The sequence below is a fragment of the bacterium genome (assembly GCA_029210965.1).
In the GTDB taxonomy this organism is placed as follows: domain Bacteria; phylum BMS3Abin14; class BMS3Abin14; order BMS3Abin14; family BMS3Abin14; genus JALHUC01.
Genome location: JARGFZ010000024.1, coordinates 1 through 41956, shown reverse-complemented (window position 1 = coordinate 41956; position 41956 = coordinate 1). Strand labels below are relative to the sequence as shown.

Below are 41956 nucleotides of genomic sequence, written 5' to 3'. Positions count from 1 at the left end.
CATATATGCCAAGCATAACCCACGTCGCAAGGTAGGCAGATCCTTATTGACAACTGACAGACATCATTATGTCTCGGTTACCGCGAAAGAGCGGCAAGAGCTTGTTTAACAGGGATGAAGGGGATGGTGGGGATGGGAAACCCGTATCGGGGTAACGGAGTGTCGGTGTGTCGGGGAAAAGACAGACAATTAACTGATACAGGCACCACTCCTTTATTAGCGATAAAGGCAGTTTCTCGCAGGGACGCAGAGTTCGCAGAGGAAAAGCATATTAAACTATTTAGATTTTTCCTGTGTCCCCTGCCTGTCCTGAGCAAGTGAAACGCGTCGATGGGCACATCTAGTGACCGACCTGTCACGACGAGACTCCAGCGAAGACCGAAGGGAACGGGCGAGAGAAAGACAATGTGAATTGCGGATTACTGATTACCGGTATAGATTTTCCATCCTAGATGCGCAATCCTTCATTCAATATCGACATTCTCCGCGACCCACTGCGTTAATGCTTTTGACTTCTAAAATAAGAGGAACGAAAAATTAAGCTTCTAACAAATTTACGCGGCGTGCAAAAGTTAACTGACACGCTGCTTGATAACCTTGAAAAAATGGGGACCGCGGCGGTATCCGGGGTCACAGCGGCGGCGGCAGCCTTTCTCGCTTCCAGGCTCCGTGGCTCTGAAAACCTGGTGGTGATCACCCCCGACGAAGATTCAGCCAGGGACTTTTCACGGGACCTGTCCCTTTTCCTTGGTGCAGGGGAAGCCCTGTATTTCCCGCCCTTTGAATCTCTGCCCTACGACAACCTTACACCTGATATCGATACCACAGCTTTTCGTATTTCAGCCCTTGCGGCGGCAAAACGAGGGGTCGGACCGGTAGTTTTGCCAGCGAAAGCCCTTCTCCAGCCAACCCCTCCGCCTGCAGTCCTCTCTCAATGGGAACTTACCGTCAGGAAGGGTCAGGATCTTTACCGTGATGACCTTATGGGCAAGCTGTCTGTCATGGGCTACCAACGGGAACCTGTCGTCTCCCAGGTGGGAGATATCGCGGTAAGGGGTGGGATCCTGGACCTCTTCTCTCCCCTGTCAGATAAACCGGTGAGGATCGAACTGTGGGGGGATGAGGTGAGCACCCTGCGCCATTTCGACCCCCAGACCCAGAGATCCGGGGCCGACATTGAGGAGTTTGTGATCCTCCCTGTCACTGAACTTCTTCTCGACCCCGGGGAGAGAAAAAACGCAGAAATACGGTTAGGGGATTCCCTGGCAAACGCGGGTGTGGCGGCAAGGGAAAGAGACAGGGTCCTTTCCCTGTTCAGGGATGGCCTGGAGCTGCCTGGTACGGGTCTGCTTCTGCCCCTTCTGTACTCGGAAAGTTCCTACCCCCTTGATCACATTTCCGAAAACTCCCTTCTACTGCTACATGAGCCGGAGGAGATCCGGGCCAACCTCCAGGATTATTACGATAAAACATCCGAACGAAAAGTTGGCGCACCTCTGGCACCGGGAAGGGTCTACCTTGATCCTGCAACGATGCTTGAAGGAATCCATGAGCACCGGACGCTTTTAACAGGATTATTTCACCGACCCGGCGCCAGCCTGGTGGAGTGCCGGCCCCCTCTGCCGTCCACCCTGCCCTCCTCCAGGCCGGACCGCATCGTAGAGTTCACCCGCCTCCTTCAAGAACGCCGGAAACAGCCTGTTATCCTCTGTGTCCGGACATCTGCCGCCGCCGACCGCCTCCAATCGATCATTTCGGAGTCCGGGCTTGGAGTAAGGCGGGTTGAAACCTTTCCTGAGGCGCTAAAGTCAAAAGATCTCACCATGCTCACAAGGAGTCTGTCCGGCGGCTTCAGCCTTCCCGATGAGAACCTGACCGTCATAAGCGACGCAGATCTTTTCGGCCCCCCCTCCGAGCGCAAAGCATCCCCAGCAGTATTCCCGGAATGGGACCTGCCCATAGGTTCCCTCATGCGGGGAGACATCGCTGTACATATAGACCACGGAATAGGCCGCTATGAGGGTCTCCGGCAGCTTGATGTGGCTGGCTCCACAGATGACTTCCTGCATCTTACTTTTGCGGACGGGGACTCCCTGTATGTCCCTGTGTGGCAGATGAACAGGATCCAGCGCTACAGGAGCGGGTCCGAGACAACTCCAACCCTCAGCAAACTGGGCTCTGCCGCCTGGAACAGGTCCAAGACCAGGATCCGGAAATCCCTCAAACTCATGGCCGATGAACTGCTCAAGCTGTCAGCTGCGAGACAGGGCCAGGCCGGACATACCTTCGCAGAACCCGACTCTCTTTTTCGGGAGTTCGAGGTTTCCTTTCCCTGGACCGAAACCCCTGACCAGGAGCGCACTATCAGCGAAGTGATCGGGGACATGACCTCATCCACACCCATGGACAGGCTTGTGTGCGGCGATGTGGGGTTCGGCAAAACAGAGGTGGCCATGAGGGCAGCCTTCCTGGCAGCAGTGGAGGGCCGACAAACGGCCATTCTGGTCCCTACCACCGTCCTGGCCCAGCAGCACTACCAGAACTTCACCCAGAGGCTCAAGGATTTTCCAGTGACTGTGGGGCTGATGAGCCGGTTCGTAACGCCTCAAAAACAGAAGGCCACCCTTAACCTGCTGGCTAACGGAAACCTGGACATTGTCATCGGAACCCACCGCATACTCTCATCGGACGTGGTGTTTCACGACCTGGGTCTTGTGGTCATTGATGAGGAACACAGGTTCGGAGTACGTCACAAGGAACGCCTGAAAAAGCTCAGAGAGACGATCGATGTCCTGACCTTATCTGCCACACCCATACCCAGAACCCTCTTCCAGGCTTTTTCCGGCCTTCGAAGCCTTTCCCTGATCCACACACCTCCACCCGACCGGAAATCAGTGCATACCGAGGTGCGTTATTTTGAAGAGGACATCATCCGGGACGCTATCAACCGGGAAATGGAGAGGGGCGGCCAGGTCTACCTGGTTCACAACCGGGTCCAGACCATCGATGCGGTCCGCCAGATGGTGGAGAAGCTGGTGCCCCACGCAAAGGTCGGTATGGCCCATGGTCAGATGGGGGAAGGAGCGCTTGAAGAGGTCATGATCCGCTTCCTTCAGCATGATTATGACGTCCTGGTGACGACGGCCATCATTGAGTCCGGACTGGACATTGCCAATGCCAACACCTTGATCGTCAACCGTGCCGACCGTTTCGGTCTGGCCCAACTCTATCAACTCAGGGGCAGGGTGGGCAGATCTTCCAGGCTGGCCTATGCCTACCTCCTCATCCCACCGGAAGGTTCCATAAGCGATAAGGCCCGCAAACGGCTGAGAAGCCTGAGGGAACTGAGCGAACTGGGCTCCGGCTTCAAACTGGCCTCCTACGATCTGGAGATGAGGGGTGCCGGGAACCTGTTGGGCGAAGAACAGTCCGGCCGGATCGACGCTGTTGGGCTGGAGTTATACTCCCAATTGCTGGAACAGGCTGTGAGGGAGGCCAGCGATCATGTCACCCAGGCCCAGATCCAGCCAAGCGTCACCCTCCCCTTGCCGGCCTATCTTCCGGAGGAATATCTGCCCGAAGTGGGAGAGCGGCTTACACTTTACAAACGTCTTGCCAGCGCACCCGATCAGGACAGCCTTGACGCTCTAAGGGAAGAGACCAGGGACCGGTTCGGCAGGTTCCCGGTGGAAGTCACCGGACTTTTTACCCGTATGGAGGTGGAGATTGCCGCCCGGGACATGAGCATCGAGCGCATTGACACTGCCGGGCCCTACCTGCTGGCGGCATTTCACCCCGGGGCCAAGGTCTCACCGGACGCACTCGTCCGCATGCTGACATCGGATAAGCGCCTCGCGTTTCTTCCACCTTCGACTCTGCGAATGGATGTTTCAGGGTTTTCCGGCGTTGATGACAGGATCTCCTATATGATGGATGTCTTGCGGTCATTGTAACTCTCTGCTAATAAAACATTTCGCACACAGATTCGAAATGTTTTATGTAATAAAAATCCATGTATGGTGCATACGGCTAATGCTTACCCGGATTAAACAGCGGTTATTATTGAATCGCCTTTTTTCACCACAGAGCCACACTCTTGTAGTGAGTGACGAACGGGCGATGAAAAGAGTTGGACCTGGAACTTGAAACGTGGAACCTGAACGAAGTGAGCGATCGGTTGTGAGAAATCAAAGTTCATTTGCAGGTACTCATTTCACTGATGAGCCATATTTATTAAGCCGGACAGGATAAAATCAATGAAAAAGACAATTCTTGTTACTATTATCGCGGCTGTGGCGGCGGCATGCATTGGCGCTGCCTATTTCATTTTCAAAGCTGAAACTCCTCTGCCTCCCAAGCCAGGCGTGAAGATCGTTGCCGAAGTCAATGGAAAGCCCATTACAGCTGCGTTCTTTAACGAGAGATACAGCCGTTTCACCTTGCGCTTCCACGTCCCTTCAGCCAAAGCACCTAATTCCGCAAACGAACTGAAACTGGGATTCCTCAATAAGCTCATCGAGACAGAGATCCTGCTGCAGGAAGCCGATCTGCGCGGCCTGTTCGTTTCCGATGAGGAACTGAACCTGGAGATAACCCATCTCAAGGAGGATTATCCCAAGGACACCCTGGACGAGGCTCTGGAGAGGATCGGGCTCAAACTGGAGGAGTGGAAGGAGGATCGGAAGGAAAAGCTGCTCATCGACAAGCTCATCAAAAAGGAGATCGACAGTGTCATCCACGTAAGTGATGATGAGATACAAAAGTTCTACGACGCCAACAAGGATCAGTTCCAACTGCCTCTGATGGTCAAGGCCAGGCAGATCGTTGTAGCCACGGAGGAAGAGGCAAACGCTCTGAGGACACGGCTCGTGCGGGGGGAAAAGTTTGAGGAAATAGCCCGCTTGCATTCCCTGAGCCCCGACGCTCAGGATGGCGGGGATCTGGGAGTTTTTGCCAAAGGCCAGATGCCCGAGGAGTTCGACGAGATCGTTTTCCGATACAGAGTCGGTTCCATCAGCAAGGTCGTCAAATCAGCATATGGCTATCATATCTTCATGGTCGAGGACCGCATGAGGCCCAGGCTTCAGAAGTTAGAGGAGGTGCGGGACCAGATCGCGGAGGGGATCTTTCAGGGCCGCCAGGAATCTTTTTTCAAGGAGTGGCTCGAATCCCTGAAGAAGCAGGCCAGGATCATCATATACCCGGAGAATCTGGAGGATATTTCTTAAATGAGGACCGTTCTCACCATCTTTCTCCTGTCTATGAACTTCATGGCATCGGCAGCTTTTGCCGGTGACAGGGTGGTGGCCCGTGTAGGTAATGAGGCCATAACTCATCGTGAACTTACAGCCGCCATCGAACAGAATCCCAATCTCCCCAGGGAAAAGATCCTGGATCTTCTTATAGAGCGACAACTTGTTCTTATATGGGCAGCCGGAAAAAACATCTCCGTTTCAACGGAAGAGTTGGATCAAACGGAAACTTCCATCCGTGAGAAAAACAAAATAGCTCCAGATCAGTTTGAAAAAGCCCTTGCCTCCACAGGGGACACTCTTGAGTCGTTCAGGGAGAACCTCCGGGTCCAGATCACCATCAACAAAGCAATGGGCCTTGCCCTGTCCAGCCAAATTCAGGCCTCGGACAGTGAACTGCAGGAGCTCTATCTCAAGACCTATCCCAGGAAAACCACTTCCACTGTAAGTCATATCCTGCTGGCTGTTGATGAGGGGGCTCCAGTGGAAAAGGACGAAGCTGTAGAGAGATCCGCTGAGCAGATCCTTGCCCGGATCGCAAACGGCGCATCCTTTAACAGCATGGTTTCCGAATACAGCCAGGACAGTTCATCGGCCGACAAGGGTGGACGACTTGGAACTTTCAATGAGGGAGAACTCCTTCCTGAATTGGAAAATCTCGCCGCGACCCTTGAACCTGGCGAGGTGGGAGGCCCGGTGAGAACCTCGGCCGGCTACCATATTCTGCGGCTGGAGTCCCGTGGAACCGTCGAGCCACCACCTTTTACGGAGGTGAGAAATACACTGGAAAGAAGCCTCATGGCGGACAGGGAAGAATCTGTCCGCACCCGATGGCTGAATGAACTCAAGAAGACCACCTACATCGAGGTCTTCCCTGATGACGGATAAAGAACAAGGTCGTCTGAGACTCGATCTGTACCTGAAACGCTCCGGCCTGGTCAAACGCCGCCCTCTGGCCGCCACCCTCTGCGACAACGGATATGTCACAATCAACGGCAGGCCCGCCGCACCGGGCAAGTCGGTCAAGGTTGGGGACCGTCTGCAGATCCGGTACGCGAGGAAGATGGTGCTGGTGGAGGTGATGGAAATACCGGGCAAGCAGGTGAAAAAGGGAGAGGGTTATAAGGTTCTGAACGAGGAGATTATTGAGGAAGAATTGTTTTAAAGTCAGAATGTAGAATGTGGAATGTAGAACGTTGAAGGGGAAAACACGTTTCCAGTAAAAACGATAACGGCTGCCTCTCGCAGGGACGCAGGGAACGCAGAGGAAGCTTAATCCTGGTTAAATTCCGGTTGCTATAACGGCGATGTTTTTCACCACTGAGCTCACAGAGAACACTGAGAAAGGCAAATCCAAACAGGAAGAAAAAGAGCCTGTCATTGCGAGGCTAAAGATGGGGCCGAAGCAATCCCGCTCTTTATAAAAAGTGACTAAAGCTTTAACGCAGAGTTTCGCAGAGCGACCAATCATGTTCGCACCGCAGAGGGCCGCAGAGGAAAACCTGAAATCAGTGGGGAAGACACGAAATTCAGTGCACAAGTGCACCCGCACCTATGGCGGGGCTTTTGTGCATGAGTATTCTGCACTACTGCACTTGCCGTTCTACCACCTTCCCTATTCCACATTCTTTATTCCGATTTTAAGGATAAAGTGGATGGAGGGGATGGGAAACCCGTATCGGGGTAACGGAGTGTCGGTGTGTCGGGGAAAAGGCAAACCGTCATTCCGGAAGTTCTGCCAATGGCATGACTATTCAGATTTTTTAAAATTTCTGAAAAGCGTTAAAGGCTGCCTTTCGCCCTTCGATCCCGCCAACGGCGGGACTCAGGACAGGCAGGGAACGCAGAGAAATTCCTTGGATCTTGGTTATTGGATCAAACCCCTCCTCACTTTAATTCGATGCTTACCTGCCACCCCTGGAACAAGGATGCCGGTCTGTTCTATTTCAATGCGAGACTTGTCACGCCGTAGCTGGTCGACAGGCGTTAGCGAAGGCGGATGGTATGATGCGGAGGTGGGACGGTTTATTTCCGAAGATCCGTTATGGGGGAATATCCTGGACCCGCAGAGCCTCAACAGGTTCGCCTACGGGAGGAATAATCCGTTCAGGTATACGGATACGACGGGGATGGAGATCGAAGGCGAGTATGAGGATGAATTAGGCAATTCGGACCATGATGATGACCCATCAGATCCAAGTACATATGATAGATCGGGTGATGGGGGGGATGGGGATGGTTATGATGATTTTTCGAATCATATGGTGGATGCGTTGCCTGAAGAATTAATTGAGGCTTGGGAACATTCTAAGGATCGTAATAATTATTCATACAGTTCTTGGTGTTTCATGTTCCATTTTGGTTTTGTTGTTAATTTACACATAAGGGGAAACCGTGGGGTCGCACCTTCCGTCTTCGCCAACGCCCCTCGATCGGCTACGACGTGACAGGCACATTCTTCCGCCGTCGCTAACGACTGCCGTCCAGCTATGGCGGACAAGCAGGTTTTGGTTAATCCAATTTTCATGAATTTCTCTGCGTTCCCTGCGAACTCTGCGCCTGGCCTGCCTGCCCCGAGCCTGTCGAGGGGAGCTTGTCGAAGGGCGAGAGGCCGCTCTTGCCGCTTCAGCAATTTGAAATAGATTCCGGATAGTCATGCCTTTGGCAGAACTTCCGGAATGACAGGCCTGGTTTTCCCCGTTGGACCTTGGACATTGGACCTTGGACTGCCTTTCCCCATCCCCTTCATCCCTGTTAAAAAAGAGTATCTCAGATCTCAAATCTCAAATCTCAAAACCCTAGATTGCCACGGCCCTGCGGGCCTCGCAATGACACCATGGAGGGCCGAGGGTCGTATCTCAAGGCATAAGATTCTCCTGAAAAGCTGCAAACTCAAAGAGTGAGATGCGGATGACTGGTCTTACGATTCGGTGTTTCTATTCCTTTCTCCTGGTCCATTTGCGGAAAAATTCAGTCACCTCATCCTTGCCTGATTGCCCCGATGCCACTGCCATGACAGCATCTGTGAGTTCATCCTCGGGGGCATTAAATTCGTATCCGTTCAGATCCAGGAACACCAGGGCGGCCACGGTCCCTGTCCGTTTATTGCCGTCCACCAAAGGATGGTTCCCGGTGATGTGGAAAAGGTAGGCCGCCGCCATGGTGCAAATATCGGGATGGAGAAACTCGCCGCCGAAAGTGGCAGCGGGGGTGCCGAGGGCCGATTTCAAACCGTTTAAGTCCCTTATGCCCGGATCACCGCCGTAACGGGCCAACTGGTCCTGGTGGATCTCGATGACCTCAGCAAAACTCAGGAATTTCGGGGCCACCGGATTATTCCGCCAGTTTCTTCAGAGTCCTGGCGTACCTGGTGTTAGTCCCTTCAAGGGCGGATCGGAAAGCTTCCTGGCGGGAAGGGTCTGTAACGGGTGTGAGAATCAGAGCCTGCCCATCGGTGGTGATGTCGAAAGGAGTGTCGGCGTCGGCCCCCAGCAGATCCAGGATCGGTTTTTCTATCACCAGGGCCATACTGTTTCCATGCTTTTTCAGGTTTTTGATCATAAAGGAGGCCTCCTGGCGTAACAACATTGTTGTTACTAAGCATATACAGACTTGTGGCCCTGTCAAGTGCATTTAGAATCAGTGGAATTCTGGGGGTCAGTCGGATGACGAGCCTTGAGATGGGCAACCTTGAGGTCCCAATTTAAACAACCAGATATTTCAGACTAATTAGAGATGCGTCTACGTAACACCCTCCCGGAATCGAAAACAACAACATCAGGTACAAATTCAAATTTAAAGTCCCCTTTATCCAGGTCGAATCCATTTGTTTTTTCATAATTTTCCAAATTATCCGAGCCATTTACAACAAAAACAAAACCCAGAATCGGGGGGTCAGGCCGGGAATCTGCCTCGAGGAAAACAACCTGAGGCGCTTCATCGATAGCGCCCAAGTTCTGGACCTGGCTCCCAGGGCGCCGGTGGAACTGGAACTGATCCTCGATCCTGCTGTCAGGCGCAACTGGATCGAGGAAAAGGGGATGCTGGCTTTTTCCCTTTACGACAGGGCGAATTCCTGGTTTCAGGTGGATATTCTCATTAATGAGCCGGTCAGTTTCAGCGCCAACTATGATAACAGGGAAAAGATGGACATCGAGGGAAGTGTGGTTCCCCTTGCCCCCATCGAGGCTCTCATCGCCATGAAGGAAGGCACAGGCTGGCCCCAGGATGAAGCGGATACAGTTCACCTGAGAAGGATCCTTGCGGGGTGGGACGATGAGTAATAAGGCCCCCTGGATGCTGCTCTATTATCGTTCCAGGGAACAGATCCAGGCATGGCAGAGCGTTTTCGTCCGCGACAAGCTTGCCAGGCTGCAGGCGCAGGCGGAATTTTTCCACAAGGCCATGCCCGAACGGTCCAAGGGTATCAGGGAAAAGCTGAAAAGCTAATCCCGGAACTTAATTCCCAATCCGTAAATAATCTTTCCCTCTGCGTACCCTGCCGCCTGAGTCACGCCAATGGCATGATCGAAGGGCTCCCCTGCGAGAGACAGCTTTAGCCGCCATCAAAGGAAGCACGCTTTCCTTTTGGCTCCTGGCTCCTGGCTCCTGGAAGACCCTAGGGTCGTATCTTGCCTTTTAACCACGCCTGCTTGTCACGTCGGAGTCGCAATCATGGTGCAACGAAGACGGATGGCGTGACTTCGCATCGGCGATCCCTTGGCTCAGCCTTTTCCAGTCCTTGAAGATCTCTGGGAGGAAAGTAATGAGGAAACAGGTTCAAGGTAAAAGGGACAGGTATTTGCGGGTACCTGTCCCAAGTATCTTGTATCTACTTTTTAACTTTCTACATGTTACTTTCTATTTTCTGCCCTGTACAATCCTGAGGCCTTTTTCCCCTATTCCGGGTGTGCTCCAGAGCCCTGCAGGGCCGCGATCCTCTCCTCGAGGGGAGGATGGGTCATAAAGAGCCGGCTCAGGCCGGTCCCTTTTTTACCAGATATCCCGAAGGCCGCCATGGAGCCCGGCAGTGGCTGCGACACCCCCCGCTGGAGGGCCTGCAGTGCGGAGACCATCTTCTCCGCGCCGGACAGCCGGGCGGCGCCTTGGTCTGCCCTGAATTCCCGTTTCCGGCTGAACCAGAAAACAACGATTGAGGCGAGGATACTGAACAGGATCTGAGCAACGATGGTTCCCAGATAATAACCGATTCCTGGGCCTCTGCTCTGTTTGCCCTTGGAAAGGGCCGCGTCGATAGCGTACCCCACGACCCTGGCGAAGAAAAATACGAAGGTGTTGACAACTCCCTGGATAAGAGCCAGCGACACCATGTCCCCGTTCCTGATATGGCTGACTTCATGGGCCAAAACGGCCTCGACCTCATCCTGTTTCATGTTGTCCATGAGACCGGTGCTGACGGCCACGAGGGACCGGCGCTTGCTTGGTCCCGTAGCGAATGCGTTGGGGCTGCTGCTGGAGTAGATAGCGACCTCGGGCATGGGGAGGTCAGCCTGGCGGGTAAGCCTTTCCACCGTGGAATAGAGCCATGTTTCGGTTTCGCTGCCACTGCGGCCAGTGATGACCTTGCAGCGAGTGAGGCGCTTGGCTGACCATCGGGAGATCTGAAGGGATATCAATGAGCCGCCCATTCCGAAGATAAAGGAGAAGATCAGGAGTGCTTTGAGATCGAGGCCTGATGGTGTTAAAAACCGATTAACACCCAATAGGGACGCGACAATTCCAAGGACGAGGATGACAGCAAAGTTTGTTACCAGAAACAGAAGAATACGACGCATGACACACTTCTCTTGGATACGGATAGAAAGCAAAAAGTATGAAGGTAAAAGTATAACTCTTTTCCTCGCCACTTGCTGTTTGTTGTTGAGGAACCAAAGGGTTCAGGCCGTGAATTGGGACTGAAGAGCAGTACCTGGTATTTGGTACCTTGTTCCCAGGCACCAGACGCCAGGCACTGAGTTTCTTACTTTCTACCTTCTACTCGCCCGGAATTATGAAACAAGGGTTTCGAGTTTAGCCAGAAACGGAGTTTAGGTTGAAACCTTAATTGCATTGCTCATTGTAAAGGTTCCTCAACAAACAAAGCCTCCCGTACCGGGAGGCTTTGTTTGTCCAGACCTAGATTCTCGCCGGCTTACAGAGATTGGCTTCGTTATGAGCGGCCCGGCCGCAGAGCTTACAGTAATATTCGCTGTCCCTGACGATCTCACGCACCCTGTCAAACTCCTGCCGGATCACGATCTTGCACATGTGGTTCTCCTCATGACAGCTGTCGCTGCCTTTGCATTTATGGACATCCTTGCTCATGTTTTTCCTCCTGGAAAGTTGATGACTTCGCAAAAAGTCATCAATGCGCCCCGCGCGGGGCGCCCAAATCAATGACTCACTCCGTAAGTCATTGATTTGTAAGGAACGGGACTTCAATGATGTCGGAATGACGATCTTTTAACCTTGTTCTTGACCTTCTTCTGCGTTCTGTCCTTTAATGCTTCGGAAGAATTTCCTCACTTTACTTTCCCTCATCAGCGGCCAGTCGCAGCGCATGCACCGGTCGGCCTCTTGCCTCGCCACTGTCTCGGCGAACCCGCCATAGACCTCTTTGAAGGAGCACACTCTTTCATCCTTCGCGATGGTCAACTCCCGGCGGCGGTTCCTGAAGTCCAGGCTGTCGGCGTAGTTGGCCCACGGCTCCATCAGTTTGCGTGTCCTGTAGCGGATAGTGACTGCAGGGCTTCCCACAAGGGACCTGTAAAAATGAAGGGCGGCCTCCTTGCCGGCAGCGATGGCCTCGATCACCGATGCCGGCCCCACAGCCAGATCGCCTCCGGCCACGACCGGGATAGATACCCCTGTGCCCTCTTCCAGTTGAACCAGGGGCGTTCCTTCCATAAGTGGGGTTGTCCTGGGAACTCCGCCCAGGGAGCTGAAATCCGGAGCCGATCCCACGGCGGTGATGACCCAGTCGGCCTTAACAGAGAATTCGGAACCGTCAGTGAGCACAGGGATCAGCCTGCCCTGCGGATCACGGTCGATCCTCTCGACCTTCAGGCAGTGAGCTCTCACGACCTTCCCACCCTCCCTGTCAAAGGATAGGGTCGCCCCGCCATCCAGGACCTGGACACCTTCGGCCAGAGCCTCCTCGATCTCCCAGGGGTGGGCAGGCATGAACTGGTTTGTATCCTCGGTTTTGACACGGCGCCACTCGTTTTTCTCGTAGGTGAACTTCTTTTCTTCCGGATCGGGCAGTTTCTCCAGACAGATGATCCTCACCTTGTCCGCACCGCAGCGCACCGCGGAACGGGCCACATCCATGGCCACATTGCCACCGCCTATGATCAGGACCTCGCCTGGAAGCTCCATCCCGCCGCCAATGACCACCGTTTCCAGGAAATCCCGACCGTCCAGGAACCCTTCTTTTTCATCACCGGTGTGGGGCAGAACAATGGACCGCATGGCGCCAAGGGCGAGGTAGATGCCATTGAATCCCTGTTTCTCCAGATCCTGGAGAGTAAAATCCTCCCCAAGCCTCATTCCGAACTTCAGGTCCAGGTCCAGTTCGAGGATCCTGTCCACTTCACGCTTATATATGCTGTGTGGCAACCTGTACTCCGGAGCGTAAATAGCGGGAGTGCCTCCCCCGAACTCACGGCCTTCGAAGACCGTGACGTCAAACCCGAAGAGTTTCAGGTAAAGAGCCGCGCTCAGACCCGAAGGCCCAGCCCCGATCACAGCAACCTTCTTGCCCACAGGTTCGACTCCCTTGTCCAGTTCCCTGCGGTAGAAGTTATAGGATCTGTCCGTATTGTCGTCCACGAACCGCTTCAGAGCGCAGATGGCCACCGACTCACCGTCCTTGCCGCGGTTGCATTCCTGTTCGCAGGGGTGATGACAGATCCTTCCTATGGTCCCTGGAAAGGGGCATACCGACTCAACCAGTTCCAGGGATTCAAGGTCTTTCCCTGCCGCGGCAAGGTGAACATAGTGGGAGCATGGCACGCTGCCCGGACAGGCCTCCTGGCAGGGGGGATTGAAGTAGAAGGGGCCTTTTCTGGAATCGATGATGGCAAGGAACCAGACAAGAATAAAGGACAAGGTAAGGATCGACAACCCCCAGCTCCACTTCTGGTAGGTTGCAAGGATAAGGCCGATGCTCAGAGGAGCCATGGCAAAGAAGTAGGTACCGATATACCTGCGGCCCGAGTACCAGTGGCCCAATCCCGGAAATATGGCAGACAGGATGGGTGCTCGCTGACGACGCCAGCGCTTTTCTCCCTCGAGAAGCAGCAGGTCCTTAAGATCCAGGCGCCCGATACACTGGAAACATTGCCTGGCTTTCATCTTGTTGGTGACGGAGCAAACGTGACACTCCCTATACCCTTCCAGGCTGAGCTGGCTGCTCATCTGGTCTCTTCCCTGCCTTGAAGCTTCACAAAAAATACCCTTTTTCGAGGACCATCGAACTCGCAGAAAAAGATCCGCTGCCATGTGCCCAGAACAAGCTTGCCGCCATCAATAATCACCGTTTCCGAGGGCCCGATGAGGCTGGCCTTTATGTGAGCGTCCGAGTTGCCTTCCATGTGGGAGAAGTTCCAATCCCCGGGTATCAACCGCTGGAGACCCATCACCATGTCTTCTGCAACCGAAGGGTCAGCGCCTTCGTTGACAGTGATCGCCGCGGTTGTATGGGGACAGTACAAAACACAAAGGCCGAAAGGAATGCCGGCCTTCCCGACAGCATCCTCGATAGATGATGTGACATCCACCAGCTCTTCCCTCCGTCTGGTGGACACAGAAATCCTGTGCATACCCCTCCTTTTTTAAACCCGTTGACTATAGCCAATCGACCTTTCAAAGTCAAAAGGAATCGGCCAAACTAATTGCAATAGAAGGGAAAACATGATATCCATCGCCCTATATCAAACTTCTTGGTAGAGGTTAATTTCCCGCTAAAAAGTCTACCGCCGAGCAGCCTCAAGGATGGTCATCAAGGAGGATCACGTTGAGCAAAAAGCCACCGAGACCACGCCACAAACGCCTTGAGACTCTTAACCTCGTTTCCTTGAGCCACAAGGATCCCGATGGCCGTGTTGATTTGGAGATCGTGGGGCGAACCCTGGATCTTTCCGAAGGAGGCATCCTCCTTGAGTGTTCCCAACCCGTCCCGTCAGAGAACAAAGAGGTGGAGGTCATCCTCGGCATCAGGGATCACGTCATCCAGATAACCGGTGAGATCGTCCATATGCGGGAGCTCGATGATGGGATGGTGGGGCTGGGCATAGCCTTCAGGGATGTTTCTGCCGAAGACGCCCGCATTATTACCGAATTCATGGACGAGGACGAGTAGCCCCTTGGCCGACCTGACCCACCTGGACGAAAAGGGTCGCGCCAGGATGGTGGATGTGGGCGCGAAAGATGCTACACATCGAACCGCCACCGCAAGAGCTGAAGTGCTGGTCTCACCCGAAACTCTGGGTGTTGTCCTGGATGGCGGCGTACCCAAGGGTGACGTATTTGCCGTGGCCCGCATCGCCGGGATCACCGGCGGCAAAAAAACCTCCGAACTCATTCCACTCACCCACCCCATCGGGCTCGACTCCCTGAAGGTCGATGTCGTTCCTGACAAGGATCTCCCCGGCATCCGCATCGAAGGCACCGCCACGACCACCGGAAAGACGGGGGTGGAGATGGAGGCCATGACGGCGGTGTCTATCGCCGCCCTCACCGTCTACGACATGCTCAAAAGCCTGGAGAAGGGGATCAGGGTCACGGATATCAGGCTTGTGCACAAGGCGGGGGGGAAGAGCGGGGAATGGCGAATTGAGGAGCCAGGAGCCAGGAGCCAGGAGTCAGGAGAAGATCTTTAAGCAAAGATCTTAAATCAAAGGATCACATAAAAATGGCCTCCCATTGGGAGGCCATTTTACTACTGGCTCCTGGGTACTGGCTCCTGACTCCTAGTCCCTCGGCACCGCCAGCATCCGGTCCAGCGCCCCTTTTGCCTTGACCCTGATATCTTCCGGCACTGTCACCACCGGCTCCATGTTGACCAGGGCATCCCGGATGTCGGCAAGCTTTGTCAGCTTCATGTTGGGGCAGATCATGTTCCCGGACAAGGGAATGAAGGTTTTTTCCGGACTTTCCAGCCTCATTTTGTAGAGGACCCCCATCTCCGTACCTATAATGATCTGCTGTGCCTTGGACTCCCGGGCGAAGGTGTACATGCCAGAGGTGCTGGTGATATGGTCGGCCAGCGCCAGGACCTCCGGCCGACACTCCGGGTGGGCCGCGAAGACTGCGTCAGGATGCCGGGCCTTGACTTTCAGGACATCCTCAGCGGTGTACTGATGGTGGATAGGGCAGTACCCTTCGTGCCAGACGATCTTCCTGTCAACCTGGGTGGCGATGTACTGCGCCAGGTTCATATCGGGGACCATGATGAGGGGATCGGCCTCGGGCGGCAATGACTTTGCCACATTAACGGCGTTCCCGGAGGTACAGCAGATGTCGCTTACTGCCTTGACCGCGGCCGATGTATTGACGTAGGCCACCACGGTACCACCGGGATATTTTTCCCTGAGATCGGCCACTCCCTCCGGAGTGATCATGTCGGCCATGGGGCACCCGGCGTCGGCCCGGGGAAGAAGAACCGTCCTGTCCGGAGCGAGGATGGCGGCGGATTCGGCCATAAAGTGGACCCCGGCGAAAACGATGACCTGGGCATCTGATTCGGCCGCGATCTGTGACAGGCCCAGGGAGTCACCAGTATGGTCGGCGATCTCCTGTATCTCGTCCCTTTGATAATTGTGGGCAAGAAGAACAGCTTTCCTCTCTTTGAGAAGGTCCCGGATTTCCTTTTTGACCGCTTCGTCTTTCATATGGATTTTCCCTTTATCATTGGGTGCTTTCGTTGACAGGGTACTGTAAATAACATATAAAATTTAATTCATCAAAGAGCGGCAAGTGGCTTTATAATAGTATAACTGTAAAATCGATAAATCTCTTTAACGCAGTACGTTGTCGCGTAGGATGGAACGCGCTTATCGGCTGTCAGGAGTGCTCCAGATACGAGGCTCAAAGAAGAGAACCGCAGTCAGCTGTCAGCTTGTTCAAGACTTTCAAGAAGGGGTTAGATACAAGGCCAGAGTCCTGAGGGAACCGGAGGCGTATATGACGACATACGGCGCGGCTTTCCGAGGGGCGATAACGAAGCAGATGATGTGCTATAGAGGGCCGCCCACACACTTTAGAGGTTCATAGATAATGCTCGGTATTGGAATGCAGGAAATACTGATAATTCTGGTAGTAGCCCTCATCGTCATCGGACCCAAAAGACTGCCTGACCTCGCCCGAACTCTGGGAAAGGGGTTCGCAGAGTTCCGTAAAGCAGCGGATGATCTTCAGGAAACGGTCCGCATGGACCTTCAGAAGGAAAAGCATGAGGTGTTCCGGCAGAGATACCCAGACATGGTCCCTGACGAGGATAAAGAGGAAGAAACCACCCTTCAGCCGGATAGCAATGGGGCTGATGAGGCGGCAACTCCCACCGAAATAGTAAACACCCCCACTGAACCTGAACTCTCCCCTCAACCCCCGCCCGAACCATCCTATGTACTTGAGGAGATCGAGGGTGGGGATGAAACGGAAGACGACACCAAGGATGGCTGACGACAGACTTCCGTTCACTGTTCACCTGGAAGAGTTGCGCAAACGGCTGATGATCTGCTGCGCCGCTGTTGGTGTCGGGTTCCTGGCCTGTTACGCTTTCAAAGACAAAATCTTCGAGTTTATTGCTATCCCCCTTGTCGCCTCCCTTCCGGCGGATAACTCCTGGATGATCTTCACGGGTGTGACGGAGGCCTTCTTCACCTACCTGAAGGTTTCTTTTCTCGCCGGTATTTTTCTATCCCTGCCAGTGCTCTTCTACCAACTCTGGGCTTTCATCTCTCCGGGGCTTTACAGCAAAGAAAGAAGAGTTATTTTCCCCTTTGTGATCTTTTCAACCCTCTTTTTCGTCACAGGGGCAAGCTTTGGCTATTTCGTCGTATTCCCCTTCGGTTTCAAGTTCCTCCTTGGTTTTGCCACCGAGACTATCCGTCCCTTTCCTTCCCTGAAGGAGTATCTTTCCTTCGCCACCAAGCTGCTACTGGCCTTCGGCCTTGTCTTTGAGCTGCCCCTGGTAACCTATTTTCTTGCCAGAACCGGCCTGCTTACTTATCAGACCCTCACGAAGAACCGCCGTTACTTCATCGTGCTCGCCTTTGTCGGATCGGCAATGCTGACGCCTCCCGATATAGTGACACAGCTTCTCATGGCCGGGCCTCTCCTGATCCTCTTCGAGATCAGCGTTGCCGTGGCAAAGGTATTCGGACGAAAACCGCTCACCGACGAATCGGGAGATTTGAAGGATGAAGAAGAACCTCGGCCAACTGCTGATTGAAAAAGGACTCATTGACGAAAAAGCCCTGAGTGAGGCTCTTCAGCGACAGGTCATTTTCGGCGGCAGACTGGGGACCAACCTTCTGGAAATGGGGGCTGTTTCCGAAGATGCGCTGATGAGGCTTCTTGCGCTCCAGTTCAACATTCCTTACGCCGAGCCTGGCCATTTCGAGAAAATCCCAAAAGAAGTTCTCGACTCAGTGCCCAAGGAGCTTATTTCAAAGCACCGCATCATTCCTCTGGTTGTGGATGGACACCGCATCACCGTTGCCATGACAGATCCTCACAAGCTGAACATCATAGACGAGGTGGCCTTCCAGACCAACAGGGTCATCCAGCCGGTTGTGGCCAGCGAAGTGCGCATTGTTGCGGCTTTGGAAAGGTTCTACAACATCAAGCACGAGGCCCGGTATATCGCCGTCAGCGACAACGTCGCGAGCGAACAGCGACGGATCAGCCAACCAGCCAGAGAGAAGGCTCCCTCTCCTGACGAAGACATCGAGATGCTGGAGCTCACAGAGGCGGACATTGAGGTAGCGGACATTGAGGTATACGATCCCTTCGATGTTTCAGAGATCAACGAACCGTTTTTCGGTATTCGAAACCGTGATGAAGTGGCTCACACTGTCATTAAAGCCGGGCTGAGGTTCGTGAACGACGCGTTCATGTTTATCATCAAGGGCGATCAGGCGCTGGGGTGGATGCTGGGAGGATCTGCCAAACCGGTAGTGGAATTTGGAACCCTTTCTGTCCCCGTGGACCCTCAGAACGTTCTGTTCAATATGCGTGAATCCCGCAAGCTCGAGAGGTTCGACGGCGTGGAGATCTTCGAAAGCAACCAGTGGATCAAGGAGCTGAGCCTGAAGGTACCCAAGGAAGTATTGATCTGCCCTCTGGTCCTGAAAAAGCACATGGTCGCTGCCCTCGTGGGTTTTTCCTTCAAGTCCAACATCACAGATGAGGAGGCCGAGTTCCTGGTCCGGGTCATGCAGAAAGCTTCTGTCGCCTTCGAGATCCTGATCATGAAGAGCCGGATTGTAATGCTTTGAAAAGCCAGAAGGAGGAATAGGGAAGGAGGAAGGAAGAAGAAATTAGCAGACAACGACGATCAACGCCGTCTTGAATATCCCAGAATACTGACCGGTTTTATTCCTCCTCCATGCTCCATCCTTCATCCTTCTTTCTTTTTCGTAACTTACCCGCTATAAACGTGTACTACATTTGAAAAACGCTCTCCGAGCCGTCCCGCCTGACGGCGCATGCAAAGCGTACAAGGCGGCCGGCCGATGGGTCTGGTTGGAAACGACCGGGCCTCCCGTATTTGGAAAGGAGAAGCCTGCGAAAAAAACGGGCCCCTTTCTGCGGGTCCTTTTTATTTGAAAACGCAGAGGTCGTCACGCCTCTGGCGTGACAGGCTTCGGACGCAGAGGAAGGCAATATTTCGGGGAAAAAGCAGACTCTCCAAATTCAACATTAATTTGATTTGGATTTTTTCTCCGCAACCCTCCGCCTACTCTGCGTTTAGATAATGGTGTATCTGGGAGATATTATTTCGTGGAGCAGTTGACTGACAGCCAGGGTAGACCCATCAGGTACATGCGTGTCTCCGTCACCGACAGGTGCAATCTGAGATGTCGTTATTGCGCGCCCTCCGACGGGTTCGTTTCCCTGTCCCACGATAAGATCATCTCCTACGAGGAGATCGTCCGGCTCGCGGGTCTCCTCGCCCCCAGAGGCGTTTCCAGTGTACGCATCACCGGTGGAGAACCGTTGGTACGCAAACATCTCGACAGGCTCGTCAGCTCCCTTTCTGATATTCACGGTATCGACGATATAAGCCTGACTACCAACGGGATGCTTCTGAGCGAACTGGCCCATCCCCTGAGTAACGCAGGCCTTACGAGGGTCAACGTCAGCCTCGACACCCTGAACGAAGACCGCTTTCAATGGATCACCTCTCCCAACGGGAACGGCATTGAGAGAGGACCTCATCTTGTCATGGAGGGCCTGATAACGGCCCAAATAGAGGGCCTTTCTCCGGTTAAGATCAACGTGGTCCTTATGAGGGGTTTTAACGATGACGAACTGGAACAGTTCGTTGCCCTGACCAGCGACCGGGAACTGGAAGTCAGGTTCATCGAGTTCATGCCCATGAGCCCCGAGGGGTTCTGGGGACCGGAGAAGGTCGTCACAGCAGCTGAAGCCATCGGACGACTCGAAACGGTGCACGGTCCCCTCGTACCGTTGGGCAGAGGCAAAGGATCCGGACCTGCTGTACGCTATCAGATACCAGGCTTTAAAGGCACGATAGGGTTCATCACACCGGTTTCCCAGCACTTTTGCATCGATTGCAACCGGATCCGGATCACCGCAGACGGTAAGATCCGGACCTGCCTTTTCTCCGATAACGAGACCGACATTCTCGAACCTCTGCGATCAGGGGCCAGCGACGACCAGATCCTGACCGTCATCCAGGATGCTCTGAGCGCCAAGCCTGAAGGACATGGGATGGGGGAGGGGGAAGGGCTGCGGGGATGCACACGCACGATGTCGCACATAGGCGGTTAAACGCCGCTCCCCGGAGGACTCCCTGAAAAGGGGAAGAGGAGAAAAGGAGAGGAGGAGAAACACAGCAGCCACTGGTCGCTTCGGCTTTTAAATCTTGTAGAGCCCCTCCTTCACTAACGAACTTTCGGTATTTTTCCAGGCTTTTGTTGATGCAGGTCCTGGATTCCTCATATCTGCCAAGCTTGGCTAAGGAATGAGCGATACAGTAATTAGGGATCATTGGATCATCGTCAATTTCCAAGGATGCATGATAATACTCCAAGGATTTTTCATAGTTGCCTATCTGCGATTGCCGATCACCCTTCGCCAAATAGCGAGCGGATAGCATGTTTCTGAAAAATTCCTCACTCAATATCCCCTTTTCGCCTCTTCTCCTCTTCCCCTCTTCTTGTGTTCCGGGAAGGTTCAGGCAAAATTAATTCTCTTCAGCACGCGCAGCAACCTTCCCGGAACAATCTCGATGGCCCTCTCCGGACACACCTCCTGACAGCAGAAGCAGCTGATGCACTTGTCCTTGTCCACGAGGCCTCCGGTGCGGGGTTTATTGTTAAGTGTGATGGCGTCTGCGGGACAGATGGCGGCGCATGCGCCGCAGGAGGTGCATAGCTCCGGGTTTAAAAGGGGAAAGGGGTTCAGGGATTTCCGCATGGACCTTTTCATCCAGCCAGGCAGCCGATAATCCACCCTGGAGGCGCTCCTGGGCAGCCTTAACACCCTGCGCACATCCTCAATCGCCTTTCCCAGCACCTGGACCTGATCACTACGGGCTCCCTCGAGACCCCTGGCCCGGGCCTGGTAAAGGACCGGATGTCTTTCAACAGGCAGCCCGGCAACAGACCCCGCAACACAGTCCATGGCCAGGGCCGACGGCGAAGCCATGAGAATCCCCAGAGCCAGAGGATCCCCTGAGCCCGGGCCGTTTCCTTCCATGGCAGTGATGCCGTCCATAACACTCAGCCCGGGCGGCAGAGCGCTCCAGATGTCCAGGAGCATATCCGCGAACCGCACTGTGTCTCCAGCCTGAAGGTGCCATCCTGGTTTGGCGGCCCCCACCACCGTCCCGAACATATTCTTCACTGCCAGGGTCAGGGTCATCATTCCGTGGGTCTTGAACTTGGGCAGATTGAGAATGAGATCATAACCGGTGGCCTCCTCGGCCAGCAGAAAGGACCGTGACACACCTCCTTCAGGCACTGGAACCGGCACCGGGCTTCGAAAAGGGACTATCTCGATTCCCAGTTCCTGAACCACGGGCATGATCCCGGTTCTTTTCAGGACCCCGGAAAGGGACCCCACGCCCGGGCTGTCCCCCAGGAACACCTCGCCACCTGCCTCCATAACCGTAAGTGCCGCGGCCCTCACAACTTCCGGGTGGGTGGTCACCGCTGCCCCGGGAGGCTTTGGAGCGAGAAGGTTGGGCTTGAGCAGCACTCGATCCCCTTTCGTCACAAATGCACGCATTCCTCCAAGGGGATCGAGTACATTGTTGAGAGCATCCCGGACTTCGTCTGGGTCGTAGTTATGGCAGCGTTGGATGGATACCGGGATCTTATTGCTCAAAATATTCCTCTGGTCAGGGGGATGCTCTCAACGAAGAGGTGAAGAGGTGAAGAGGTGACGGGGAGAAGAGGAGACTATGCCGTTTTGCTAACCTGCACTAAGACTCCCTTCCCCTTTTCCCCTCTTCTCCTTTTCTCCTCCTCCTGCGTCCGCAATTTGACCTAAAGAATTTCCAGATCCTTCGGGAAGTTGGTCAAATTGCGGACCGTACCGTCCGGCATACAGGCCACCACATCCTCGATACGCATACCACCGATACGCCGATCATAGAGGCCGGGCTCGATGGTCACAACATCGCCGGGCTGGAAGATCTCCGCTGTAACGGAAACCGAAGGCGACTCATGGATCTCAAGTCCCAGACCATGTCCGGTACCGTGGAGGAAACCGCGCCTGGGGGGCTTACCGTCACCGGGAACCGGATACCCTCTCTTCCGAAAAAGCTCGCAGACAGCCTGATGGACCTCGGAGAGGGGAATCCCCTGTTTTATCCTTTCCAGGGCCACGTCCTGGGCCTCCACCACCGCTGCGTGCATCTCCCTGACGGACCTTGTAGCCCGGCCCACCACGAAAGTTCTGGACATATCCGAGTGATACCGCGACGTTCTTGACCTGGGGAAAACATCCATCACAATGGGAACGCCCGCGTGGATGGGACCAACACCTCGCCAATGGGGGTCAGCCCCGCCCCGTCCCGGTGCAAAGATGGTGTCAGCTGTCTCGAAACCCCTTTCAAGAAAAAACACCTCGATCATGGAGCGGACCTTCTGAGCCGTGAGAGGACGCCCCTCGTGGAAAAGGACATCTCCCTTGACAGGGCACCCGGCCAGGAGGGATCGGACCATGGTAAAAACCCCTTCGCAGCTGCGCTGGGCCTGTTCAATAGCTTTAATCTGCCCGAGAGTCTTGACCCTCCGCCGTTCCCTCAGGGTTCGTCCGTCTATTTCTATGCCGATACCCTCCCCCTTAAGTTCCTGGGCCAGGCCCACGGGGAAAGATGGAAGCACCCGTATCCGTTCGGTGCCGTGATCCCGGATCAGGTCGGCCAGGATCTTATTCAGAGGTTTGCTCTTTTTCCGGTGCAGGGAGACAACCGTTTTTCCTGAAGTTTCCAGCTTCGCCCTTCCCTCCTCCATGGATGAGACGGCCAGGATCACCTTTCGGCTGGTTATCTCCAGAACGGCGAAGGGATCAGGGCACAGGAACCCGGAAAGGTGGTACTGGTCGGCGTCGTTGTAGCTTTCGGCGAAATGGAATAAAGGCGGATGACTCATGGGAACATCATAGTAGAAGTAGAGGGAAAGACAAACATTGTTTAGGGTTAACCCAGACCTGCTTAAGTTTTAACTGCGTTCCCTGCGTCTCTAGTGAGTCACACTTTATTGTGATGAACGAGCGAGAGGCCGCTTTTTTTGAGATTTGAGATCTGAGATTCCCACTTACCCCAGCGCTTCTACATCAAAGGGAACACCTTTTTCCGGGGCAAGCACCATCGTAGCGGCACCGTTGGGGCAAAGGTTTGCGCACACACCGCAGCCGAAGCACTTTTCCGGATCTATGACGACCACACATGTGTCGTCGCTCATGGCCCCGAAGGCGCAGATCTTCTGGCAGCCGCCGCACCCGGCGCAGATCTCCGTATCCATGACCGCAACGTAACCCGATGGCGCCAGGTACTTCGCCTCAAGACCGGTCCTCTTCATGGCCCTGGTGGGGATGCAGCAGCACGAGCAGCAGTTGCAGATAGCGTAGAACCTTCCAGCCATGGCATCCTTGAACCACGCAGTGTGAATCCAGCCGCTGTCCCTGGCCTTTTCCAGGATCTCGATCCCCTCCTCTCGACCGATCTTTCTGGCGCCGTTGGTGCCATGATCAACCACGAAATCCACAAAAGGCTCCCCCACCACCATACAAACCTCAAGGGGTCCGCACGCACTGTCACCCTTGATCTCCCTGCAAGGGCAGCGCATGACCGCCAGGGAGCCCGGGGTGTCGAGGATGATGCGGTTGGCGATGTCGTAGGGGATGACCCTTTCGGGGTTTTCCACACGAAGCGGTTTGTTGAGCTTTACGATCTTCCCGGCATCCTCATGGGTCAGGACCTTGGAATGGTAGCGTTCCTCCATCCATCGGCCAATTCCGGTCTGGGGTTGGGTGGCCCGAGGGCCCGAGGGAGGTGCCCCGACTTTCTTTTTACGGCTTTTGAACGCTTCCCCGGTGATGATACTGAGGTAGGCATTGATCCACTTCCCGTAGATATAGCCGTGGAGAAAGCTGAAAGGATGACGCCAGCCGTGGAGCTTGAAAAAGGCTTTAGTGGAGGGTTTCATGGGGATAAGTTACAGGGAAAAGGGGGAAGAGGGAAGAGCACAGTGCGTAGTGCATGGTACCCGGGAGCCGGGAGCCGGGAGCCGGGAGAAATTACCAGAACGCAGAACACAGGAGAAGATCAAAAACCAACCAGGTATAAGGTAATAATCTTGGATCTTATCATGAGAACAAGAATATGAGGGTTGTTTCTCCTGGCTACTGGATTCCTCTCAACGGCACGGATCAGTATCGATTGGGATCCGCGAAGTAATCCATGGCAAGGCACCCCTTTCGGATCAAACCCGAATGGGGAACTCCCTCTGGAATGGTATAGGAGTCGCCCTTGCGGTAAACCCGCGCCTCTCCCCCGATGGTGAGCTCTATCTCCCCGTCAATGACGTAGCCCCACTGGTAGCAGTGGGAGTGCTCGGGCAGGACCGAGCCCGGAGAGATCTCGAAGAACACCACAAGCCCTTCAGTACCTCCCACCTTCCAGCCGCGGATGCCCTCGATGGGGACATCGATTTCAGGGTTTTTCTTTAGTTCGTCAGGTAAATGCATAATAACTCCAATCGTTAACCCCGGAATTTAGCCTTTCTCCTCGTCCTCCATGCTTCAACATCTCCGTGGTGATAAGCATCGCCGTTATAGCAACCGGTATTTAACCAGGATTAAGCTTCCTCTGCGTTCCTTCCGTCTTCGCTTTCAGCTACGCCGCGACAAGTCGCGTACTCTGCGTTAAAAAAACGTCGCTTTTAATAGTAACCGGGATCGCTTCGCATGGTATCGGCTCGCGATGACCCGTCTTCGTCCTTCGCACTTCGCCGTGGCAGACAAGAGCGACTGGATTCCGGGTCCTCCTTCACTCGGCCCGGAATGACGTTGGTGGAGGTTTTCCAAGATTCAGGTTTTCTCAGTGTCCTCAATAACTGGGGGGAAAATAACCGTCTTTCAGGAGCCGCTTTTCCTCCTGCGTGCTGCGTTCTGCGTGCTGCGTTCTGCGTTCAGCTCTTATACTTATCTCTAAAGGACACCTCTCCCAGATCCTTCTTCTGCAGATCTGGTTTTTCATCTGAATACCCGCAGGCGATCAGGCTGATCAGGGTGTACTCCTTCGGGACATGAAGCAGATCTCCCACCGCCGGCCCGTAGTCTTTCTTGTCGCCAGCCACCCAGCAGGTGGAAAGGCCGTGGGCGGAGGCAGCCAGAATAATGTTCATGGTGGCAGCGCAGCCGTCCTCCAGATAGTATTTCTCATCGGCCAGGGTGAACACCGTGAAACACACCGGGCTTTCCCTGATAAACTTTCCATATTCGGCAAGGTCCGAAATGCGGTGTCTGAGTTCGGGGTCGGTAACGGCTCCCATAAGCCATGGCTGAACGTTCCTGGCTGTGGGCGCAAGCCTCCCGCACTCCAGGATGTCATTTATAACCGACTCCGTCACCGGATCACTGACAAAGCTGCGAACGCTGCGGCGGTGCTTTATGCTCTTCGTGGGCATGTGATGCATGGTTTTTCCTCCGGAAAAGAGTGTGAAGATAAAGTGTAGTGTGTAGTGTAGAAAGAGTGCAAAGTGCAAGGCATAAAGTGCAGAGCACCCTGTTAATAACTAATTCATCCATTATTTAAACAGTAAACAATATATATCGCAAATGATGTTTAAAGGCCTGCCTCTACACCCTGCACTCTACACTTTACACTCGTGCGGAACGCTCATTAGAGCGTTCCGCTCTTGCCACAGATTCCCTTTCATGTCATTTTGTATGGACCCTTTCCCCTCAGGAGGTACCCATTGCCCGAGATCAAACCCTTCCCTGGAGTTCGTTACAACCCGGAAGCCGTAAATGATTTTTCCCTCGTAGTGGCTCCGCCCTACGATGTCATAGACAAGGAGCAGCATGCCCAACTCCTTGCCAGGGACCCGCTCAACGTCGTCCGCCTCATCCTTGGCTCTGACCCTTCCGCCCCTGGCGACTACGATGAAGAGGCGGCCACCATGCGCCGCTGGATCAAAGAGGGAACCCTGATCACCGACCCTGTGCACTGTTATTATCTCATCGAGGATTCTTTCCTTCTTCCGGGAGAGGAGACCCCCTATAAACGCTGGGGGATCATCGGCCGGGTGCGTCTGGAGCCCTTCGAAAGCGGACGCATCTTCCCTCACGAGAGGACCCACCAGGGACCCAAGGAAGACCGGCTCCGGATCATGAAAGCCTTCGGGGGCAACCTGAGCCAGGTATTCACCCTCTTTGATGGAGACGCCTCCTCCGTACGATCTACCCTCGATCCTGTCTTCAATTCCAGCCCTGCCATAGACATCACCGATCAGGACGGGATCGAACGGCGGCTCTGGGTCATTGTGGAACCCGAAATTATCAGCGCCATTTCAGAGCAACTTGAAGACAGGAACCTTTATATCGCTGACGGGCACCACCGCTACGAAACAGCTCTTACCTATGCCGGGGAGATGGCCGTGGCGGACCCGGATCCCGGCCCGGAAAAAGGCTACAACTTCATCATGATGGCCCTGGTTGGAATGGAGGATCCGGGCCTCGCTATTCTTCCTACCCATCGCCACATTCACAGCTTTGACAACTATGACTTCCAGAAGGTTCTGGATTGCCTCTCACCCTCTTTCACCCTCGATGCGCTGGATGGTGATGAAGAAAGAAGCATCCGATCGGGAACTGCGCCGTCTGATCTGGGCGGCCGCGGGTTTATCCTCTACGATCCCGCCACCAACAGTTTCCGCCGGGCTCTGCTTCGGGATGATGTTGATCTGGCAGCCAGGATGCCGGAGATTTCCGCTCCTGTGCGGAGGCTGGAGGTCACACTGGCCGAGCAGTTTCTCATGAAGGAGTGCCTGGGCATGACATCCGAGCAGATCAGCCATCAGGAGCACCTGGAATATTTCAAGGATCTCGAACAGGCGATGGACCGCGCCAGGAGCGGAGGCCAGCTTCTGGTAGTGATGCCGCCAACCGGGATGGATGACCTGGTGGCGGTTACCGGTGAGAAAGAACGCATGCCCCAGAAGTCTACATTTTTCTACCCGAAACTCCTCAGCGGGCTCGTATTCTACGACCATGGCTCAGTGAGGTAATGGAAAAGCTGAACCTTGAAATGAACAACCCCCTACCTCAAATATGGGCAGTAGGAGGTGGCAAGGGCGGCGTAGGGAAGACCGTCATCACTGCCAATACAGCTATTTCCCTGGCCAAACAGGGCAAGCGCTGTGTCGCCATGGACCTGGATCTGGGCGGCGCCAATCTGCACACAATTCTGGGGATCCCCGATCCAGATCGTTCCCTTACGGACTTTCTCAGCCGGAAGGTCGAGACGCTGGCCGAGGCGATGGTTCCAACACCTTACCCGAACCTTCACTTTATAAGCGGGTCCAAAGCTTTACTTGAGATGGCAAATCCCAAATTCAGTCAGAAGGAAAAGCTCATCCGCCACATCACCTCCCTTGATGTAGATTATGTTCTCCTGGACCTTGGCTCCGGATCATCCTTTAACACTTTGGACTTTTTCCTCTCCGCGGACGAGGGGATCCTTGTGGTCCTTCCCGAACCCACCTCGGTGGAAAACGCATACCATTTCATCAAGGCCGCCTTTTACAGAAAGCTCAAAAAAGCCACACGGAGATCCGGGGTGGCGGCGGCCATTGACAAGGCCATGGAAGAGAAAGTGGCACGAGGTATCCAGTCACCCAGGACCCTTATCAACAGCGTGCTCCAGATCAACCCCGAGGCAGGTCACATACTCGAAGAGGAAGCCAGGAGCTTTAAACCCAATATTATCGTCAACCAGGCCAGGAGGCACGACGACCACGAACTGGGGACCGAAATCGTTCAGGCATGCCACGATTATTTCGGCATCAGCATCCGCAGCGTGGGGCACATTGATGCGGACGATTCATTAAGGGAAGCTGTGAGATTCCGGAAGGCGGCTGTTGACTCGTTCCCTTTATCAGCCTTCTCCAGAGCGATCCACTCCATCGTCAAAAACCTCCTCGGGGTCAGGGACGGTTCAGCTTGAGTCAGAATACACTGAGCAAGGACTACTTGCTTCTCGACCTGGATGAGAACCCCACACCCCAGGAGGCACGGCGCGCCTACCACAAAATGAAGGCTCTTTACGCTGAAGGCTCCCTGGCCACGTATAGCCTGATGACAGGCGAGGAAAGGGAGGAGATGCTCGACAAAATCGAACGGGCGTACATGAGGATCTCCAGGGAGATCACTTCCCGATTATCAACCCCTGAAGCTCCCGTCTCCCCGGAAAATGCAGCAGCGCCAGTCCCTCCTGAGCCAGGTGAAAGTATCGGGACCTACCTGAAACGCCGCAGGGAGGATCTTGGCCTCACACTCCGTGATGTGGCCGCCAGGACCCGGATCCGCACAACCTACCTTGAGCACATAGAAAATGAACGGTTGGGAGATCTGCCTGCGCCTGTTTATCTGAGAGGGTTCGTGCTTGAGTTTGCCCGGGTCCTCGGCCTCCCGAGCCCTGAATCCACCGCCGCTGCCTACCTTGAACTGCTTGAGGAGGAGGAAGAGTGATCCTGCGTTCATTGCTCGCATGGACCCTGGGAGCGGCCGCCCTTGCCTACACACCCACTGCTCCCGAGATCCTTATCAAAATGGAGGCGGCACTTCGAAGGGCCGATCCTGTTGAGGCCATGGTTGTGCGAGAGGGGCCGGACGGGGAATTTATAGAGGAGACAACTCTGGCTGTGCCGGCAACACCGGGCAGCACTGAAAGCCTCCAGACTGCCCTGGACCTGCCTTACGCCTTGCTGACCCTTCCCACGGAAGAACTCACCAAGATCCTCTCCACAGTCACGTCCAAAAGCGCATCAGTGACTATGGGACGCCTGGACGGCAAGGTCTGCTTTATCCTGGAGGGTGTGGGTGAACGACTGTGGATCAGCAAGGATGAGCTATTACCCCTGAAGATAGAGATCCTGTCCAAAAAACGACTGGGCACGGCCTACCTGTATCTTGACATGGTTAAACTCTCTGAAAAAACCAAATACCCTTCCAGGACAGAGGTTTGGCGAGACAATGAGCTGATTTTCGTAGAACGGCTGCTGCCCGCAATAGCGTCCAGCGACGGACCATGAGCACCATCTTTGTCCGGGTTGCTCTTCCGCGACCTGTGGAGGACCCGTTTTACTATGAAGTGCCCGCCCACCTTGCGGGCCAAATCACACGAGGCAGCATCGTCCATGTTCCTTTTGGAAAACGGACCATGACGGGCGTTGTCGTCGAGCTTGTCGAATCCTCACCCGTTCCAACGCGAAGTATCGTTGCCCTTTCCGAGGGCCCTTCCCTCTCCCCTGAGCTTGTGGATCTTGCCCAATGGACGGCATCCTATTACCAGAGTCCCGGAGGCCTGCTGCTGAGGCTGGCCCTCCCCCCTTCCGGGGTCTCCGGAAAGGGTCCCAAGTTCGTCCTCACCGAACCTGGCCGTCAGGCCCTTGAGAAGGAAAAATCACCTCACCGGGAAATACTCGAGACTCTCAAAAGAGGACCGCGGACATCGACCATGCTCACAGAGCGCTTCGACTCCATACAGCTGGAGGCAGCAGTTTCGGAAGGTCTTATGGCCCCCGCGTTGTCCCCTGCCCCTACAAACACCATCCCTTCCAACAGCTACAGACGCGAGGAAAACGCCGTTGGGAAACTGACCCTCCCCCAGGAGGAGGCTCTTGGCCGTATCTCGGATGGTGTGAGTGAAGAGCGTTTTGAAGTCATCCTCCTGAAGGGTGTGACCGGGTCCGGCAAAACGGAGGTATATCTCAGGGCCGCACTGCATACTATCGGGTTGGGGAAACGTGTTCTTCTACTTGTGCCTGAGATCTCCCTGACCCCGCTTCTGGTCTCGCGGCTTGAAGGTGTGGCAGCGGGAGAGGTCGCGACCCTTCACAGCGGCATGTCCATCGCTGAAAGAACCAACTCATGGGAGGCAGTCAGGAGAGGTCAGGCCAAGCTGGTGGTGGGAGTCCGCTCGGGAGTGTTCGCTCCCATCCCGGACCTTGGACTTATCATCGTGGATGAAGAACATGATACTTCTTTCCGCCAGGAAGACACCCCAAACTATAACGCCAGGGATGTTGCGGTGAAAAGAGGGCAACTGGAAAAGATTCCGGTGGTCCTGGGTTCAGCCACTCCATCCTTCGAGTCATGGTACAACGCCAGTGAAGGCAAGTACCAACTTGCTCTCCTTCCTTATCGCGTTACCCCGGCCGCAGACCCTGATCTCATCCTGATAGACATGTCCGATCCGGCCCAGACAGACTTTGACCATCCTGCCCTTTCCATGGCCCTGCGGGATGAACTGACCGGGGTTATCGAGAGGGGCGAACAGGCCATGCTGTTTTTAAATCGGCGAGGTCTGGCCCCCTTTCTCCTGTGTCCCGATTGCCGCCACACAGTGCCCTGCCCCAACTGCAGCGTTACCCTCACCTTTCACGCCAACCGTAAAGCTGTCTGCCACTATTGCGGTCACAAACAGGACCCTCCCGACCAATGTCCCGATTGCGGAAGCAGAAAACTGGGACCCGTTGGAACAGGGACCCAGGGAGTGGAGAAGGGATTAAAGGAGCTCTTTCCGGGTGTGGCGGTGGACCGTCTGGACCGGGACGCTCTTGGGAAAAAGGGCGCCCTGGAAGGGATCTACCGCCGGATGGACTCCGGTGAGACCACCATCCTTGTGGGTACCCAGATGCTTGCCAAGGGCCACGATTTTCCCAACGTTACCCTCGCCGGGATCCTCAGCGCGGAGCAGGCCCTCGACCTCCCCGACTTCAGGTCTGGCGAAAGGACTTTTCAGATCATCACCCAGGTTGCCGGACGTGCCGGGAGGGGCGAGCGGCCCGGCAAGGTTGTGATCCAGACCTTTACACCGGACCACTACGCCATCACCACGGCTCTTTCAGGTGACCACGAAGCCTTTTACGGCGCGGAGATCGAAACGCGCAGGATGCTCGGCTATCCACCCTTTGGCCGTATGGGACGGATCATTCTGGACGGCTCCAACGAGGAAAAGGTAACAAGTGCCGCCTTCACTCTCACCGGACAGCTGCCGACGAGTAAAAACAACCGCATTCTCGGCCCCGCTCCCGCACCCCTGGTAAAGATACGCAACCGCTACCGGTGGCACATTCTGGTACTGACCAAAAACCATGGGGAGTTGGTGAAGGTACTGCACGCGGCAAGAAAGGTGGATGTGCCGGGAGTGCGCGTGACGACGAGGGTGGATCCGGTGCAATTGCTTTAAAGGCAGAATGTAGAACGCAGAATGCAGAACGTAGAATAACAGCTTCAAACCCCAAACTTCAAACCTCAAACTCGCCTGGCTGCGTTCCGTAGCCAGGCGTTGACTTGACCCAATCAGGAGTTATGATAAATAAGGAGGGAGACAGAGGTGTGTCTCCCTTTTTGTTAGCTGTTCACCATTCACTGTTCACGGTTCACTGGAGGTTTTATTGCCCCTTTTATCCATAAGAACATATCCAGATCCGGTCCTTCGGAGGGAATGCAAACCTGCCGAGCCGGGAGGCGCTGAACTAAACAAGTTGGCCGAGGACATGCTCGAGACCATGTACGCAGCTCCGGGTGTCGGCCTTGCCGCCCCACAGGTTGGCGTTTCCCTGAAAATGATTGTTGTGGATGTTGGTGTTGCCCTGGGAGAAAAGGATCCAATCGTTTTTCTCAACCCTGAAATCGTGAACTCTTCCGAAGTGATCGCTTTCGAGGAGGGCTGCCTGAGTCTCCCGGAATTCACGGTGGAAGTTGAAAGAGCCCGGGTTCTGGAAGTCAAGTACCAGGACCTGGAAGGCAAAGAAAAGACGCTGACCGCTGAGGACTTTTTATCGGTAGCCATACAACATGAAATGGATCACCTTGAAGGACGCCTGCTCCTTGACCATACTTCAGCCATCCGGCGCCAAATTTACCATCGACAGGCACGAAAAATGAAGGCGCAAATATCCTGATGCGGATCCTTTTTATGGGGAGTCCCCAGCTGGCTATCCCCTCCTTCCACGCTTCAAGAGACATTGGCCAGATCGTCGGGGTCCTCACCCAGCCTCCTAAAGCTTCCGGCCGCGGTCAGAAAATGACTGCTTCCCCCATATCCCGAGAAGTTGGGCAGTGGGGTATCGAGGCCATGACCCCGAACTCTCTCAGGACTCCGGAGATCGAGGAGATCCTGCGCAAACTCAAACCTGACATCGCTGTGGTCGTGGCTTACGGAAAAATACTTCCCCCCAACATCCTCACGGTACCCAAAATGGGGTGTGTCAATATCCACGCCTCCATCCTCCCGGAACTGCGCGGAGCCGGCCCCATCCAATGGGCCATTGCCAGGGGCTTTAAAGAGACGGGGGTGACCTTGATGCAAATGGATGAGGGGATGGACACAGGCCCCATCCTTCTGCAAAAAACCACCGCTATAGGGAGCGAGGAAACTGCGGGAGAGTTGGGAGCTCGTCTCGCACAAATAGGGGCCCAGCTCCTGCGTGAGGGCCTGCTTCGCTTTTACCAGGGAGAGCTTCCTCCCGTCCCGCAGGACAATTCCCAGGCAACGTACGCACCTCTGTTAACCAAGGCAGACGGCCTTATTGACTGGTCTTTCACAGCAGGACAGATCGCCAACAGGATCCGGGGTTTCTCGCCCTGGCCGGGTACATATACCACCAGGGCCGGCAGCAGGCTGCTCATTACCAGAGCACGAGCCCTGGAGGAACTGAACCAGGCAACCTCGGGAACCATCATCGCCACCAGAACCAATGGTATCCAGGTAGCCTGCGGCAGTGGTACATTGGATGTTCTCGCTGTTAAACCGGAAGGGAAAAGGGAAATGTCCATCCCGGAATTTCTCGCCGGATACACAGTCGAGGTCGGGGAAATTCTCGGCACGTGAGTGCGTGGAGCGTGAGTGCGTATGTGCGAAAAGGCAAAGACAAATTCGATAAACCTGGTGCAGGGAGTGCAGAACATCTTGTTTATAAATTATACGTTCTACATTCTGCGTTCTGCGTTCTGACCCTATGAAAATTAAACCCCGTAAAAGACTTTTCATCGGACTCCTGCTGAGCCTGGAAATCGTTTTTGCCCTGGGGCTTTTCATCCTCTGGTACATACCGTCCAGTGGATATGAGAACTTCGGTAAAAGCCTTTCTGTTTTCTGGGGCTGGGCATTCGGCTTCATCATGGTGGTATTCACCCTCGGAATTCTGTTTCTGGTGGCCATTATCCTCAGAGGGCGAGAGGTTTGGGGTGCCAAATGGCTCAGGGGCATACTCGTTCGGTACCTTCTGCCCGTCATCATGAGTGTGGGCAAGCTGCTCGGTATCCCCAAAGACGATATTCGAAGGTCCTTCATTGAGATCAATAACGACCTGGTGAGATCAAGCTCCTTCAAGGCACCACCGAAACGGATCCTTATTCTCCTGCCTCATTGTGTCCAGAGAGACATATGCCCTTACAGGATCACCGTGTCCGTGAACAACTGTCGCCAGTGCGGGAAGTGCGATTTCAACGAACTGACGAAGATGGCGGACCGCCTCGGGATCGAGATGACAGTGGCCACCGGCGGGTCCCTCGCAAGAAGAGTGGTAGTGGAAAAGAACCCGGAACTCATTGTCGGGGTGGCCTGCGAGCGCGATCTTACAAGCGGTATTGTGGACACCTATCCCATCCCGGTAATTGGTGTTCTTATCCGGCGACCCGAGGGGCCGTGCATCAATACTCGCGTTAATGTAGACAAGGTCAACGATGCCCTCGAAACCTTCATGTCGGAGCATTCCTTTGCCAGTGAAAAAGAAACCGGGCAAACCTCAGTCTCCTGAGGGAGCACGAAAGGCAGCCTGGCGGATCCTCCTGGCCTGGGAGGCCGGCAGTGACGCCCTGGAAGCTCTTCGCGACAGTTATTTCCATGGTGCCAGGCTTGACCTCAGGGACAAGGCCCTTGTTACCGAATTGACACAAGGAACTGTCCGTCATCTGCTTTTCCTTGACCATACCATTCAAAGTAAGCTGGACCGTCCTGACCTTGTCCTTCCCGGTCCTGTTCTCATTGCTCTCCGGCTGGGTGCCTATCAGCTTATCCATCTGCACAAGATACCGGCTCATGCAGCTGTCAAAGAAACTGTACAGATCATCAAGGACTCCAGACATCGAAGGTTCTCATCCCTCGTCAACGCGATCCTTCGGAAAATTGCAGACAAGGGATCCTCACCAATACCGACCCTGGATGACGATCCCATAAAACATATCGAACTTGCCACCTCCACACCCCAGTGGCTGGTAGAACGCCTGTTGAGTTTTAAAAGTGTGGAGGAGACCAGACAGATCCTGCAGGCCCTTAACCGGACACCACCTTTAACTCTGCGGGTCAATACCTCCCGGATCAGCAGAGACGAACTGATGAAAGACCTGGAGGATCAGGGGGTAACGGTAAAACCGGGGAAGCTGTCTAAAACGGCCATCGTCCTTGAGGCTCGTACCCCGCCATGGGAGCTCAAACCTTTCAAGGAGGGGCTGTGTACGGTTCAGGATGAGGGCGCCCAGCTCATTGCCGGGCTGCTCGAACCGGCTCGAGGCCAGAAGATCCTGGACGCTTGTGCTGCTCCTGGAGGGAAGACAGGACACCTGGCCCAGCTGACATCAGAACAGGCGTTGATCATCGCCGCGGACAGGAGTTACAAAAGGGTCCATATGATGTCCGACAGCCTCAAAAGGCTGGGTGTCGGCAACGTGAGGTATTTAACTGCCGACCTTGGCACAGCCGCATCTCCACTGGCGGAGAAAACTATTGATCGCATCCTGCTGGACGTACCCTGCAGCGGTACCGGCGTTCTCCGGAGACACCCTGAAGGGAAGTGGAAAAAGGATCCCGAAACTATTTCACAGATAGCAGCGGTCCAGGAGGACCTCCTGGTGTCCATGACTCGCAGCCTCAAAACCGGGGGGCGCCTGCTGTACACCACCTGTTCTCTCCTCGAGGAAGAAAATGAAGAGGTCGTGGACCGCTTTCTGGCCGGATCGGCGGATATGGACCGCCTCGACATGAGAGAGAAATACCCCGACTTGCGGCAGAATGTTTTTTCCGACAGGGGAGAGCTTCGGCTTTGGCCCCACCTGCACGATTGTGACGGATTTTACGCATGCCTGATGGAAAAGAAATAAAGGATTTTAACGCAGAGGCCGTCACGCCTCTGGCGTGACAGGCTTCGGACGCAGCTTGCCACCCATAGCCTTGGCGACGGGTGGAGGAAGGCTTAAGTCCTGGTTAAGGAACGGTTTCTATAAACGCGATGTTTTTCACCACAGAGTCACGGAGGTCACTGAGAAAACCGGTAAGCTGGGTAAAACAGTCCGACAAAGAGAATGAGCGACTGAGCGACCTGGCGAAAAACAGAAGGATACAGGACGAGGGAAGGCGTATTATTCCTCCTTCCTCCTTCCCTGTTCAGCCTCCTGTTTTTTTTGACAACATCCTCCAAAACACCTATGAATCGATTATGAATGGGATTTATTCTGCGTTCTACATTCTGCATTCTGCCTTCTCGAAAGGGATAATCCCCCCATGACCCGTACCGGCCTTGCCATAAGGATACTCCTTCTCGCCGCGGGCATGGTGGTGGTGGCTTTTCTCTCCGCATGGGTGGCCTTCACCTTCCTTACGCAAGGCGGAGAGGTGACTGTTCCCGCTCTTGAGGGAGTGGAACTTCGCGCAGCGCTGGAACTTGCAAGCAGGGATCAGCTGGGCCTGCGGGTAAAGGGAACCGGGTACGACCTCGGCACGCCGCCTGGACACGTCATATCTCAGGATCCCCTGCCCGGCACGAAGATCAAAGCAAACCGTATCGTTTACGTCGTGGTGAGCCAGGGCACACCATCTGTCTTCATCCCGAACCTCACCAACCTCACTCTTCGGAAAGCCGAGCTGCAGCTGGCCCAGGCGGGCCTCACTCTTGGCAAGATCGGACGCACCCATGTTGAAGAGGTCCTCCCCGGTCTGGTTATCACCCAGTCGCCTCCACCAGGTCAATTTGTTCCGCGCAGCGACAGTATCAATCTTCTGCTCAGCGACGGGCCAAGACCTGCCGTCTACCTTCTCCCCGACATGACCGGCTTGCCTATGGAAACTGTCCTTTCCCGGATAAGGGACTGGAACATGCGGTCAGGGCGAATTATGGAAATCGTAGATGAAAAAGTTCCCCCAGGCACAGTTGCAGCCCTGACCCCTCCTCCGGGCAGTGCCGTTGTGGAAGGTCAGAGCATCCACCTGACGGTGACAAAAATGCAGGGACCGGCAGAACCCTCACAAGTGATCCTTTATCATCACACCGTGCCCTTCGGGCTCCTGGACCGAACTCTCACCCTGGTCCTTGAAATCAATGGGAACGAAAGAACTGTCTGGGAAGACACCATCGGGCCGGGAAGTTCAGTATCTATACCTGTGGTCGTCTCATCGCCTGGAGTACTCAAGGTCTATGTGGATGAAGTATTTCTTGAGGAGCGAAAGGTACCGTAACAAAGGGTGGCATTGGCGCCCTTTGTAGTGCTAAGTACTAGGTGCTGAGTGCTCAGGTAAAGTAGGAGTCAGGAGCCGGCATCCGGGAGCCAGGAGAAGATCAAATTAACCAACTATCCATAGTACCGCTGATAATCACTGGCACCTTGTGATTTTACTGTGGAAGGACCAAGAACTAGTGATTGAAAAATAAGTATGTATTACTACTGACTACTGACTCCTGGGTACTGGGTACTGACCCTTTCAATGTGAGGAATATATGATTCTCGACCCGAACAGTATTCAAATAGCCCCTTCCCTTCTTTCCGCTGACTTCAGCCGTCTGTGCGAGGAGATCGCCAGGATTGACAGGGGCGGGGCAGATATTATCCACCTCGACATCATGGATGGCCATTTCGTCCCCAACATCACCTTCGGGCCACCGGTTGTGGCAAAGATCCGCAGCTGCACCGAACTGCCCTTTGACGCTCACCTCATGATCCAGGAACCTGACCGGTTTATCCAGCCGTTTATTGATGCAGGGGTGGATATGATCAGCGTTCACCTGGAATCTCCGGGACACCTTCAAAGGACCCTGGCTCTCATACGGGACAAAGGCGCCAAAGCCGGTGTCGTCCTTAATCCGGCCACTTCCATCGAGGGGCTTCGCTACATCCTTGACGACCTTGACTACATCCTCATTATGAGCGTTAACCCCGGTTTTGGCGGCCAGGCCTTCATCCCGTCCACCATGCAGAAACTCCAGGATCTTTCCAACATGCTTTACGAAGCGGGCAAACCGATACCCATTCAGCTGGACGGCGGGGTTGGCCCGGATAACACCGCAGAGGTAACCAGCGCCGGTGCCCGCATCCTGGTGGCAGGGTCTGCCATCTTCGGGAATCCCCCTTACGAGGATGTCATCAAAAGGATGAAAAAGGCGGCAGTTGTATAGTTAAAGGTAGAATGTGGAAGGTGGAAGGTGGAAGGGGAAAACACGATTGCTATTAATGCGACCTTGTTTTAACGCAGAGGAAACCGGCAGTCTGGGGAAAGGCCCGTGACTAAAGAAAAGGCGATGTTTTTTCACCACGGAGACGTTGAGACAGGGAGGCAGGCGGAGGAAATCTTAGCTTGGGGCAACCTCCACCAACGTCATTCCGGGAATCGCACCTGCGTGCGGTGTGGTTGTCCGAAAGGACGATCCTGGAGGTTTTACCTTCGGCACGTTGGACGCTTTCGCGCGGCAGGTTTAGGGTGTTACTTTGATACCTGGATACGTAGATACATAGATACACGAGCCTTTTCTCCCCCACCCCCACTCTCCCTCTCACGCCCTCCGCGTCTCCGTGTCTCCGTGTCTCCGTGTCTCCGTGTCTGATTAATTTTCCCCTGCTTTCTAAAGGCTTTCGAGTGGCGGTACCGTTCTCCTTCCTGGGGTCGCGTAGCGCACCAGCCACTTGAACATCCGTATCAGTCTGCTGCCCTGCCTTTTCTGATCCAGCCAGTGTCCCGTGAATCCGATCGTTCTTGCCAGAACAAAGAACCCGTTGAGGGCCTCCGGGGGGAAGCCCATATCGGTGAGGACGGCACCCATGGCCCCGTCCACGTTGAGAATAAGGTTCTCTTTTTTCCGTGTAGTCCTTTTTTCTACCGCAAGAGCAAAGTCCAGAACAGGCGTTGGAAAACCCTGCTCCCGGACGCACTCTAAAAGGCTCTGGACCCTTTTGTCGGGGTTGCTCAGACTTTTGACCCTGTGGCCGATACCCGGCACCGGTCCCACATGTTCCTTCATGTGGGCCAGGAACTCTTCAACCTCCATGTTCTCATCGACGCCGTACTTGAAATATTTTGACGCATCGGTAACAGCACCGCCGAAGCGCGGGCCGATCATGAGGAGCCCCGCCGCCACGGACTGGGCCAGGGGGATGCCAGCCGAAGAGGCAATGATCGTGGTCAGAGCTCCGCTGACACAAGGTCCGTGATCCGCGGTGAGTATTAGTATCCTCCTCACCACCGCAGCTTCCTGACTGGTGAGCAGCCGGCCAAGCCAGAGAAGGCCCACCACGTGCTCCATCTGATAACCCTTGGCGGCCAGTTCCGATGCCGGGTAACCGGAGTAAAGGGGCTCCTCGCCCCGTTCATCACAGATGGTAGAGGTGATCATGTGCTCGGCCAGGACATCGCCGTCAGACACCGCTTGCCCAACAGTCTTGGGCAGAGGGCGTACCTTTTCAGCGGACCGCCTCTTCTTTACCTTGACCTTTCCTGAGTTGATCAGGTCTTTATGGATATCGGCGATCATCCGGCCCATTTCGTTGAAGGATTCAGGCACGAGAAAGCCTGCATGCTCAAAGGCCTTCCTCTTATCTTCGGCCGCACCTTCGCCCTTGGGACCCGCCTTGGCACCCGCATGGCCGAATTTCATCCCTTTGGGAAGGACCTCCTGGCAGAACCCGGACACCATCCCGATGATCTTTATACGCCTCGGTTCACTGGCATACCAGCAGGCTGCTTCCTCCTCCAGGGTACCACCTGTTTCCCCAACCATGATGACCGCGTGGGTCCCTTGATCCTTCTCAAACAATTCCAGGCAATCCACAAAGGTCATACCTGGAAAGGAATCGCCCCCCAGGCCCACTGCTGTACTCACACCGTCCCCGTGCATGCTCACAATCCACATGATCTCGTTGAGCATCCCACCGGACTTGGTAACGATACCGAAAGACCCCGACTTGTACAGTTCTCCCAGAACCAGGTTCTCATAGTTCCCGCCTACGACTCCAAGGCGGCTCTCCCCGCCGGAAAGGATCCCGATGGAGGAGGGTCCGTTAAAGATCTTACCCGTATCCCGGGCCTTCTTGAGCAGAAGCCTGGCATCTTTTTCCGGCAGGCTTTCGGTGATCATGCTCACCAGCCTTATGTTGGGCGCATCCAATGCGTCCACCGCCGCATCACCGGCGCGGTCGGCACCTACGTACACCAGGCTGGTGTTGATCTCCGGATGCATTTTAACCGCCTCGGTCACCGTGCCGTATACTGGAGTGGACACATATTGGGTTCCATAGGGTACCTCCACCGTTTTCCCCGCATCGGGGGGATATACGAAAGCAGGTACGTTGACAGGTTCTCCGATGAGATAACGGAACTCGGCCATGCACCGGGCAGCGTTCACCCCGGCAGGGCCACCTTGTATAAGGACCTGATCGTCCTTATGGGTCAAAATGCTCATACCACTTCCTCGGCAAAAGCCATGTCCACGATATCGGTGAGGGCCGTTTTTCGATCGAACACCTGGATCCTGAACCCTTCGTCTTTTATCTTCCCCATTTCCCGGAGCGCTTCAACCTCGTTGGGGCCTCCCCTGCGAACCCAGATGGAAACAGATTCGTTCAGCTGACCACAGCTGCGCACCTTGCGCAGTCCCTGGATTATTCCGGCAAAGGTCTTCTTGACGTCGGTGAAGTTGGCAATGGCTCCGCCGATAATGATCCGCTTGATCCCCTTGATTGCACAGACGCGTTCGGTGAGAGCCGCTACGGCCCAATCGGGGGGGTCTCCTGAATATTCAGCGTAGTTGGCAAGGGTTCCGCCGGCCCGAACGACAGCATCGGCCAGGAACACACTGGCTCCGCCCCCTGCCGGAAGCAGGGCTGTATCACCATCAAGCTCGATGAACTTCACTGAACCTTTTACCTGCTCATCTATCTCCTGGATGCTCCTCTCCGCATGGCTCATGGAGCGGCCGAAGCCGGATGAGAACCCGAATTTCCAATCCGGGTGCCTGAACCTGGCAGACTCATCCAGGTCGAGTACCGCGTCCAGGGCAACGACCTTCTTGCACCCCCGGAGGATTGTAAAAGGGTTGATTTCCAGGTAGGTAGCATCCTCTCCATCAAACATGGTGAGCAGCCGCTGCAGAAACTCCCCGAGAAGGCTGCGGAACCTGTAATCGAACCCCGCCTGGCCTACAAACTCTTCGAGAGCCCTTGTATCAATTGCGGCACCGGTTGAAATTTTCAGGCTACGTACACTATTCCAGTTTTTTTCAACGTTGACGCCGCCCTTGGGACTGAGAAGAAGCTCCACTCCCTCCCTACGGGAAATAACGGAGGCGTAGAACTCTCTTTTCCGGCTGTGTGGGACGTTTTCCTCCACGATCACCTGGTTAATTGTGATCGAGTCCCGGTCGTAGGAAAGGATATCCTCAATGGCATCTCTGGTGGAATTGAGATCGGTGCACATTTTAACAAGGCCCAGGAGGCCGCGGCCACCGATGGTTTCGTGGGCTTTGACCACCAGGCGGGAGTCCTCCAGCCACGGGTGTTTCTCACTCATAGTGTCAAACTCTTCCAGGGAGTTTGACACCACATACCTGGGAGTTGTAATTCCCCACTTGGACATCAGGTTCATGCTGTGCCCTTCTACTACTTTACCCATTACTTGCCTCCGATACCTGTGACTGATTCCCCCATTGTTCGGGATCCCCACGGCCCAGCCTTCCGGAACCGGGGGTTACTGATCGGGCATAACAGGTAGCCAGCAAGCCTTGTGCCATAAATTACACATCCGGCAGGGACAGACCACCCGGGAACTATCCCGACATGGGACGGGAGTCTGTTAATATTCCCTTTTATTTCATATGGTTAGGATGGGAAAGAGGCATGGCGGGGGTGGGCAAGTAAAGTACAGTATACGGTATTTTACATAAAATACATTATATTTGTACACATGGGCCAATGGTGGCACGATTAAAGCGTTTTAATATCAAACACTTACACAGGTAAGGCGGCCTGCTGTGCCGCTGATGGCTCACCCGATCAGCCCTGATCCTCTATATTGGTGGGAAAAATGAGATCGCGGCTATTTTTCTTATTATTTTAGCGACTTTTGGACTTTTCTTCAGAAAAAGATGAGAAAAACCAAAATAAATACGGCAGGAGGATAAAAAAAGGGGTCTGGCGCGGTCCTCCCTGATGCCGGCTTCATCAATCGAACCAGCTTCCGCCCAGCAGGCCTTTTCCTCTTCCGCGGACCTGAAATCCGGAACTTTTTTATTCATGGCTCAATTATAATAGAGTCGCAAAAAGTCCAATCCGGGACTTTTCGCTCCAAGGAAAGGGAAAAGCGTTGATTTCCCTTTCCTTACAAAAAAAAGCAGCGGCGCCAAAAGACGCCGCTGCCGTAAATCCATCTTTAATAATAGGTACTAGCCCGCATTATTCATGATGGTGATGAGATGTGAGCTAACTGTGTGGCAAATATGGATAAATGGGAATGGCAC

Annotated in this window: 39 protein-coding genes and 1 riboswitch; of the genes, 24 read left to right on the top strand and 15 right to left on the bottom strand. The window is 54.5% G+C overall.

Annotated elements, in window-relative coordinates:
• Window positions 1-563 precede the first annotated feature (563 nt).
• From mfd to P1S59_09870, 5 genes are all read left to right on the top strand, one after another.
• Complete coding sequence (gene mfd / locus P1S59_09890) at window positions 564-3953, top strand: transcription-repair coupling factor (GenBank protein MDF1526562.1); 3390 nt, start codon at window positions 564-566, stop codon at window positions 3951-3953.
• 303 nt (window positions 3954-4256) lie between these two features.
• Window positions 4257-5228: a peptidyl-prolyl cis-trans isomerase gene (locus tag P1S59_09885; protein ID MDF1526561.1), complete on the top strand. Its 972-nt coding sequence runs from the start codon at window positions 4257-4259 to the stop codon at window positions 5226-5228.
• Window positions 5229-6140 (top strand): peptidylprolyl isomerase, encoded by a 912-nt coding sequence (locus P1S59_09880; protein ID MDF1526560.1) that lies wholly within the window; start codon window positions 5229-5231, stop codon window positions 6138-6140. It begins immediately after the preceding gene.
• A complete protein-coding gene (locus tag P1S59_09875) occupies window positions 6130-6417 on the top strand; it encodes an RNA-binding S4 domain-containing protein (GenBank protein ID MDF1526559.1) in 288 nt (95 codons plus the stop codon). Before P1S59_09880 ends, P1S59_09875 begins: the two co-directional genes overlap by 11 nt.
• A 304-nt stretch (window positions 6418-6721) precedes the next feature.
• Window positions 6722-7699 (top strand): hypothetical protein, encoded by a 978-nt coding sequence (locus tag P1S59_09870; protein ID MDF1526558.1) that lies wholly within the window; start codon window positions 6722-6724, stop codon window positions 7697-7699.
• 489 nt (window positions 7700-8188) lie between these two features.
• Here the strand turns inward: P1S59_09870 and P1S59_09865 are convergent, their stop codons facing one another.
• The 3 genes from P1S59_09865 to P1S59_09855 all read right to left on the bottom strand — a co-directional run bounded on the left by P1S59_09865 (window position 8189) and on the right by P1S59_09855 (window position 9205).
• The gene (locus tag P1S59_09865) at window positions 8189-8581 is read right to left on the bottom strand and encodes a type II toxin-antitoxin system death-on-curing family toxin (GenBank protein ID MDF1526557.1); all 393 of its coding nucleotides are present in this window, start codon (window positions 8579-8581) and stop codon (window positions 8189-8191) included.
• A gap of 4 nt (window positions 8582-8585) precedes the next feature.
• The gene (locus P1S59_09860) at window positions 8586-8813 is read right to left on the bottom strand and encodes an AbrB/MazE/SpoVT family DNA-binding domain-containing protein (protein MDF1526556.1); all 228 of its coding nucleotides are present in this window, start codon (window positions 8811-8813) and stop codon (window positions 8586-8588) included.
• Window positions 8814-8977: 164 nt separating this feature from the next.
• The gene (locus tag P1S59_09855) at window positions 8978-9205 is read right to left on the bottom strand and encodes a hypothetical protein (protein ID MDF1526555.1); all 228 of its coding nucleotides are present in this window, start codon (window positions 9203-9205) and stop codon (window positions 8978-8980) included.
• 27 nt (window positions 9206-9232) lie between these two features.
• Between P1S59_09855 and P1S59_09850 the strand changes: the two genes are divergently transcribed.
• Complete coding sequence (locus P1S59_09850; GenBank protein ID MDF1526554.1) at window positions 9233-9535, top strand: hypothetical protein; 303 nt, start codon at window positions 9233-9235, stop codon at window positions 9533-9535.
• Window positions 9528-9701, top strand: coding sequence for a hypothetical protein (locus P1S59_09845; protein ID MDF1526553.1), 174 nt, complete (start codon window positions 9528-9530; stop codon window positions 9699-9701). Before P1S59_09850 ends, P1S59_09845 begins: the two co-directional genes overlap by 8 nt.
• A 449-nt stretch (window positions 9702-10150) precedes the next feature.
• Here the strand turns inward: P1S59_09845 and htpX are convergent, their stop codons facing one another.
• The 4 genes from htpX to P1S59_09825 all read right to left on the bottom strand — a co-directional run bounded on the left by htpX (window position 10151) and on the right by P1S59_09825 (window position 14074).
• Window positions 10151-11047, bottom strand: coding sequence for a protease HtpX (htpX, locus tag P1S59_09840; GenBank protein ID MDF1526552.1), 897 nt, complete (start codon window positions 11045-11047; stop codon window positions 10151-10153).
• 340 nt (window positions 11048-11387) lie between these two features.
• Window positions 11388-11576, bottom strand: coding sequence for a hypothetical protein (locus tag P1S59_09835; protein MDF1526551.1), 189 nt, complete (start codon window positions 11574-11576; stop codon window positions 11388-11390).
• A gap of 138 nt (window positions 11577-11714) precedes the next feature.
• Complete coding sequence (locus P1S59_09830; GenBank protein ID MDF1526550.1) at window positions 11715-13670, bottom strand: FAD-dependent oxidoreductase; 1956 nt, start codon at window positions 13668-13670, stop codon at window positions 11715-11717.
• Window positions 13667-14074 (bottom strand): secondary thiamine-phosphate synthase enzyme YjbQ, encoded by a 408-nt coding sequence (locus tag P1S59_09825; GenBank protein ID MDF1526549.1) that lies wholly within the window; start codon window positions 14072-14074, stop codon window positions 13667-13669. The genes P1S59_09830 and P1S59_09825 overlap by 4 nt, the downstream gene beginning before the upstream one ends.
• Before the next feature lie 194 nt (window positions 14075-14268).
• Between P1S59_09825 and P1S59_09820 the strand changes: the two genes are divergently transcribed.
• Both P1S59_09820 and moaC read left to right on the top strand, forming a co-directional pair.
• On the top strand, window positions 14269-14613 hold the full coding sequence (locus P1S59_09820; GenBank protein MDF1526548.1) for a PilZ domain-containing protein: 345 nt from the start codon (window positions 14269-14271) through the stop codon (window positions 14611-14613).
• A 4-nt stretch (window positions 14614-14617) separates the two neighbouring features.
• Window positions 14618-15133: a cyclic pyranopterin monophosphate synthase MoaC gene (gene moaC, locus P1S59_09815; protein ID MDF1526547.1), complete on the top strand. Its 516-nt coding sequence runs from the start codon at window positions 14618-14620 to the stop codon at window positions 15131-15133.
• Window positions 15134-15223: 90 nt separating this feature from the next.
• Here the strand turns inward: moaC and nadA are convergent, their stop codons facing one another.
• Window positions 15224-16144 carry a quinolinate synthase NadA gene (gene nadA, locus P1S59_09810; GenBank protein MDF1526546.1) on the bottom strand — a complete coding sequence of 307 codons (921 nt, stop codon included), beginning with the start codon at window positions 16142-16144 and terminating at the stop codon, window positions 15224-15226.
• Between the two features lie 385 nt (window positions 16145-16529).
• On the opposite strand from nadA, the gene tatB reads away from it, so the two are divergent.
• The 4 genes from tatB (at window position 16530) to moaA (ending at window position 20273) form a co-directional block, all read left to right on the top strand.
• The gene (gene tatB / locus P1S59_09805) at window positions 16530-16934 is read left to right on the top strand and encodes a Sec-independent protein translocase protein TatB (protein ID MDF1526545.1); all 405 of its coding nucleotides are present in this window, start codon (window positions 16530-16532) and stop codon (window positions 16932-16934) included.
• Window positions 16903-17706 carry a twin-arginine translocase subunit TatC gene (gene tatC / locus P1S59_09800; protein MDF1526544.1) on the top strand — a complete coding sequence of 268 codons (804 nt, stop codon included), beginning with the start codon at window positions 16903-16905 and terminating at the stop codon, window positions 17704-17706. The genes tatB and tatC overlap by 32 nt, the downstream gene beginning before the upstream one ends.
• Window positions 17675-18754 carry a hypothetical protein gene (locus tag P1S59_09795; GenBank protein ID MDF1526543.1) on the top strand — a complete coding sequence of 360 codons (1080 nt, stop codon included), beginning with the start codon at window positions 17675-17677 and terminating at the stop codon, window positions 18752-18754. The genes tatC and P1S59_09795 overlap by 32 nt, the downstream gene beginning before the upstream one ends.
• 172 nt (window positions 18755-18926) lie before the next feature.
• Window positions 18927-19053, top strand: a riboswitch (molybdenum cofactor riboswitch).
• 206 nt (window positions 19054-19259) lie between these two features.
• Complete coding sequence (gene moaA, locus P1S59_09790) at window positions 19260-20273, top strand: GTP 3',8-cyclase MoaA (GenBank protein ID MDF1526542.1); 1014 nt, start codon at window positions 19260-19262, stop codon at window positions 20271-20273.
• A gap of 405 nt (window positions 20274-20678) precedes the next feature.
• Here moaA and P1S59_09785 read toward each other — a convergent pair whose 3' ends face one another.
• From P1S59_09785 to P1S59_09765, 5 genes are all read right to left on the bottom strand, one after another.
• Complete coding sequence (locus tag P1S59_09785) at window positions 20679-21833, bottom strand: DUF362 domain-containing protein (GenBank protein ID MDF1526541.1); 1155 nt, start codon at window positions 21831-21833, stop codon at window positions 20679-20681.
• 161 nt (window positions 21834-21994) lie between these two features.
• Entirely contained in the window at window positions 21995-23104 is a 1110-nt protein-coding gene (locus P1S59_09780; protein MDF1526540.1) for a Xaa-Pro peptidase family protein, read from the bottom strand.
• A gap of 165 nt (window positions 23105-23269) precedes the next feature.
• A complete protein-coding gene (locus tag P1S59_09775; protein MDF1526539.1) occupies window positions 23270-24160 on the bottom strand; it encodes a 4Fe-4S binding protein in 891 nt (296 codons plus the stop codon).
• 223 nt (window positions 24161-24383) lie between these two features.
• Entirely contained in the window at window positions 24384-24701 is a 318-nt protein-coding gene (locus P1S59_09770; protein ID MDF1526538.1) for a cupin domain-containing protein, read from the bottom strand.
• Window positions 24702-25144: 443 nt separating this feature from the next.
• Entirely contained in the window at window positions 25145-25651 is a 507-nt protein-coding gene (locus P1S59_09765; protein MDF1526537.1) for a nitroreductase family protein, read from the bottom strand.
• A gap of 282 nt (window positions 25652-25933) precedes the next feature.
• On the opposite strand from P1S59_09765, the gene P1S59_09760 reads away from it, so the two are divergent.
• The 11 genes from P1S59_09760 to rpe all read left to right on the top strand — a co-directional run bounded on the left by P1S59_09760 (window position 25934) and on the right by rpe (window position 37627).
• A complete protein-coding gene (locus P1S59_09760) occupies window positions 25934-27244 on the top strand; it encodes a DUF1015 domain-containing protein (protein MDF1526536.1) in 1311 nt (436 codons plus the stop codon).
• Entirely contained in the window at window positions 27244-28182 is a 939-nt protein-coding gene (locus P1S59_09755; protein ID MDF1526535.1) for a P-loop NTPase, read from the top strand. Before P1S59_09760 ends, P1S59_09755 begins: the two co-directional genes overlap by 1 nt.
• Entirely contained in the window at window positions 28179-28706 is a 528-nt protein-coding gene (locus P1S59_09750; protein MDF1526534.1) for a helix-turn-helix domain-containing protein, read from the top strand. The genes P1S59_09755 and P1S59_09750 overlap by 4 nt, the downstream gene beginning before the upstream one ends.
• The gene (locus P1S59_09745) at window positions 28703-29269 is read left to right on the top strand and encodes a hypothetical protein (protein ID MDF1526533.1); all 567 of its coding nucleotides are present in this window, start codon (window positions 28703-28705) and stop codon (window positions 29267-29269) included. Before P1S59_09750 ends, P1S59_09745 begins: the two co-directional genes overlap by 4 nt.
• Window positions 29266-31428: a primosomal protein N' gene (gene priA, locus P1S59_09740; GenBank protein ID MDF1526532.1), complete on the top strand. Its 2163-nt coding sequence runs from the start codon at window positions 29266-29268 to the stop codon at window positions 31426-31428. The genes P1S59_09745 and priA overlap by 4 nt, the downstream gene beginning before the upstream one ends.
• A 208-nt stretch (window positions 31429-31636) precedes the next feature.
• Window positions 31637-32146, top strand: a complete 510-nt coding sequence (def, locus tag P1S59_09735; GenBank protein MDF1526531.1) for a peptide deformylase — start codon at window positions 31637-31639, stop codon at window positions 32144-32146.
• Window positions 32146-33075, top strand: a complete 930-nt coding sequence (gene fmt, locus P1S59_09730) for a methionyl-tRNA formyltransferase (GenBank protein MDF1526530.1) — start codon at window positions 32146-32148, stop codon at window positions 33073-33075. The genes def and fmt overlap by 1 nt, the downstream gene beginning before the upstream one ends.
• 127 nt (window positions 33076-33202) lie before the next feature.
• On the top strand, window positions 33203-34003 hold the full coding sequence (locus P1S59_09725) for a DUF116 domain-containing protein (protein MDF1526529.1): 801 nt from the start codon (window positions 33203-33205) through the stop codon (window positions 34001-34003).
• On the top strand, window positions 33969-35342 hold the full coding sequence (gene rsmB / locus P1S59_09720; protein MDF1526528.1) for a 16S rRNA (cytosine(967)-C(5))-methyltransferase RsmB: 1374 nt from the start codon (window positions 33969-33971) through the stop codon (window positions 35340-35342). Before P1S59_09725 ends, rsmB begins: the two co-directional genes overlap by 35 nt.
• Window positions 35343-35742: 400 nt before the next feature.
• Entirely contained in the window at window positions 35743-36693 is a 951-nt protein-coding gene (locus P1S59_09715; GenBank protein MDF1526527.1) for a PASTA domain-containing protein, read from the top strand.
• A 259-nt stretch (window positions 36694-36952) separates the two neighbouring features.
• Entirely contained in the window at window positions 36953-37627 is a 675-nt protein-coding gene (rpe, locus tag P1S59_09710) for a ribulose-phosphate 3-epimerase (protein ID MDF1526526.1), read from the top strand.
• Between the two features lie 444 nt (window positions 37628-38071).
• Here rpe and P1S59_09705 read toward each other — a convergent pair whose 3' ends face one another.
• Together P1S59_09705 and P1S59_09700 are read right to left on the bottom strand one after the other, a co-directional pair.
• Complete coding sequence (locus P1S59_09705; protein MDF1526525.1) at window positions 38072-39904, bottom strand: citrate/2-methylcitrate synthase; 1833 nt, start codon at window positions 39902-39904, stop codon at window positions 38072-38074.
• Window positions 39901-41112, bottom strand: a complete 1212-nt coding sequence (locus tag P1S59_09700; GenBank protein MDF1526524.1) for an ATP citrate lyase citrate-binding domain-containing protein — start codon at window positions 41110-41112, stop codon at window positions 39901-39903. The genes P1S59_09705 and P1S59_09700 overlap by 4 nt, the downstream gene beginning before the upstream one ends.
• Between the last annotated feature and the right edge of the window lie 844 nt (window positions 41113-41956).

Coding starts and splice junctions, on each gene's coding strand:
- P1S59_09885 (MDF1526561.1), top strand. CDS start 4,257: ATGAAAAAGACAATTCTTGTTACTATTATCGCGGCTGTGGCGGCGGCA.
- P1S59_09880 (MDF1526560.1), top strand. CDS start 5,229: ATGAGGACCGTTCTCACCATCTTTCTCCTGTCTATGAACTTCATGGCA.
- P1S59_09875 (MDF1526559.1), top strand. CDS start 6,130: ATGACGGATAAAGAACAAGGTCGTCTGAGACTCGATCTGTACCTGAAA.
- P1S59_09870 (MDF1526558.1), top strand. CDS start 6,722: ATGTTCGCACCGCAGAGGGCCGCAGAGGAAAACCTGAAATCAGTGGGG.
- P1S59_09860 (MDF1526556.1), bottom strand. CDS start 8,813: ATGATCAAAAACCTGAAAAAGCATGGAAACAGTATGGCCCTGGTGATA.
- P1S59_09845 (MDF1526553.1), top strand. CDS start 9,528: ATGAGTAATAAGGCCCCCTGGATGCTGCTCTATTATCGTTCCAGGGAA.
- htpX (MDF1526552.1), bottom strand. CDS start 11,047: ATGCGTCGTATTCTTCTGTTTCTGGTAACAAACTTTGCTGTCATCCTC.
- P1S59_09835 (MDF1526551.1), bottom strand. CDS start 11,576: ATGAGCAAGGATGTCCATAAATGCAAAGGCAGCGACAGCTGTCATGAG.
- P1S59_09830 (MDF1526550.1), bottom strand. CDS start 13,670: ATGAGCAGCCAGCTCAGCCTGGAAGGGTATAGGGAGTGTCACGTTTGC.
- P1S59_09825 (MDF1526549.1), bottom strand. CDS start 14,074: ATGCACAGGATTTCTGTGTCCACCAGACGGAGGGAAGAGCTGGTGGAT.
- nadA (MDF1526546.1), bottom strand. CDS start 16,144: ATGAAAGACGAAGCGGTCAAAAAGGAAATCCGGGACCTTCTCAAAGAG.
- tatB (MDF1526545.1), top strand. CDS start 16,530: ATGCTCGGTATTGGAATGCAGGAAATACTGATAATTCTGGTAGTAGCC.
- tatC (MDF1526544.1), top strand. CDS start 16,903: ATGAAACGGAAGACGACACCAAGGATGGCTGACGACAGACTTCCGTTC.
- P1S59_09795 (MDF1526543.1), top strand. CDS start 17,675: ATGAAGAAGAACCTCGGCCAACTGCTGATTGAAAAAGGACTCATTGAC.
- P1S59_09780 (MDF1526540.1), bottom strand. CDS start 23,104: ATGAGTCATCCGCCTTTATTCCATTTCGCCGAAAGCTACAACGACGCC.
- P1S59_09775 (MDF1526539.1), bottom strand. CDS start 24,160: ATGAAACCCTCCACTAAAGCCTTTTTCAAGCTCCACGGCTGGCGTCAT.
- P1S59_09770 (MDF1526538.1), bottom strand. CDS start 24,701: ATGCATTTACCTGACGAACTAAAGAAAAACCCTGAAATCGATGTCCCC.
- P1S59_09765 (MDF1526537.1), bottom strand. CDS start 25,651: ATGCATCACATGCCCACGAAGAGCATAAAGCACCGCCGCAGCGTTCGC.
- P1S59_09755 (MDF1526535.1), top strand. CDS start 27,244: ATGGAAAAGCTGAACCTTGAAATGAACAACCCCCTACCTCAAATATGG.
- priA (MDF1526532.1), top strand. CDS start 29,266: ATGAGCACCATCTTTGTCCGGGTTGCTCTTCCGCGACCTGTGGAGGAC.
- fmt (MDF1526530.1), top strand. CDS start 32,146: ATGCGGATCCTTTTTATGGGGAGTCCCCAGCTGGCTATCCCCTCCTTC.
- P1S59_09725 (MDF1526529.1), top strand. CDS start 33,203: ATGAAAATTAAACCCCGTAAAAGACTTTTCATCGGACTCCTGCTGAGC.
- P1S59_09715 (MDF1526527.1), top strand. CDS start 35,743: ATGACCCGTACCGGCCTTGCCATAAGGATACTCCTTCTCGCCGCGGGC.
- rpe (MDF1526526.1), top strand. CDS start 36,953: ATGATTCTCGACCCGAACAGTATTCAAATAGCCCCTTCCCTTCTTTCC.
- P1S59_09705 (MDF1526525.1), bottom strand. CDS start 39,904: ATGAGCATTTTGACCCATAAGGACGATCAGGTCCTTATACAAGGTGGC.
- P1S59_09700 (MDF1526524.1), bottom strand. CDS start 41,112: ATGGGTAAAGTAGTAGAAGGGCACAGCATGAACCTGATGTCCAAGTGG.